This window comes from Polaromonas sp. YR568 (genome assembly GCF_943369415.1).
Classification (GTDB): domain Bacteria; phylum Pseudomonadota; class Gammaproteobacteria; order Burkholderiales; family Burkholderiaceae_C; genus Polaromonas.
Genome location: NZ_CALRNF020000016.1, coordinates 55,236 through 109,413 on the forward strand (window position 1 = coordinate 55,236; position 54,178 = coordinate 109,413).

Here is a 54,178-nt window from a genome sequence, read left to right on the forward strand (position 1 = left end):
TGTCCTGGGCCTTCGACCCCGAAGCCCTGCGCTGGCACTGGCTGGAGGCGCGCGCATCGAGCTGGGCCGCCGTGGCCTATCTGGGCTGGGCCGCCACCATCCTGGGTTACGGCTTGTGGACCAACCTGCTCAAGCGCCACCCCGCGAACCGCGTCGCGCCCTTCAGCCTGGGCGTGCCGGTCGTGGGCCTGGCCACCGGCATGCTGGTGCTGGGCGAGGTCGTCACGCCCTGGCAATGGGCCGGCACCGCGCTGGTCGTGGCCGCGCTGGGTTGCGTGATGCTGGGCGGGCTGATTTTCAAGCCGCGCCCGCAGCGGGCTTGAGGCCGGCCTCCTGCCCGCCGAACCAGGCCGCCAGCAAGTCCAGCGTGTAACGCACCTTGGCGGGCTGTTCGCCGCGCCGCGGCGTGACGGCGTACACCGGCAAATCCGCCATGCGCCAGCCGGGCAGTACCGGCAGCAGCCGCCCTTCGGCCAGCGCCTTGCGGTCGTCCTCGCTCACACCCATGCTGATGCCCCAGCCTGCCACGGCCAGTGCGTGCAGCGCCGTGACCTGCGAGGCCTGCACCCGGCCCTCCAGCCGCAAGGTCTCGCGCTCGCCCGCCGGGCCCAGCAACTCCAGCATGTCCGCGCTGGTGTTGCTGTTGGGTTTGCTGGCCAGCCAGTCGTGCCGCAGCAAGTCCTGCGGCGCGGCGGGCCAGCCGCGCTCCGCCAGGTAGGCCGGTGAAGCGCACAGCTGGCGCGGCATGCTGCCCAGCTTGCGCGCCACCAGGCTCGAATCGGCCAGCTCGCCCACACGCAATGCAATGTCCACGCGCGCTTCGATCAGGTCTATCAGCGTGTCGTCCAGCAGCAGGCGCAGCGTGAGTTTGGGATAAGCGCGCAGCGGCGCCAGCGCCGAGGCCAGCAGGCTGCCGAAACCTACGGGCGCGGCCAGCCGCAGTTCGCCCTCAGGCTCGTCGCGCAGGCGCACCAGGGCTTGTTCCGCCGCGCGTGCCGCCGTCACCATGGCGGCGCACCCGGCGTGGTAGCGCTCACCGGCCTCGGTCAGCGTGAGCCGCCGCGTCGAGCGGTGCAGCAAGGCCAGGCCCAGCGCCTGCTCCAGTTGGCGCAGGTGCTGGCTTACGGCTGAAGGCGTCATACCCAGGCGGCGCGCCGCCGCCGTCAGCGAGCCGGCAGCCACCACCTCGGCAAAGACAGCCATGCGTTTGAGTTGGTCCAGGGATTTGTCGCTCATTGATTAGTTTTACTTCACAGTGTTAGCGGATTCTGCCGACTATTCAGCAGCTTGTGAAGTAATCAAACTCAAGACTTCATTCATCTCAAGGGAAAGTTTCATGAACATCGCACTCATAGGCGCCACCGGTTTTGTAGGCGCACCCATTCTTTCGGAACTCCTGAGCCGCGGCCACAAGGTCACCGTGCTGGCCCGCGACCCGGGCAAAATCACGCCGCAAGCCGGTCTCAAGGTGGTGGCCGCCGACGCGCTCGATGCCGGCCAGGTCGCCAAGGCTGTGGCCGGCCATGACGCGCTCATCAGCGCCTACAACCCCGGCTGGAGCGAGCCGAAAATTTACGAACTGCACCTGCGGGCCAGCCAGGCCATCGTGATCGGTGTGAAGCAGGCCGGCGTCAAGCGTCTGCTGGTGGTGGGCGGCGCGGGCAGCCTGTATGCGGCGCCCGGCCTGCAGCTGGTGGACACGCCGCAGTTCCCCGCCGAATACAAGCAGGGCGCGCTGGCGGCGCGCGAAGCGCTGAACCAGCTCAAGCTCGAAACCTCATTGGACTGGAGTTTTGTCTCGCCGCCCATCGGCCTGGCGCCCGGCGAACGCAGCGGCAAATATCGCCTTGGCGCGGATGATTTGCTGCCTGGCCAGGGCGACAAGCCGGCTGGGATTTCGGTGGCCGATCTGGCCGTGGCGATTGTGGATGAGGTGGAGACACCTCGGCATGTACGGCGCCGGTTTACTGTGGCCAATTGAGCGGATTGGCCTGGCAGCGGGGGGGCGGGGCTGGGTCTTGCTCCGGCTTGCGCGCTCCTGCGCTTTGCATTGGCTTGCTGGCCGCCGGGCCGGTCCCGGCCAGCCGCCTTAGCAGAGGAACACAACCATCAATTCAAGCCCGCCCCCGCAGGAAGCGAAAACTCAAATCTCGATCTTGCTACCCAGCTCCACAACAGAGTTATTCGGCAAATTCAAAAAATCCGCCGCCCCACTCGCGTTGTGGTGCATCTGCGCGAACAGCTTTTCGCGCCACGGCGCCATGCCGCTGCCTATCGTAGGGATCACGACGTCGCGGGAAAGAAAGTAGCTGGTGGTCATGGACTCCAGCTCGCAGCCGCGGCCCTTGATCTGCTGCAGGGCCTTGGGCAGGTCCAGGTCGTTCTTGAAGCCGTAGTGCACGTTGACCTGCCAGCAGTCGTGTCCCAGCGACTCGATCTCCAGGCGCTTGTGCATGCCTATCCAGGGAATCTCGTGGTTGCGCACCGTCACGAACAGGTTCTGCGCGTGCAGCACCTTGTTGTGCTTGAGGTTGTGCAGCAGCGCATTGGGCACGCTGCCGGGCTCGGCGGTCAGGAAGACCGCCGTGCCTTCGACGCGGGCCGGCGGGCTGACGAAGACGGCGTCCAGGAAGCTGGGCAGGTCGATCGCGTCGGCGCGCAGCTTTTCGTTGAGCAGGTAGCGGCCTTCCTTCCAGGTGATCATCAGCGTGAAGACCGCGCCGCCTATCAGCAGCGGGAACCAGCCGCCGGCGAACAGCTTCATGAGGTTGGAGGCGAAGAAGGCGAAGTCGACGACAAAGAAAATGCCGGTGGCGGCGATGCACAGGCTGAGCGGGTACTTCCAGCCGTAGCGGATCACGTAGAAGGTCAGGATGGTGGTGATCAGCATGTCGGTGCAGACCGCGATGCCGTAGGCCGCCGCCAGGTTGCTGGACGAGCGGAACATCACCACCGCGAGCACGATGGTGATGAACAGGCCCCAGTTGACGAAGGGCATGTAGATCTGGCCCGTGTCGCGCACGCTGGTGTGCTGGATATTGAGGCGCGGCAGGTAGCCCATCTGGATGGCCTGCTTGGTCACGCTGAAGGCGCCGGTGATCAGGGCCTGCGAGGCGATCACCGTGGCCATGGTGGCCAGGCCCACCAGCGGCAGCAGCGCCCATTCGGGCGCCATCAGGTAGAAGGGGTTTTTCACGGCGGCGGGGTTGCTGATCAGCAACGCGCCCTGGCCGAAGTAATTGAGGACCAGGCAGGGCATGACCACCGAAAACCAGGCCAGGCGTATCGGCTTCTTGCCGAAGTGGCCCAGGTCGGCGTACAGCGCCTCGGCGCCGGTCACGCACAGCACCACGGCGCCCAGGATGATGAAGGTGGTGCCCGGGTTGTTCCACATGAACATGACGGCGTAGTGCGGGCTCAGCGCCACCAGGATGTGGGGGTTGGTGGCGATCTGCGAAATGCCCAGCAAGGCCAGCACGCCGAACCAGACCAGTGTGATGGGCCCGAAGAATTTGCCGATGCCGGCGGTGCCGTGCTTTTGCACGGCGAAGAGGGCGAACAGGATGACCAGGGTGATCGGGATCACGCCCTGCTTGAAGGCCGGCGAGACGACTTCCAGGCCTTCGACCGCCGACAGCACCGAAATCGCCGGCGTGATGACGCCGTCGCCGTAAAACAGGGAGGTGCCGAAAATGCCGACGACCAGCAGGGTTTTGCGCAGCTGCGGCCGGTCTTTCACGGCGGTGGAGGCCAGCGCCAGCATGGCGATCAGGCCGCCTTCGCCGTTGTTGTCGGCGCGCAGCACCAGGGCCACGTACTTGATGGAAACGATGACGGTCAGCGTCCAGAAGAAGATGGACAGGATGCCGTAGACGTTATCGGGGGTGAAGGGAACGTGCCCGGAACCGAAAACTTCCTTGACGGCATACAGGACACTGGTTCCGATGTCGCCGTAGACGACGCCGATGGCGCCCAGGGTGAGCGCCGCGAGGGATGATTTTTTACTGGACACAAGAACTTCCCGTCTTTGCGCCTGGCCCGTTCGAGCGGGTCCAAAAGCGGCGGGAATGGTTACCTTTGGGAGTGCTATTTTGCGCCCAGGTGCCGGGCTTGCAAGTGGGCGGTCCTGCCTAAATCCAACTAAAGGCGGTTTTGTTGCACCGCAACAACTTGTAACAGAGTAGTCCGAATAGATGACGAAAGCCGGCGGTTTTACCCTTGCTGGTTAGTGCTATCTATTTAAGAGTGCACCGTGTCCGGCCCCGAAGGCCCAAACCGGATGGGCCATGAAAAAAGCCCCTTGCGGGGCTTTTTCAGTCGTAGACCTCGGCGTCCGGGTCTGTGGCCTCTAGTTCGTAGCTCGCGGCCAGCATGGCCAGACGGGCGATCACGCCATACATATAGAAGCGGTTGGGGCTGCTGGATCCGGGCTTTTCGCCGGGCTGCGGCAGGCGGCCGCTGTCGGCGAAGGCCAGCGGCACAAAGCTGGCGCCGGGCGCGTTGAGGTTTTCGTCCACGCCGCGCTCGGCATGCACGCGGTAAAAACCGCCGACCACGTAGCGGTCCATCATGTAGACCACCGGCTCGGCCACGGCGTCGTTGACGCGCTCGTTGGTCAGCACGCCTTCCTGGATGATCACCTCGGACAGCGCCTGGCCGTCCTTGGTGGTGCTCATCTTGTTCTTGGTCTTGCGGTTCAGGGCGTCCAGGTCCTTCACGTCGCGCACCGTCATGATGCCCATGCCATAGGTGCCGTTGTCGGCCTTGACGACGACAAAAGGCTTTTCGTTGATGCCGTATTCCTTGTACTTGCGCTTGATCTTGGTCAGCAGCGCGTCGACGTTGGTGGTCAGGCATTCCATGCCGGTGTTCTCGGCGAAGTTGACCTCGCCGCACTGCGCGAACATCGGGTTGATCAGCCAGGGGTCTATGCCCAGCAGCTTGCCGAAGCGCTTGGAAATTTCTTCGTAGGCCTTGAAGTGGTGCGACTTGCGGCGCACCGACCAGCCCGCGTGCAGCGGCGGCAACAGGTATTGCTCGTTAATGTCTTCCAGGATGCCGGGGATGCCGGCCGACAGGTCGTTGTTCAGCAGGATGGTGCAGGGGTCGAAGTCCTTCAGGCCCAGGCGCCTGTCGGTGCGGATCAGCGGCTCAATCGTGATGCTCTCGCCGGTCGGGAGGTTGAGCGTGGTCGGTTCCTTGATGTCGGAGCTCAGCGAACCGAAACGCACGTTCAGGCCTGCCTGGTGGAAGATGCGCTTGAGCTGCAGCACGTTGGACAGGTAAAAGCTGTTGCGCGTGTGGTTCTCGGGCACGACCAGCAGGTTGCGCGCTTCGGGGCAGATTTTTTCGATCGCGGCCATCGCGGCCTGCACGGCCAGCGGCAACATCTCGGGCGTCAGGTTGTTCCAGCCGCCGGGGTAGAGGTTGGTGTCCACCGGCGCCAGCTTGAAGCCCGCGTTGCGGATATCGACCGAGCTGTAAAACGGCGGCGTGTGCTCCATCCACTCCAGCCGGAACCAGCGCTCGATGGCGGGGGTGGAGTCCAGGACGCGTTGTTCGAGTTCGTTGATGGGGCCGTTCAGGGCGGTGATGAGGTGCGGAACCATTCGGCCACTTTCGATTGGGGAGTCTGTTATGTACTTCGGTTATATCTGACCGAATTTTAGGGATATTGGGATGCAATCCCCGGGTTACAAGGGGTAACGCCCATGCCGGCCATCCAAAAATCCGTGGGCCGGGCTCGCGGCCCGGCATGCCTTCAGGTGCGCACTTCGCCCTGTCCCAGCACCACATATTTGAGGGAGGTCAGCCCCTCGATGCCCACAGGTCCACGGGCGTGGAACTTGTCGGTGCTGATGCCGATTTCGGCGCCCAGCCCGAACTCGAAACCGTCGGCGAAGCGGGTGCTCGCATTCACCATGACGCTGGCGGAGTCCACCTCACGCAGGAAACGCTGGGCATGCATGTGGTCGCGCGTCAGGATGGCGTCGGTGTGGTGGCTGGAATAGTGGTTGATGTGGGCGATGGCCTCGTCAATGCCTTCGACCACCTTGATGCTGATGATGGGCGCCAGGTATTCCTCGTACCAGTCCTGCTCGGTCGCGGCCGTGGTGTTGGCGTCTTTCACGCCGGACAAAATGGCCAGCGCCTCGGGGTCGCAACGCATCTCCACGCCCTTGGCGGCGTAGATCGCGCCGATTCTGGGCAGGAAGGCGGCGGCCACACCGCGTGCCACCAGCAGGCCTTCGCTGGCATTGCAGGGGCTGTATTTCTGGGTTTTGGCGTTGTCGGCCACCTTCACGGCCATTTCCAGGTCGCAGGGGTCGTCGACGTACACATGGCAATTGCCGTCCAGGTGTTTGATGACGGGTACCTTGGCGTCGCGGCTGATGCGCTCGATCAGGCCCTTGCCGCCGCGCGGGATGATGACGTCCACATACTGCGGCATGGCGATCAGGTGGCCCACGGCCTCACGGTCAGTGGTGGGCACCAGCAACACCGCGTCGGGCGGCAGTCCGGCGCCGGCCAGGGCCTGCTGCACCAGCGCGGCCAGCGCCTTGTTCGATTCGATGGCTTCCGAGCCGCCGCGCAATATGCAGGCGTTGCCGCTCTTGATCGCCAGCGACGCCGCTTCAATCGTCACGTTGGGCCGACTTTCGTAAATCATGCCGAACACGCCTATGGGCACGCGCATCTGGCCCACGCGGATGCCGCTGGGCTGCTCCTTCATGCCGATGATGTCGCCGATCACGTCGGCCATGGCGGCCAGCTGTTCGCAGCCCTGGGCCACGGTGTCAATGATTTTGGGCGTGAGCTTGAGCCGGTCCAGCAGGGGGCCGGCGAGACCGGCGGTCTGGGCGCGCTCCAGGTCGCGCTGGTTGGCGGCTTCCAGTGCCGCCGTATTTTTTCGCAGCGCTTTCGCCAGGTTCAGCAGGGCCTTGTTCTTGACGCTCGCCGGTGCGCGCGCCATCTCGGCCGAAGCCGTTTTGGCCCGGGATCCCAGCAGTTCCATCAACTGCGGGACATCGCTGGCGAGTTCGCTGGAGGAGGAAAGGGCTTTGTGGGAGTCGGGCGCGTTCATCCGGCCATTTTAGGCCTGCCGGAGGGCGCCTATTGCAGCCGGGGCTAAGCTTGCCTGGCGCGGCCCGAACCTTGCGCGGCGCATTGCTCGCACACCATGCCAGCCAGCCGGTGCAGTGCCTGCCAGCCGTCGGCGGGCCAGTCAGGTTGCTTGAGGCCTTTGACGATGCCGTCGACCTTGTGCGCGGCGTGCAGCAGGTTGGCCAGGGTGGTGTCGCCGATTTGCGGCAGCACGCGTTCGAACAGTTTTTCCTTGATGCCCCAGACGCGGTTTTCACGCAGCGCCATGGGCATGGGCCGGCCCGCTTGAATAGCATCTTTCACGCGCTTCATGCTGCGGATGTCCTCGGCCAGCGCCCAGTGCACCAGCACTTCGGATTCGCCCTCGGACTGCAGGCCGTCCAGCATGCGCGCCACGCGCACCGCCTGGCCGCCCAGCACGGCTTCGGACAGCTTGAAGACGTCGTAGCGCGCCACGTTGAGCACGGCGTTTTCGACCTGGTCGAAGCTCAGGATGCCGTCGCTGCTGCCGGACTGGGCCGGGTAGAGCAGGCCCAGTTTCTGGATTTCCTGGTGCGCGGCCAGCAGGTTGCCCTCCACCCGGTCGGCGAAAAACTGCAGCGTGCGCTGGCCTTCCTCGCCGGCGGCCACGCGCTGGCCCTGCTGCTGCAGGCGCTGGGCGATCCACTGCGGCAGGTTGCGCCTGTCTATCGGGTCGAACTTGACGGTGACGCCGAAACTTTCGAGTGCGCCGAACCAGGCGCCCTTGGCCGTCATGCTGTCCAGCCGCGGCAGCATGACCAGGGTCAGCGTGCTGTCGTCGCCCTGCGCGCGCTCGGCGATCTGCTGCAGCGCGACCGAGCCGTCCTTGCCGGGCTTGCCGCCGGGGATGCGGATTTCGACGATCTGCTTGTCGGCGAACAGGCTTAGTGAACCGCCGCTGGCCAGCACTTCGCTCCAGTCGAAGTGCGCGCCGGCCACGGTGTGCACGGTGCGCTCGGTGTAGCCCTGCTCGCGCGCCGTGGCGCGCAGCGCATCGGCAAATTCCTGCACCAGCAGCGGTTCGTCGCCGTGCAGGGTGTACAGGCTTTTCAGGCCGCGCTTGAGGTGTTCCTGGAGTTGGGCGGGGGCCAGATTCATGAGGGGAGTTTAGCGGCTGGAATCGACGTCAAAGCTTGCTGGTCGACAGCAGCAGGCTGGTTTCGGTGTTGGCGATGCCTTCGAGCAGGCGAATGCGGCTCAGCACGCTGTCAAAGGCTTCGAGGCTGTCGGCCTGCAGCTCGGCCACCATGTCCCAGCGGCCATTGGTGGTGTGCAGCGCGCTCACGGCCGGGTCGCCGCGCAGGGCAGTCAGCACGGCCGCCGTGCGGTTGCCTTCCACCGCCACCGTCATGAAGGCGCGTATGCGGTGGCCTTCGGCCTGGGGTTTGAGGCGCACCGTGTAGCCGGTGATGGTGCCGTCGGCCTCCAGCCGCGCCAGCCGGTTCTGCACTGTGCCGCGCGAGACGCGCAACACCTTGGCCAGCGAGGCGACGGAGGCCCGGGCGTTGTCGCGCAGCAGGGACAGCAGTTGGCGGTCGGTATCGTCCATACGGCCATTTTATTGGCGAAATGCCAAGCAAGGCTGTCTATTTGTACAAACAATGCATGAATTTGATCAACTTACTGACTTTTATTTGCCACTGAGGCTGCGGACAATCGAAAGGAACAAGGTTGCGGGCACGGTCGCCCGCGCCCGCAACACAAGACCGGGAGCCCCATCATGGTTGACTACATTGGCATTGAAAGCATTCAAAAGATCGTGCGCCAGCGCGGCGCCGCCGCCTTCATCGAAGGCCTGGCCGGCGAAATCGAGCATGACTACCGGCGCTGGAACGATTTCGACAAGTCGGCGCGCCACGCCATCCACTCGCCCGATGGCGTGATCGAGCTGATGCCGACCAGCGACGGCCACCAGTATTCCTTCAAGTACGTCAACGGCCACCCCAAGAACACCGAGCTGGGCCTGCTGACGGTCACCGCCTTTGGCGTGCTGGCCGATGTGGACACCGGCTACCCGCTGCTGCTGTCCGAACTCACCATCACCACCGCGCTGCGCACCGCCGCCACCTCGGCGCTCGCCGCCAGATGGATGGCCAGGCCGGACAGCCGCGTGATGGCCATCATCGGCAACGGCGCGCAAAGCGAATTCCAGGCGATCGCCTTTCACCACATGCTGGGCATACGCGAAATGCGGCTGTTTGACATCGACGCCGCCGCCAGCGACAAGCTGGCCCGCAACCTGCATGCGATGGGGCTGAGCGGCCTGCGCGTGGTGATTTGCCCATCCGCAGCGCAGGCCGTGCAGGGAGCCGACATCGTGACCACCATCACCGCCGACAAACGCAACGCCGTCATCCTGACGCCGGAGATGATCCAACCCGGCATGCACCTGAACGCCGTGGGCGGCGACTGCCCCGGCAAGACCGAGCTGCACGCCGACATCCTGCTGCGCAAGGACGCCCGCGTGGTGGTCGAGTTCGAGCCGCAGTCGCGCATAGAAGGCGAGATCCAGCAGATGCCGGAGGATTTCAAGGTGGCCGAATTCGCCGACGTGCTCAAGGGCACGGCCGTGGGACGCGCCTCGCCTGAAGAGGTCACGATTTTCGATTCGGTCGGCTTCGCGCTGGAAGACTACTCGGCCCTGCGTTACCTGCACAAGCTGCAGCTGGCCGACGCGGCCAACCGCCGGCAGATAGACCTGGTGCCGCGCCTGGACAACCCCAAGGACCTGTTCGGCTTGCTGGCGCCGGCCGCAGCCCGTACAGTCAAGCCAACCTGCCCAGCCACCACCCCTGAAATGGCCCGTTGATGACCACCACCGTTGACCTGATAGGCGCTCCCACCGACATAGGCGCGGGCAGCCGCGGCGCTTCCATGGGCCCCGAGGCCCTGCGCGTGGCCGGCATACGCGAGGCGCTGCAGGCGCGCGGCCTGGACGTGGCCGACACCGGCAACCTGGCCGGCCCGACCAACCCCTGGCTGCCGCCGGCCGACGGTTACCGGCACCTGATGGAGGTGGTCGACTGGAACAAGGCGGTGCACGAAGCCATGTACCAGAGCCTGGCCGCCGGCCGCCTGCCGATTTTGCTGGGCGGCGATCACTGCCTGGGCATAGGCTCGATCAGCGCGGTGGCGCGCCACTGCCGCGCCACCGGGAAAAAACTGCGCGTGCTGTGGCTGGACGCGCACACCGACTTCAACACCAACGCCCTCACGCCCACCGGCAATGTGCACGGCATGCCGGTGGCGGTGCTGTGCGGCCACGGCCCGGCCGAACTCACCGGCATAGGTGGCGCGACGCCGGCCATGAGTCCCTCAGCCATCCGGCAGATCGGGATCCGCAGCGTGGACGAGGGCGAGAAACGCTTTGTGCGCCAGCAGGGGCTGGAGGTGTTCGACATGCGCTACATCGACGAAATGGGCATGCGCCATACCATGGAAAAAGCGCTGGCCGGCATGGATGCCGATACCCATCTCCATGTGAGCTTCGACGTCGATTTTCTGGACCCGTCCATCGCGCCGGGCGTGGACACCGCCATCAAGGGCGGGCCGACCTACCGCGAGGCCCAGCTGTGCATGGAGATGATCGCCGACACCGGCCTGCTGGGATCGCTCGACGTGATGGAGCTCAACCCGGCGCTGGACGTGCGCAACGGCACGGCCGAAGTCGCCGTGGACCTGATCGAAAGCCTGTTCGGCAAGAGCACGCTGATGCGCGCCTGAGGCCTGCTTCCCCCTTGGCCTACAGCTCCGTCACAGCCGCCAGGCGGCGCAGGATCTGCTGGACCACGTCGCCCTGCATGTCGCGGTAGAGCAGGGCCTCTTCGGCTTCCTTGGCCAGCACTGCGGATTCGTTGAAGCTGATGTCGCGCTGCTGCAGGATTTCAGTATCGGGAATCAATTCTTTGCCCGCGGGCGTGCGTAGCCTGAAGCGAAAGCGCAGGCGCAGCTGGAACTCGCGCACCTGGCCCGCGGCATTGAGGCTGAGCACCACTTTTTCACGCTGGTCGCCCAGCACGTCCAGGATCACCTGCGCCTCGTTGATCCTGCGCGGGTCCGTGATCACCTCCACCTTGCGGGTGGACTGCAGGGACCTCCTGAGTTCCACGCCCAGCTGTGAGTTGATGGCGGAAAAAAGCGTAGTGAAGGCGAAGTTGGGCGCCTTGCGCAGCGCGAAGCCGCATCCGCTGAGGCTCAGGGCTGCGGCGGTGGCCGTCAGGGAGAGGAATGCGCGACGCTGCATGGGTTTGCCTTCTGGGGTTGGATGCGGTCTCAGATGACGATGTTGACCAGCCGGCCCGGCACCACGATCACCTTCTTGGCGGGCGCACCCGCGGCCTGTTTGGTGAAGGCTTCGGATGCGAGTGCAGCCGCCTCGATGGCGGCCTTGTCCGCGCCGGCCGGCACCGTGACGGAACCGCGCAGCTTGCCGTTGATCTGCAGCACCAGTTCGATCTCGTCCTGCTGCAGGGCGGCCGCGTCTACTTCGGGCCAGGGGGCGTCGAGCAACCCGCCGTGCTGCGCGGCGTAACCGAGCTGCGACCACAGCGCATGCGCCAGGTGGGGCGTTGCCGGGTACAGGCAGCGCAGCAGGATGCTGAAGCCTTCGCGCAAGGCGGCGTTCGAACCGGCGGTGGCCGCACCCTTGAAGTCTTCCAGCGCGTTGAGCAGCTTCATGTTGCCCGACACCACGGTGTTGTACTGCATGCGCTGGTAGTCGTAGTCGATCTGCTTGAGCACCGTATGGATTTCCAGGCGTAGCGCCTTGGTGTCCTTGTCGGCAGGCGCGCTGCCCGCGGGCTGTTGCATGCCGTGGAGCTTGACGCCGAAATTCCAGACACGGCGCAGGAAGCGGTAAGAGCCTTCCAGCGCAGCGTCGTTCCACTCGAGCGTGGTGTCGGGCGGCGCGGTGAACATGGTGTAAAGCCGCGCGGTGTCCGCGCCGTACTTCTCGATCAGGTCCTGCGGGTCCACGCCGTTGTTCTTGGACTTGGACATCGTGGTCCAGCCCTCGTAGGGCACCGGCAGGCCGTCGGCCTTGGCCGTGGCGGAAATCACCTTGGCATGCTCGTCGCGCACGATGTCGAGTTCATGCGCCCAGAAGTACTGCTTGCCGGTGGTGGTGCGCGAGAAAGCCTCGTTGAGCACCATGCCTTGCGTCAGCAGCTTGGTGAAGGGCTCGTCGACCTTGACCAGGCCCAGGTCGCGCATGACCTTGGTCCAGAAGCGCGCGTAGAGCAAGTGCAGGATGGCGTGCTCGATGCCGCCTATGTACTGGTCCATGGGCATCCAGTAGTCGGCGCCTTCAGCCACCATCTGCTGGTCGTTCTTCGGGTCGCAGTAGCGCATGAAGTACCAGGACGAGTCGACAAAGGTATCCATGGTGTCGGTCTCGCGGCGGCCGGGCTTGCCGCAGACGGGGCAGACCACGCCGGCGTGAAAACCCGCGTGTTTGTGCAGCGGATTGCCCGAGCCGTCGGGCACGCAGTCCTGCGGCAGCACCACGGGCAGGTCTTTTTCGGGCACCGGCACCGCGCCGTGTTCTTCGCAGTGGATGATGGGAATGGGCGTTCCCCAGTAGCGCTGGCGGCTTACCCCCCAGTCGCGCAGGCGCCAGGTGGTTTTTTTCTCGCCCAGGCCCTTGGCGGCGAGGTCGGCCGCGACGGCGTCGACGGCGGCCTTGAAATGGAGCCCATCGTATTTGCCGGAGTTCACGGCAACGCCATGACCTTTGATGCCATACCACTCTTGCCAGCGATCGGTGGTGAAGTCTTCACCGGTGACGCCCTGGTTTGCAGTGTTTACTACGCGGGCCTCCACCACTTGTTTCATGGGCAAGCCATACTTTTTGGCGAATTCGAAATCACGCTCGTCATGCGCCGGCACGCCCATCACGGCGCCGTCGCCGTAGCTCATGAGCACATAGTTGCCGACCCAGACTTCGACCTTGTCGCCGGTGAGCGGGTGCGTGACGAAGAGGCCGGTGGGCACGCCTTTTTTCTCCTGCGTGGCGAGTTCGGCTTCCGTTGTGCCGCCGGCCTTGCTTTCCTCGATGAAGGCCGCGACCTTGGGGCTGGAGGCTGCTGCGTGCAGGGCCAGCGGGTGCTCGGGCGCCACGGCGCAGAAGGTCACGCCCATGATGGTGTCGGCGCGCGTGGTGAAGACGTACATCTTTCCATCGCCGATCAGCTTGCCGGAGGCGTCCTGCACGTCGTGCGTGAAGGCAAAACGTACGCCCTCGCTCTTGCCTATCCAGTTCTCCTGCATCAGCTTGACGCGCTCGGGCCAGCCGGGCAGCTTGTGGCTGACGCTGTCGAGCAACTCGTTGGCGTAGGCGGTGATCTTCAGGTAGTAGCCCGGGATCTCGCGCTTTTCCACGGTGGCGCCGGTGCGCCAGCCCTTGCCGTCTATGACCTGTTCGTTGGCCAGCACAGTCTGGTCGACCGGGTCCCAGTTCACGACCTGGGTCTTGCGGTAGGCGATGCCTTTTTCCAGCATCTTGAGGAACAGCCACTGGTTCCACTTGTAATAGCCCGGGTCGCAGGTGGCGACCTCGCGGCTCCAGTCGATGGCCAGTCCCATCGCCTGCATCTGTTTTTTCATGTAGGCGATGTTGTCGTAGGTCCACTTGGCCGGCGGTACCTTGTTTTTCATCGCGGCGTTCTCGGCCGGCAGGCCGAACGCGTCCCAGCCCATGGGCATCAACACGTTGTAGCCCTTCATGCGCAGGTGGCGCGTGAGCATGTCGTTGATGGTGTAGTTGCGCACGTGGCCCATGTGCAGCTTGCCGCTGGGGTAGGGCAGCATGGAGCAGGCGTAATACTTCTTGCGGCTGGCGTCTTCCGTCACGCGGTAGGCGTCGGCAGCGGTCCAGTGGGCTTGAGCGTCGCGCTCAACGTCGAGATGGTTGTATTTGTCTTGCATGGAAAACCGGGAAGGCGGAAAACGGAACAGGAAAGTCGCGGGGAGCAGGGCGGCGCGGCCGATTTGCCGCGAATCCCCGATTTTAGGGGCAGGGTCGCTTAGCGGCCCGCAGACGGGACGGAAGGGCTGTCGGCCACAAAGCCTATGCGGTTGAGCCCGGCTTTTTGCGCCACGCCCATCACCTGCACCACCTTGCCGTAGGGAACACCCTCGTCGGCGCGCAGCTGGACTTCGGTCTCGGGGCTGCGGCCGGCGGTCTCAAGCAGCCGGGCCGCCAGCTGGTCCAGGCTGAGGGGCTGGTCGTTCATAAAGGCCTGGCCGGTTTTGTCGACCACCAGCGTGACGAATTTCGGGGTGTCCGCCGGCTTGGCGGCGTCGATTTTGGGCAGGTCCAGCCGTATGGTGCTGGCCAGCAGGGGTGCCGTGATGATGAAGATGACCACCAGCACCAGCATCACGTCCACCAGCGGCGTGACATTGATGTCGCTCATGGGCTGCGGCCCCGGGGTGCGCTCAAGGCGTCCAAAAGCCATGGCTAGCCTCTGTGCGCGAGCAATTCGCGCAGGTCGCGGGCAAAACCTTCGAGGTCGGCTTCGATGCGGCCTATGTGGCGGCCGAAGATGTTGTAGGCCAGCACGGCAGGAATGGCCACGGCCAGGCCGGCGGCCGTCATGATGAGCGCTTCGCCGACGGGGCCCGAGACTTTGTCGATGGTGACCTGTCCGGCGGCGGCCATGCCGACCAGCGCGTGGTAAATGCCCCAGACCGTGCCCAGCAGTCCCACAAAAGGCGCGGTGGATCCGACGGTGGCCAGCAGCACCTGGCCGAACTGCAGCTTGTGCAGGACGGCGTGCAGGGCGTCACGCAGCACGCGGGTCAGTTGCTGGGATCTGTCGCCTGCCGTGGCCAGCGTGTGGCCGGCCTGGATATCCGTGGCGGCGATCAGCGGCAGCACCAGCGCCTCGCGGTCGAAGGCTGCGACTTTTTCGCGGGCCTGCTCCACCGAGGCCGATTGCCAGAAGGCGGCGGTGCTGCGCGCCACGTCGCCCGCGGCGCGCTGGAGCAGCCAGCTTTTCCAGAGGATCACGACCCAGCTCGCCACCGACATGGCCAGCAGCAGCAGCGCCACCAGCTGGCTGACGATGCCGCCCTGGGTCATCAGGCTGAAGAAGTCCATCAGGGGTGTGCCCCCGAGGCTGCCGCGGCCCGTGATGGTTTCATTTTTTCAGGCCCAGCACGTCGAACATGTCGAAAAGGCCGGTGGCGTGCCCGTCCAGGAAGCGCGCGGCGCGCAGGCTGCCCTGGGCGTAGTTGCTACGGCTGGATGATTTGTGGCTGATTTCGATGCGCTCGCCGGTGCCCAGGAACATCACCGTGTGGTCGCCCACCACGTCGCCGCCGCGCACGGCGGAAAAACCGATGGACAAGGGGTCGCGCTCGCCGGTCACGCCTTCGCGGGCATAGACGCCGCAGTCTTTGAGGTCGCGGCCCAGCGCGTCGGCGATGACCTCGCCCATCTTCAGCGCGGTGCCGGAGGGGGCATCGACCTTGTGGCGGTGATGGGCTTCGACGATTTCGATGTCGTAGCCGGTGGACAGGGCCTGGGCCGCCATCTCGAGCAGCTTGAAGGTGACGTTGACGCCCACGCTCATGTTGGGCGCCATGACGATGGCGATGTCTTTGGCGGCGGCGGCGATTTCGGCCTTCTGCGCGTCGGAGAAGCCCGTGGTCCCTATGACCAGCTTGACGCCCATTTCGCGGCAGGCCGCCAGGTGGGCCAGCGTGCCTTCGGGGCGGGTGAAGTCGATCAGCACGCCGGAGTCTTTCAGGCCCTGGCGGATGTCGGCGCTGATGAGGACGCCGCTGGCGCGGCCCGTGAACGCGGCGGCATCGCTGCCTGTGGCCGGGCTGGTGGCGATATCAAGCGCGCCGGTCAGCTGGCAATCGGCGCTGGCGCCGATCGCTTCGATCAGCATCTGGCCCATGCGGCCGCTAGCACCCGCCACCGCGACCCGGTGGCGGCGGGCCTGGGTGGCGCCGTTGCCGCTCACTGTTTCGGGCTTTCGAGGGGGGGGTAGGCGGTGGCCGGCGTGCCGGACGGCGGGCTCACGGGCGCGGCGGCCGCGGCGGGGGAGGGCTTGGACTTCTCGGCTGCCTTGCTCAGCTGCGCTTCGGTGGCTTCCAGCACCGGCACGTCGCCCAGCTTGCGCCGGCTGCCCAGCTTGGCGATGAATTCAGCCTCGCTCGGCATGGTGTCGCCTTCAAAGCGTTCCAGCTGGTCGTTCTTGAAGAACACGGTGTATTTATAGGACTGGGGTTCCACGCCCTGGCGTTTCAGGGTGAAGACGTAGTCCCAGCGGTCGGCGTGGAACAGGCTGGCCATCAGCGGGGTGCCCAGCGTGGCCTTGACCTGGTCGCGCGTCATGCCGGGGCGCAACTGCTCAATCTGCTCCTTGGACACGAAGTTGCCCTGGATGACGTCGATCTTGTAGGGTGTGACCCAGTTGACGGGATTGGCGGAGCTGCTGCTCATGCCGCTCAGGCTGCTGCAAGACGCCAGCACCGTGCAAGCCAGGAGCAGGAAAGCGGTTCGGGCGCTGTAACGATGATTTGCAGGCATGGCTGACATAGTAAGGGGGTGTAGCGATATGATTGTTCATTGTAGCGGCTGGGGGCTCCCGGCCGGCACCTGCCCTGAAGGGTCACAACCGCCGCGTCACACCGGTTTCACCCAGAGAGTTTTCCATGAGCAACATCGACGAACTGAAAAACACCGGCCTCAAGGCGACCTTGCCGCGCCTGAAGATCCTGGAGATTTTTCAGGCGGGCAAACAGCGCCACATGACGGCCGAAGACGTGTTCCGCGTGCTGCTCGAAGACCGTTCCGACATCGGCCTGGCCACCGTTTACCGCGTGCTCACGCAGTTCGAACAGGCAGGCCTGCTCAATCGCAGCAACTTCGAGTCCGGCAAGGCGGTCTACGAGATCAACGAAGGCCAGCACCACGACCACCTGGTGTGCCTGGACTGCGGCAAGGTCGAGGAGTTCTACGACGCCGAGATCGAAAAACGCCAGCAACTGGTCGCCCAAACCAAGGGCTTTACCATCGCCGACCACTCCCTGTCCATCTACGCCAACTGCACCAAGGACAAATGCCCGAACCGCAACGGCACGCCGGTGAGGCACCATCACGCTTGAGGGCTTAGAAGGGATCAGGCAGAGCGCAGAAGGTGTGAAGAAACCGTAGCGAGCGCCCCGAGGTCGCCAAGGCTCTGTTCCAGCAGGGGCCGCGGAACCGGCTTTGCCGGGCCGCAGGCGCAGCGGCCCCCTCGGGGGGCAGCGCATTACACGCAGTGAAAAGCGTGGGGGTCAATCATCTTGTTCCATGGCGCGGCGGTGCCGTTCGACGAATTCCTGGTAAGTATTGATCCCGCGCAGCTGCAGGATGGCGTTGCGCACCGCGGCTTCCACCAGCACGGCGATGTTGCGGCCGGCTTCCACCTGGATGATGACCTTGCGCACCGGAATGCCGAGCACGTCCTGCGTCAGCGGCTCATACGGAATGCGTTCGTAATCGCGTTCCAGCGTTTCGCGCCGCACCAGGTGCACGATCATTTTCAGGCGCATCTTGCGGCGCACCGCCGTCTCGCCAAAAATCGCCTTGATGTCGAGCAGGCCGATGCCGCGCACCTCGAGCAGGTTTTGCAGCAGTTCAGGGCAGCGCCCCTCGATGGTGGTCTGGTTGATGCGGTACAGGTCCACCGCGTCGTCGGCCACCAGGCCGTGGCCGCGTGAAATCAGCTCCAGGCCCAGTTCGCTTTTACCCAGGCCCGATTCGCCGGTGATCATCACGCCCATGCCCAGGATGTCCATGAACACGCCGTGCATCGAGGTTCGGTCGGCAAAGTGCTTGGACAAATAGGCCCGCAGCACGTCGATCACGAAGGCGGCCGACTCCGGCGTGGCGAACATCGGCAGCTGCGCGCGCTCGCACATCGACAGCAGCGTGTCGGGCGCCACCTGGCCGTCGGCCACGATGAGCACCGGCGGCTCCAGCGTGATGATGCGGGAGATGCGGCGGGCGCAGTCCTCGGGGCTGGCGTTGGTCAGGTAGGCGACCTCGCGCTCGCCCAGGATCTGCACGCGGTAGGGATGGATGTAGTTGAGGTAGCCGACCAGGTCGGCGCCGGAGCGCGCGGCCCGCACGGCCACTTCATCGAAGCGCCGCTCGGAGGCGCCCAGGCCGGCCACCCATTCCCATTTCAGGGAGGCGCGGTGGTCTTCAAATAAAACGTCGGCGCTGACAACGGTGGGCTTCATGCCGGCCTGTAGTTCGGGGGAGGTCCGGGGGACCTAGGAACTGACTTCGTGGACGGAGTGCCAGGAAGCGATCAGGTGGTGCAGGCCGGCGGCATCGGTACTCGTCTTGAGCTGCTCGCGCAAGGCGCTATCACTGAGCAGTTCGGCGATTTCCGAGAGGATTTCGAGGTGTTTCTGCGTGGCGGCTTCGGGCACCAACAGGAAAATCAGCAGGGCCACGGCCTGCTCGTCCGGGGCGTCAAAGCCGATGGGCGTCTGCAGCAGGAAGACTGCCGCCATCGGGGCTTTCAGGCCCTTGATGCGGCCGTGCGGAATCGCCACCCCGTGGCCCAGGCCGGTCGATCCCAGGCGTTCACGGGCGAACAGGCTGTCGGTAATCAGCGCGCGGTTCAATCCGTGCTGGTTCTCGAACAGCAGGCCGGCTTCTTCAAAAGCACGTTTTTTGCTGGTCGCTTCGACGCTGACCAGCACTTGGGAGGGGGGCAATATTTGCGAAAGACGGTTCATAACAATCTTTTAGTCGCCGAATTATGCACTTTGCAGCGGGTTTGCTGGAAAAAGAGGCATAAAAAAGCCGCTTGAGGCCTCAAGCGGCTTTTTTTACGCAACCCGCGCAAGCCCGGTACAGGGCGACGGGATGGAGTTTTCCGACCTGTCGCGCCGTGAAAAATGCCCGCCCCTGGCAGGGCGGCGCATTGGATCATGCAAAAAACGGGAGGGCCCTTCAGGCCTGGCGCTTGGCGGCAATGTGGTGGTGATCCTGGGTTCTGGTTTTGTAACGTCCGACCTGGCGGTCGAGCTTGTCGGTCAACTCGTCAACGGCGGCGTAGAGATCAGCGTGGGAACTCTCGGCAAACAGGTCGCGGCCCTTGACGTGCACATTGCACTCGGCCCGCTGGCGTCTTTCCTTTTCCTTCATGTTGTCCACTGTCAACAGGACTTTTACGTCCACTACCTGGTCGAAATGCCGGGTAATCCGATCCAGCTTGCTGGTCACGTAGCCGCGCAGCGCGGGGGTAACTTCAAGATGGTGACCGCTGATCGTCAAGTTCATAAAGAGACTCCTTTTCCAAAGTTGGAACTGGGTTTGAAAACACCACCCGCCCCCTGAGGGGAAGGCGGCAGACGGGGACAACGCTCTTGGATTCACTATGCGCCCGACGGCCATCATTTGCAACCGGGCATCCCCATAAATAATGCAACCTTGTGAAAAACACCTTGACCCCGATTCTCATTGGGCAGAGGGCGGGAAACGCGTGCCGGGAAGGATGCGGCAAGCCCTTGATTTCGCTGGTGTTTTTGGGGCCTCGCGTGGTGTGGGTACAAAGCCCCCGGCTTGCAGGAAATCCGCGCCGGCGGCATCATGCCTGCTGACGACGACCGCGACCAAGCCCAAAGCAAGGACGGGACAGGCATGTTCCGGGCGGCAAGAAGACCATAACAAGCAGCCTCTCCAAGACCATGCACCGCCCGTTTCCATCACGTTCGCCGCAGCGCCGGTCCCATGTCGCTTGAGACCATTATTTCCTCCGCACTGACGCGGCCCGACGAGGACCGCAATGCCCTGGTGCTGATGGGCGGCGGCGCGCGCACCGCCTACCAGGCCGGCGTGCTGCATGCGCTGTCGACCATGCTGAGCCTGCAGGCCGGCGCGGCCGGCGAGCGCTTTCCCTTCAGCATCCTGGTGGGCACCTCGGCCGGCGCGCTCAATGCGGCTTTCCTGGCCAGCCGCGCCGGCGAAGGCATGCAGGCCTTTTCCCAGCTCGCGAATTTCTGGACCACGCTGCGCTCCTCGCAGGTCTACAAGCTCAAGGTGCCGGCGTGGATACGCTCGAGCCGCATCGCGGCGGCGCTGTTTTTATCGCAGCAGGTGCGGGCCCAGCAGGCGCTGCTGGACAACACGCCGCTGGTGGACACGCTGCACCGGGTCATCTCGCTGGGCCGCATTGAACAGGCCCTGCAGGACCGCACCTTGCGCGCCCTCGCGGTCACCGCCTCCAGCTACACCAGCGGCGTGCACTGGACGTTTTGCCAGATGGCGGCGGGCCGGACTTCCGACCTGTGGAGCCGGCCCGGCCGCCGCGCCGAGTTCCAGCCCATCACCATCGAGCACCTGATGGCCTCCAGCGCCATCCCTTTCCTGTTTCCGTCCACGCCGCTGTGGGTGGACGGCCATGCCGAGTTCTTCGGCGACGGCTCCATGCGCCAGAGCTCGCCGCTGTCGCCCGCGATGCACCTGGGCGCCGGCAAGGTGCTGGTCATCGGCGTCGGGCAACCCGAGCGCGCCGGGTTTGTCGGCGGCGGCAACGGCGCCAACGTCAGCGGCCGGCCCACGCTGGGCGCGATTGCCGGCCACGCCATGGCCAGCGTTTTCCAGGACACCTTGCAGGCCGACGTGGAGCAGGCGCAGCGCGTCAGCAAGACCGTGCGCCAGATGCCGCGCGAAATCGCCGCGCTCATGCCCTACCGGCCCGTGGACATCCTGGCCATCGCGCCCTCGCAATCGCTGGACGCGCTGGCGCAGGCCCATGCGGGCGAGCTTCCCGCGGGCACCTACAACGCCCTGGCGGGCCTGGGCGCGCTGGGCGCCAAGGGCAGTCCCGGCGGCGCCGCGCTGGCCAGCTACCTGCTGTTCGAGCCGGGCTTTGTGAAGGCGCTGATGGCGCTCGGCGAGCATGACGCCTACGCGCGCAAAGACGAACTCATCGCCTTCTTTATGTAGTTCGCGCGGTAGCTTGACCGGGCCTGAAATGCCATAATCGCCGCTGATTCATTACGGAGAAATCCTTGGAAAGCAGCCCTAGTCGCTAGCTTTCAACACCGCAGACTGACGCCCAGCCGCGCAAAGGCCGACGTTCAAAAAGGGGGTTGAAAGCGATGCACCATCCCACCGCCCCTTTACCGCGCTTTCGCGCAAGGCCCGAGCGTACGCCTTGTGCAGGCCCCTGAACCGATAGGCAGCCAGTCATGCTCAATATTTTCACGCTCGCCAACGGCCGGCTTTTCCAGGAAGAGATCGAATCCCTGGAAGAACTCTCCAGGTTCCAGCCCATCTGGGTCGACCTGGAGTCCCCCACCCTCGAAGAAAAACGCTGGATCAAGCAGTACTACGGCCTGTCCATTCCCGAAGACGCGATGGACGAGGACATCGAGGAGTCCGCGCGCTTTTACGAGGAAGACAACGGTGAGTTGCACATACGCTCCGACTTCCTGATTGCCGACGACGCCGAGCCGCGCACGGTGCGCGTCGCCTTCATCCTCAATCTCGTCAACGACGACCTCAAGAGCAAGGGCGTGCTGTTTTCCATCCATGACGAGGACGTGCCGGTGTTCCGCCTGCTGCGCATGCGCGCGCGCCGCGCGCCCGGCCTGATTGAAGACGCCAAGGAAGTGCTGCTCAAGCTGTTCGACGCCGACGCCGAATACTCGGCCGACACGCTCGAAGGCATTTACGTCGAGCTCGAAAAAGTCAGCGCCCAGGTGCTGTCGGGCGACGTGACCGACGCGCTGGCCGGCGAGGTGCTGGGCGCCATCGCGCGCCACGAAGACTTGAACGGCCGCATACGCCGCAACATGATGGACACGCGCCGCGCCGTCAGCTTCATGATGCGCAGCAAGATGCTCAACGCCGAGCAGTTCGAGGAAGCGCGGCAGATCCTGCGCGACATCGACTCGCTCGATTCGCACACCGCTTTCCTGTTCGACAAGATCAACTTTTTGATGGACGCCACGGTCGGTTTCATCAACATCAACCAGAACAAGATCATCAAGATCTTCTCGGTGGCCAGCGTCGCGCTGCTGCCGCCCACGCTGATCGCCAGCGTTTACGGCATGAACTTCAAGCTCATGCCCGAACTCGACTGGTCGCTCGGCTACCCGTACGCGATCGTGCTGATGGTGGCCAGCGCCGTGGTGCCCATGTGGTATTTCAGGAAGCGCGGCTGGCTGAAGTAAGCCATGCGCCGGCAAGCGGCCGCATTTGCCGGTCTTGCCAGCGGGCCAGCAAGGCCATCGCCAGCGTTGCGCCTATCAGCGCCATGAACATGTCGGACTGCGTGTCCCACGGGTCTCCCTGCGTGCCCAGGAACTGGTCGGCCCCCTGGCCCAGCGCCAGCGCGGCCCACCATTCCAGCAGTTCATAGACGGCGCTGATCGCCATGGCGACGCACACCGACAGGAAAGCGGCCATGCGCCGGCTGGTGAGGTAAGCGCGCTGCAGCAGCAGTTCGCGCGCGACCATCGCGGGCACCAGGCCCTGCATGAGGTGGCCGATCCGGTCGTAAGGGTTGCGGCCCAGGTGAAGCGCCTCCTGCATCCAGAAGCCCAGCGGCACGCGCGCGTAGGTATAGGCGCCGCCCAGGATGAGCACCAGCATGTGCAGCGCGATCAGCACGTAAAGCAGCGTGGTCAGCGGGTAGCGCCGCCCGGTCGCCAGCAACACCGGGGCGGCGATCACGGCCGGCGCGACTTCCAGCACCCAGGTGCCGCGGTCGTAGGGCGCCAGGCCAGACCATACCAGCGCACCCAGCACGACCAGGCCGAGAGCGATCAGCAGCGGGCGCCGCTGCGTCATGCGCCGCCGTACACTGGTTCGCAACGCACGTCGGTCTTGACCGAGTTGGCGATGAAGCAGGCCTCGTGCGCATCGTGGTGCAGCTTGTCCAGTTCCTCGCGGCTGGGCTGGCGCTCGCCGGAAAACCTCACCTCGGGGTGCAGCGTGACGACGGTCATCGCGACCTTGCCTTCGGCGTTCTTTTCCATCACGCCGGTCGCCGCGTCGAAGTAGCGGTCCACACGGAACTTGCGCTTGACGGCCATGGTCAGGAACCACAGCATGTGGCAGCTCGACAGCGAGGAGACAAAGGCCTCCTCCGGATCCAGCGCCGAGGCATCGGACATCGGCAGCGGCACGACCGAAGGCGAGGACGAGCCCGGCACTTCCAGGCCGCCGTCAAAACGCAGCAGGTGCAGCCGGCTGTAGCGGTTGTCGAGGAAGTCGGCGCCCTTGCGTTCCCACAAGGTTTCCGCGCTGTAGTGCGACATGGGGTGGCTCCGATCGAAGAAAAACTCAGGAGAAGAAGTCCCGCAGCGCCCGCGCGGTAGCTTCGGGCTGCTCTTCAGGAATGAAATGCCCGGCCGGCATGGCTTGGCCGGTGACTTCGCCGCCGCATTGTGCCTGCCAGAGCACCATCGGGTCGAACAGGCGGTGCACCACACCGCGCTCACCCCACAGCACCAGCAGGTCGCAGGCCAGCTTCTGGCCCTGCGCGCGTCCGTCGCGGTCGTGCTCCAGGTCTATGCCGGCACTGGCGCGGTAGTCCTCGCAGGCGGCGTGCAGCGCCTCGGCATTGCAAAAGCTGCGCTCGTACTCGGCCAGCGCGCGCGGCTCGATGTAGTTGAGCCCCGCGCTGCCCCAGCCGCCCAGCTTGGCGTGCAAATAGGCCTTGGCGGTTTCGGGGTGGTTGGCGCCCATCATGATTTCGGGCAGCGGCGCAGGCTGCAGCATGTGGAACCAGTGGTAATAGGCGCGGGCAAAAACCATGTAGGGCTCGGTCATGCTGCGGCCCTCGTACATGTCCAGCGTGGGCGCGATGTCGATGACGCAGAGCTTGAGCACGCGTGCGGCATGGTCCAGCGCCAGCCGGTGCGCCACGCGCCCGCCGCGGTCGTGGCCGCACAGAAAGAAACGGTTGATGCCCAGCGTGTCCATCACGCCGGCCATGTCGTGCGCCATGTTGCGCTTGCTGTAGTTGCTGTGGTCGGGCAGGCCGGCGGTCTTGGAAGAGTCGCCGTAGCCGCGCAGGTCGGGCATCACGAGAAAGTAGTCCCGGGCCAGGCGCTGCGCCACACGGTGCCACATCACATGCGATTGCGGGAAGCCGTGCAGCAGCAACAGCGCCGGGCGTTGCGGCTCGCCCAGGATGGTTTTCGAGACGCGCGCGTTGATGGAGGCGCCGTTGACCTCGAAACTGCGCGATTCAAAGCCGTCAAACCAGGGCATGTGCGACTCCCGCTGAAGTTCAGTTCTTGCGTTGGGAAAGGTATTTTTGCAGATTCGCCGCCGCCTGGGCCCTGACCTTGGCGCGCAGAAAAGGCGTCCAGCCCAGCAGCAGGCCGGGCGCGCCCAGCGCCTGGCGCGACCAGGACCAGAAATTGAAGCGGTCGCGGTGGCGGCTGATGAGGCCTTGCTCGTTGAATTCGAACACGCCGTCGATCACGTTGTGCACCATGCGCCCGGTGGTGCTGAAGCGGTAGTCGGCTTCCCAGTGCGATTTGCCGGTGCGCGCATCGGCTTCAATGCCGCTTGACGTGAGCTTCCAGACGTCGGCGCCCTTGGCCTTGGTGAGGTCGCACAGCATGTGCCACATGCCGGTGACCTCACGATGGCCGCGCAGCGAAAAAACCTCGTCGTCGAACTGGGCGTCGGGCGCGTAGCAGGCGGCCATGGCGCCGGAGTCGAGGCGGGCGAAGGCCGCGTAGAAATTTTCAAGGGTGGCCTGGTTGGGATGCATGCTGTCTCCTGTCGTGGTCTCGTGTGTGATCGGGTCCGCGAACTCTATAGCGCCTGGCGCATCGCAGGCGTCGCTCACGCGTCAGCCGGCCTCATTCAGCAACTCCAGCAATCGTTGCAGCGCGTGCCGCACCGTCGCGCCACGCACCGCGGCCCGGTCGCCGTCAAAGCGCCGGACTTCCGACACCAGCCGTCCCGGCAGCGCAAAACCAAACCATACCGTACCCACGGGCTTGGCGGCGCTACCGCCCGTCGGGCCGGCCACCCCCGTGACCGCCACGGACACCTGGGCGTGCGAGCGGCTGATGGCGCCCGAGGCCATGGCGCGCGCCACTTCCTCGCTGACGGCGCCGTGCCTGGCGATCAGCGCGGCGTCCACACCCAGCAATTCCGTCTTGGCCTCGTTGGAGTAGGTGACAAAGCCGCGTTCAAACCAGTTGCTGGAGCCGGCCAGGTCGGTGCAGGCGGCGGAGATCATGCCGCCGGTGCAGCTTTCGGCCGTTGCCAGCATCCGGCCCTGGGCCTGGAGCAGGGCCGCGAGCTGTGCGGCCAGTTCGGGTATGCCGTTCACCAGAACCTCCAGACGGCGATCACCAGCAGCGCGCAGAAGGCCGCCACAAAATCGTCAAACAGGATGCCGAAGCCGCCGCGCCAGTTAAAGCCCTTGAAGGCCTGGTCGGCCCAGGCCACGGGACCCGGTTTGACCGCGTCAAAAAAGCGAAATAGCGCGAATGCGGCCAGCTGCGACCAGAAGTCGGCGGGCATCACCAGCCACAGCACCAGCCAGAAGGCCACCACCTCGTCCCAGACGATGCTGCCCGGGTCCAGCACCTTCATGGCCTTGGCCGTCACCGTGCAGGCCCACCAGCCGACCAGGGTGGAGGCTGCGATCAGCCACCCCATGTCGGCCGGCGTGAGCCACTGCTGCAACACCAGGAAGGCCAGCCAGGCCCACAGCGTGCCGGCCGTGCCGGGCGCGACCGGGCTGAGGCCGGACCCAAAGCCCAGGGCGATGAAATGCGCGGGATGCGCCAGCAGAAATTTCGCGGTGGGCCGGAAAGGCGTCGGCGTGGTGGTGTCGGTCATGGTGTGAGGGTGGGGCAGCGAATGCCCGGGGCATGGTTGATTTTGTCACACCGGTTTCACACGGCCCCTGCACAGTCCAGCGATCCACAGACACGAGGGATTCGGGATGAGCAAGCAGAAAAAGATTTTGGCCAGGATGAACGCACTGACCCTGGCGGCCGCCTGCGCGCTGTGCCTGGCAGCCGGCAGCGGCCGCGCCCAAACCTCGCCGGCCGCGCCGGCGGTGGAAGCCACGCTGGCGGGCCATGCGGCCTTGAGCGCCTACGCCTCGGTGGTCGCGCCGCGCGATGCGGGCGCCTTTTTCGCCACGGCGGGCAAATTCGCCAATGCCAGGCGCCAGCGCAATGAAACACTCGGCAGTGAAAGCGCCAACACCTTTGTGGGCGACCCGCAATACCCGCGCGCCTCCGGCGGCACGCTGCCCATGAAGGGCCAGTCGGTGCAGGGTTTTTCGGGCATCGTGTCCCTGGGCAAGGGCGAATTCCTGGCGCTGACCGACAACGGCTTCGGCAACAAGGTCAATTCGCAGGACGCACTGCTGATGGTGCACCGGCTGTCGGCCGACTGGGGCAAGGGCCAGGTCGTGCGCCGCAGCACCACCTTCCTGAGCGACCCGAACAAGCGCATACCTTTCCACATCCAGAACGAAAACACCTCCCGCCGCTACCTCACGGGCATCGACTTCGACCCCGAATCCCTGCAGGTGGTCGGCAATGAATGGTGGATAGGCGACGAATACGGCCCTTACCTGTTGCGCACCGACTTCCAGGGCCGCGTGCTCGGCGTAATCGAAACGGTCATCAACGGCAAGCTGCTGGCTTCGCCCGACCACTACATGCAGGGCCGCCTGCCCAACCTGCCCGGCGAAGCCTTGTTCGAGGTGCGCCGCTCCAACGGCTTCGAGGCCATGGCGAAGTCGCCCGACGGCAGCAGGCTTTATCCGATGTTTGAAGGACCGCTGTTCGACACCGCCACCAAAAGCGTGGAGAAGGCAGGCGACAAGACCTATGTGCGCATCAACGAGGTGGACGCCGCCTCTCGCCGCTACACCGGCAAGCAGTGGAAGTACCTGCTGGAAGAGGTGGGCAACGTCGCCGCCGACTTCCAGCTGCTGGATGCCACGACGGGCCTGGTGATTGAGCGCGACGACAGCACCGAAGGGCAGGCGCCCGTGTGCCCCAATGAAGCGCGCACTGACTGCTTCACGCGGCCCGCGCGTTTCAAGCGTGTCTACAAGATTGACCTGGCGGCGGCAGATGCGGACGGCTTTGTGCGCAAGGTGGCCTACATCGACCTGACCCGCATCGCCAACCCGAACCGCCTGGCAAAGCTGGGGCCCAACGAAGCGGTGTTTTCGCTGCCGCACCTCGGCCCCGAAGGGCTGGCGGTTGTCGATGGCACGCACATCGTGCTGGTCAACGACAACAATTTCCCGTATTCATCAGGCCGCGAGATCGGCAAGCCTGACGCCAATGAGCTGACCTTGCTCGATATCCGCGCGCTGGTGGAGGCGAAGTAAGGCGCCTGCGGTTTTACTGAAAATGGTCGAAGGATGAAAAGCGCCGCGTGAGCGATTTTCCTTCTGCGTCGACCAGCCGCAAGCCAGGTTCCGTTTCCACACAGCCTATGCGGGTCACAGGCGTTCCAGCTGACTGCGCGGCGGCCTGCACGGCTTCACGGGCCGAAGCCGGCGCCGTGAAAGCGAGTTCGTAGTCGTCGCCGCCGGCCAGCACGCATTCGAGTTGTTTGTCGTCGCCAATTCCGGTTGAGGCCCAATCGGCATGGGTGCGGGAAGCCAGCAAGGGCGTGATGGTCGCGGTGTTGATCGTCGCGCCCGCGCCGCTCGCGCGCAGGATGTGCTGCAAGTCGCCGACCAGGCCGTCGCTGACGTCGATGGCGGCCGAAGCCACGCCGCGCAGCGCCTGGCCCAGCGCGACGCGCGGCGAGGGCTGCTCCAGCCGCCGGCGCGCCTGCGCCAGCAAATCCGCCGGCAGTGCCGGCGTGCTGCGCAGCGCGTCCAGCGCCAGCCGGGCATCGCCCAGCGTGCCGCTCACATAGACGTCGTCGCCGGTTTTGGCTCCTGAACGCAGCAGCGCCTGGCTCTTGCCGTTCAGCACGGGCACTTCGCCGAACACCGTGATGCAGATGTTGAGTGGCCCTTGCGTGGTGTCGCCGCCCACGAGTTCACAGCCGTGGGCATCGGCCAGCGCGAACAGGCCTTTCGAAAAAGCCGCGAGCCAGGTTTCATCGACCCGAGGCAGTGCCAGGGCCAGCGTGAACGCCAGGGGTTTTGCGCCGCAGGCGGCCAGGTCGCTCAGGTTGACGGCCAGCGCCTTGTGGCCCAGCGTGAAAGGGTCCACGCCGGCAAAGAAGTGCCGGCCTTCGACCAGCATGTCGCTGGAGATGGCCAGTTGCGTGCCCGGCGCCGGCTGCAGCAGCGCGCAATCGTCGCCCACGCCCAGCACGGCGCGCGCGGCGGGGCGCGTGAAGTAGCGTGCGATCAGGTCAAATTCACCCATGGCGCAGAGCATACAGGCTGCGCTGCGGCCGCACCGATCAGACGGCTCAGGGGTACTGCTGGTGCGTGACACCGCCGCGGAAGCGGTCGGCCGCCTGGCGTATGACTTCAGCCAGCAGGCGCTCTTCGCCCTGCTTTTCGCGCAGCCAGCGCGCGTCGTTGTCGCCGCGTTCCACGCTGCTCCGCAGCAGGTGCAGCGAGGCGCCCGCGCCCATGCCGGTGGCGTGGCGCTCGATCTGCGCCATGGTCAGCAGGATGTGTTCGCGCAGCGGCATGTGGCCGCCGGTGGCCGGGTCCACGTAGACCGCGTCCAGGCCGAAGCGGCAGGCCTGGAAACGGTTGTAGGTATAGACCAGGTAATCGTCTTCGGTGGGCATGAAGGGCTGCTCGTGCATGAACCACGAAGCCAGCGACTGCACGAAGCCGGCCAGCGCGGTGGCGCGTTCGACCGTGAGCGGCGTGTCGAACACGCGGATTTCGATGGTGCCGAACTCGGGCTTGGGCCTGATGTCCCAGTAAAAATCCTTCATGCTCTTGACCACGCCGGTGCGCGTCATCTTGTCGAAGTACACGGTGAAGTCGGCCCAGGTCAGCGCGAAAGGCGCGCGGCCCGACAGCGGGAAGGCGAACACCGAATTGAGCCGCGCCGAGTCGAAGGCCGTGTCCTGGCCCTGCACATAGGGAGAGGAGGCCGACAGTGCGATGAAATGCGGAATGTAGCGCGACATGCGGTGCAGCGTGAGCAGCGCGCTGTCCGCGTCGGGGCAGCCCACGTGCACGTGCTGGCCGAAAATCGTGAACTGTTTGGAGAGATAACCGTAGAGCTCGGACAGCTCGCGAAAGCGCGGCTTGTCGTAGATGCGGCGCTCATGCCACTGCTGGAATGGGTGGGTGCCGCCGCCCACCACCGCGATGTTGAGCTTGTCGGCGCTTTTGACCAGCGCGTCGCGTATCTGCGAAAGCTGGCCCAGCACTTCCGACGCGTTGTGGCACACGCCGGTCGAGATCTCGATCATGCTCGACGTCATCTCGGGCACCACCGCTCCGGGCAGCGGGATTTTCGACATCAGGCGCAGCATGTCCTCGGCATAAGGCGCCAGGTCGTAGTCGTGTGTGTTCACGAGCTGCAGTTCAAGCTCCACGCCCAGCGACAGCGCGGCGGATTTCTGGAAGGGTTCAAGGCTCATGGACGGGTCCGGATGCGGGGCCGCGCGTGAGCGGCGCCCAGGGTTTGGAACTTTCACCGGCGCGGTAAATGGCCAGCGTGGCCAGCACCGCGCCCAGCACTTCCATCAGCAGGATGGCGGGCAGGGCCACACTGGCAATCTGGCGGCCCAGGGAGCCCGAGGCCGCCACGTATTGCGAGACCAGCAGCAGCGCGACCGAGGACATGGGCGACATCGCGCAGCCCACCCACAGGGCCTGCTTCCAGCTGGCGCCGCTGCCGACGTTGCCGATGGCCACACCGGCGATCTTGGCGATCATGCGCGCCACCACCAGCGCGATGACCAGGCCGGCCACGGGGCCGCTCCAGTCGGCCTGCGCCGCCACCACCGACACCAGCACGAACATCAGCATGGTCAGCATGGACGAGGCCGTGCCCATCTGCCGCGGCCAGGACCAGGGGCGCGGGTTGAGCTGCTTGAGCAGCATGCCGCCCAGCAAGGCCGCCAGCGGCGCCGAGCCGCCGAAATGGGCCGCCAGCGCGGCGCCCGCGGCGATCAGGGCCAGCAGCAGGATGGCGGTGTTTTCACTGGTGGGACTCATCACGCGCAGCGCCGTGCGCAGCGTGAGGGCCAGAACCGCGCCCACCACCACCGACAGGCCCAGCACCACCAGCACCGGGTAGAGCGTGCTGAGCACGCCGGCCGCGCCCGATTCGGGGCGGTGCATCATGCCGGCGCGCGCGCTGCACAGCGTGAGGGCGTAGAGCGTGCCCAGCGTGGACAGCACCAGTGCGCGCTCGGTGACGGGACCGGCGGCGCGCGTGTCTATGGCCACGCGCGACAGCACGGCCGGCGATGCGGCCATGGCCAGCAGGGCCAGCGGCTCGGCCACGGCCTCGCGCACGCTCATCGCGCTCAAGGCCCAGTAGACGAGGATGAATGTCAGCGCCGATTCGGCCAGGCTTTGCACCAGCACCATGGGGTTGTGGCGGAACCATCGCAGCGGAATGCGCCCGCCTGCTTCGAACAGCACGACGGCCACGCCCAGTTCCAGCAGGAACAGCCCGGTGCCCTGCAAGGGCCAGACCGCGCCGGTGAAACCGGCCAGGCCCGCGAAGCCGCCCACCAGCGAGTAGCCGACCACCTTGGGCAGCCCTGTGTAGCGATTCAGGAGATGGCCCGAAGCGGCGGCCAGCGCGAGCAGGATGGACCACTGCACCGTCGGCAAGCCCGCCGAAGGCTTGATCCATTCGGCCCAGATGGCCAGGATTTCATTCATGGGAATTTGTCTCCACTCTGATTGGACTTTGCAGACAGCCCTTGAAGGCGGCATGTTGCGCGTTTGGTCGGCCAGCTTGACAGCGTTTTACGGCGTGCGGCCCGGTGGGTTTGCGTGAAACGAAACTTGTTGCATTAATTTACCGGCCGCTCGCGCAGAGGCCTGTAGGACAACACCGGAAATAACGCCCTCGCGCTTGTCACCGCATGTAATGCGCAGGGCTTTGCAAGCCATGGCACATTGTTTGAAGAGTTCAGTGAGTACAAACCAGCGGGGGCCGAGGGTCCGGCTTCGCCGGCCCAAGGCGCCGCCCCCTCGAGGGGGGAGCAGGCTATACGCAGTGAGCCCGGACAGGGGTGGATGCATTTCACCAGCGGGGGCCGAGGGTCCGGCTTCGCCGGCCCCAGGCGCCGTCCCCTTGAGGGGAGAACAGGCTACGCGCAGTGAGCCTGGACAGGGGTGAGCCTATTCAGGCATAAAGAAGCTGCGCGGGTGGCTGCGCCAACGCGCCCAGATGGCCGCGCGAATGCGGGCGCGGTCCACGTTGCTCACGTTGTGCGCCTGCAGGGCCAGGCGGAACGCGAGGTAAAAACTCACGCCGAGGTTCAGCGCGCCTATCAGCGGAATGGCCGCGATGCACCACCAGATGGGGAGGTGCCTGAACGCATCCAGTCCCAGCGAGGCGCCTGCCGCGGCGAGTTGCCCGGTCGACAGCGTGACGTGGCGCGCTTCGAGTTCCACGCCGAAGAAACCGGTGAAGGGCGGGATCAGGCCCAGCATGAAACCCAGCGCGATGTTGGAGGCAAAGCCCGAGATGTTGTCGCGCATGAAGGTGGACCAGCGCGCAGCGCGCTCGCCGCCCAGGAATGCGGTGATGCGCGGGTTGTGGCGCATGGCCGAGTCCAGGCGGTGCAGCACGAACCAGTTTTCCGTCCAGCCCGCGATCATGCTGGCCGCGAACAGGATGCCGCCGGTAAAGCCCGCCCACATCAGCGTAGGGCCCAGCAGCGTCAGCGTGCCCAGCACATGCTGCGCTTCGGCGTTGCTGATCATGGGCCGGCCCAGCAGCAGCTGGATCAGCGTGTTGACCAGCAGCACCGCCGGCACGACCATGAACACGTTGCCGAAGACCGCCGCCACCTGCGAGCGCACCAGGTGCGTGACCTCGTCGACAAAGGCTTCGATGGTGCCGGCGGCATCGGCCGAGCCGAGGTCCTTGAGCTTGGCCGCCATGGCCGGCGCCGTCATGGCGGGCTGCTTGGTGGCCAGCGTGAAATGCAGCAGCTGGATCAGGATGAAGCTTGCCGAATACATGACGGCGGACCAGAAGCCGCCCCAGAAAGCCGACAGGCCTATGCCCACGATCATGAATTTGAGCAGCGTGGTAAAGGCCGTGACCGCGCCGCCGCCCATGGCCTTGCCCAGCATCTCGCGGTATTCGCCGCGCGTGCGGGTGATGTAGGTCTCGCCGGTCTCGGCGCTGCGCTCGGCCATCTTGGCCGACAGCAGCGTGGAATTGGCGCTGATCAGCGCGCCTATGCTTTTGCCTTCCTGCGCGGTGATGACGCGCCGCCCCAGCAGCTTGACGGCCGCCATCGCGGGTTTGGGTGACAGCAGGCTGTCGAGCAGCTCGCGCACGCGCAGGATGCGTTCGCGCAGCTGACGCAGGCGAAACACCATGCCCACCGAGATGCCGTTGTCTTCCAGGTGCGTGTAGATGCTGTTGACGGCCTGGCGGCAGGCGTCCAGCCGCTCGCGATACTGCCCGATGGCGGCCTGCAGCTGCGCGTCGTCGCGTTCGGGTTTGAAAAAAGCATTGCGCAGCCCGTCGATGTCGGCAGGCAGCGCATGGAAGGCGCGCGCATGCGGTGTGGCGCGGTTCATGCGCAGGCGCAGCTCGGGCGCAAAACCGGTGGCCCGTATCTGCGCCGTACAGTAAGTCAGCGCGTCCATCAGGCTGTAGTGCCACTGCAGCGCATCCAGGTCGGGGCTGGCCGACAGCAGCAGCGTGAGCCGCGCGATCTGCGGCTCCTCAAGCGCGCCCATCCACTGGGCATCGAAGCGCGTGGGCGCCACCAGGGGAAACAGCTCGGAGGCGTCTATGGTTTCGGGCGTGCCCGGCAGCAGCTTGCGGCGCAGGCGCTCGGCCAGTTCGCTGACGAAAGCCGTGCGCGGCGCAAACCCGAAATCGGCCAGCAAGGTGGTGATGTCGACGGTCTGCATCAACGTTTGCCACCAGGCCTGCAGGCGCGCGCGCAGCTCGGGTTGCAACTCGACGGCGTCCATGAAGGACTGCACCCGCGCGACGGCCGCCGGCACCGAGGTCTGGTCGCCGCGTATCCATTCGAAGAGCTTGATCAGCCAGACGTGGCGCCCGGCCAGGTCGGCATCCGGGTCCAGCGCCTTGAGCAGGGAGGCCAGGTCTTTCATCGTACGGTCAGCCGTGCGGTCAATGCAGGACGCGGGCGGGCGGGGCGATGCCGCTGCCATTGCCGCCGTCGTTGCCGTTATGGGCCTCCAGCACGAACATGGGGATCGCCACCTCAAAACGCTCGCCGTCCTCGGCCACGCAAAAATAACTGCCGTGCATGGTGCCGCTGGGCGTGCGCAGGCGCGAGCCGCTGGTGTACTGGAAGGATTCGCCGGGCTTGAGCAGCGGCTGGTGGCCCACCACGCCCAGTCCCTTGACTTCTTCGTTATGGCCCCTGGCGTCGCTGATGATCCAGTGGCGCGAGATCAACTGGGCGCTGACTTCGCCGGTGTTGGTGACCGTGACGGTGTAGGAAAAGCCGTAGACATGGTCTTCCGGCGCCGATTGCTCGGGCACGTACTGGGGGATGACTTCGCAGGAAAATTGGTATTTGGGCATGGCGCAAGGTATTAGAACCTGTTCACGGTCTAAACGAGGCCCCGTTTAGACCGTGAACAGGTTCTCGTCCATGTTAACCGCCCGCTGCGCTGTTGGCCGGGCGAAACAGCCCCGCCGGCAGAGGGGGACGGCGGGGGCCGCGGCTTGCTGCGACAATCCTGGCATGCCTCAAAACCAGCCGCCCACCTACCGGATCGCCCCTTCCATCCTCTCCGCCGATTTCGCCCGCCTGGGCGACGAGATCAAGACGGTCATCGCCGCCGGCGCCGACTGGATCCATTTCGACGTGATGGACAACCACTATGTGCCCAACCTGACTTTCGGGCCCATGATTTGCCAGGCCCTCAAGCCGCACGCCAAAAAAGCCGACGGCACGCCGGTGCCGGTGGACGTGCACCTGATGGTGCAGCCCGTGGATGCGCTGGCAGCGGCCTTCGCCGACGCCGGCGCCGACCTGGTCAGTTTCCATCCCGAAGCTTCCGGCCACGTGCACCGCAGCGTGCAGGCCATCAAGGCCAAGGGCTGCAAGGCCGGGCTGGTGTTCAACCCGGCCACGCCGCTGGACGTGCTGGACTGGGTGATCGAGGACATCGACCTGATCCTGATCATGAGCGTCAACCCGGGCTTCGGCGGGCAGAGTTTCATCGACTCGGCACTGCGCAAGATCGAGCAGGCGCGCAAGCGCATCGACGCTTCGGGCAAGGACATCCGCCTCGAAGTCGACGGCGGCATCAAGACCGACAACATCGCGCGCGTGGCCGCGGCCGGTGCCGACACCTTTGTGGCCGGCAGCGCCATCTTCGGGAAACCCGATTACAAGGCGGTGATTGACGCCATGCGGGCGGAACTGGTGAAATGAGCCTGAGCGCGGCGATGCGGACCCGCATGCGCCAGTCCCGGTAACCGGCCATGCCGGACGCCGGCCACCGACATTCAGATGGAGGAGCCGCATGATGGAAGCTGTGAACCAGCCGCAAGGCGGGCCGCGCCCCTTGCGCCGCTCCCGCATCCTGGTGGTGGACGACACGGCGGACATCCGGTATTTTCTCGTCACCCTGCTGCAGGATCGTTATGACGTGACGGCCGCCGCCTCGGGCGAAGAAGGCCTGCAGGTCGCGCTGTCCGACAAGCGCCCCGAAATCATCCTGCTCGACGTGATGATGCCCGGGATGGACGGCTACGAGGTCATGCGGCGGCTGGCGCGCGACCCGCGCACGGCCGACATCCCGGTCATCTTCCTGACCGCGCTCGGCAGCGTGGAAGAAGAGCAGTTCGGGCTGGACCTGGGCGCCACCGACTACATCACCAAGCCCATCAGCCCGCCCGTGCTGCTGGCGCGCGTGCGACTGCACCTGGAGCGCAGCGCCAATGCCAAGCGCCTGAAGACCTTGTCCGAGCAGCTGTCGCGCTACCTCGCGCCGCAGGTCTACCAGTCGCTGTTCGACGGCTCCCGCCAGGCCGAGATCCAGACCCAGCGCAAGCGCCTGACGGTGTTTTTCTCGGACATCAAGAACTTCACGGCCTCCACGGCCCAGTGGCAGCCGGAGGAAGTTACCTTTCTCCTCAACAGTTACTTCGAGGAGATGTCGCAGATCGCCGCCGAATACGGCGCCACCCTGGACAAGTTCATCGGCGACGCCATCGTCATCTTCTTCGGCGACCCCCACACCCTGGGGCCGCGGCAGGATGCGGTGCAATGCGTCAGGATGGCCGTCGCCATGCAGCAACGCATGGGCGAGCTGCAGCAGCGCTGGAAGGACATGGGCATCCACAAGGCCTTCGAAATCCGCATCGGCATCAATTCCGGCTTTTGCGACGTGGGCAACTTCGGCAGCAACCTGCGCATGGACTACACCATCATCGGGCGCGAAGTGAACCTGGCGGCCCGGCTGGAGCAGGCCGCGGAGCCCGGCGAAATCCTGATGTCCCGGGACACCCACGATCTGGTGCAGGACGACATCGAAGTCGAAGCGCGCAAGCCGGTGCTCGCCAAGGGATTTTCCGAGCCCATCACGGTCTATGCGGTCCGCCAGGCACCGCTTGCGCCGGCCGGCGCGGCAGGGATGATTCAATGCGACCGCCCGGGCATGCGTCTGGAAATCGATGTGGGCCGCCTCACGCCCGCGCAGCGTGTGGACGCCGCCGCCGAACTGCGCAAGGCGCTGGGCAGCCTGGAGGCGCCCGCCGCCGCAAGCACGCCGGCTTCGCGCCTTGCCGCCGTGCGGGCGGCGGATGCGGCGGACCCGGAAGAAGCCGCGCTGCCTGACAGCATCGCCGGGCTGGACGTGGCGCTGGGACTGAGCCGGGCCATGGACATGAAAGGGTTTTACCTCTCGATGCTGCGCCGCTTCATGAACGGCCGCACGGACGCCCCGGCGCGCATCCGCGAGGCGCTCCAGGCCGGCGACCTGAAGGAGGCTGAACTGCTTGCGCACTCGCTGCGCGGGGTCGCGGCGCAAATCGGCGCCACCCAATTGCCGCTCGACGCCGATGCGCTGGAGCAGGCGCTTCACGCCAACGCGCCGCGTGCCCGCATCGACGAACTGCTGCTGCGCATGGAGGCATCGCTGGCGGAATTGATGACGGCGCTGCGCTCAGGCCTGCCGCCGGCGGCCCCCGGGTAAACCCCTTAAATGCCCGGCGGGCCCACTTGGTGTATCTTCGTCATGCGGGTGCGCGCCGTTTGAGCGAGCCCTCACACTCAAGTCCCGCACGCGGACCATTAGAATCAGACAGGGCGCCCAGGCGCATGTCATGCCCCTTATTCGGGAAAGGAGCTACACCGTGCACTACAACGACGTTTTCGCAGTAACGCCCAAAGGCCAGCAGGAACTGCGCAGCGCCGCCACCACGATTTCGCCCACCGAACTCGAACTCCTGGTGCGCCTGGACGGCATCCTGTCCATCGCCCAGATCCGCCAGAGTGTCGGCGGCGCCGACGCCGCGATGATCGAAAGCACCATGGGCCTGTTGCTGGCCAAAGGCCTGGTGGCCCTGGTCCAGGTGGACCCGTTCGCCATCACGATGCAATTCCAGCTGAGCCCGGCGGCGCTGACGGCCGCCGACGCCGAAGCCGACGCCTGCGCGGCTTCGCTCAAAAAGTCCAATTACTACGTGCGCATTGCGCGCCAGCGAGGCACTCCCCGGGTGCGCGCGCCGGGCGAGCGCCTGTCGGCCATCGTCGTCGACGACGAAGCGACCCTGGCCAAGTTCCTGCACCACTACCTGACCTTCGAAGGCTTTGATGTCCGGGTCGCCGGAAGCCGCGCCGAGGTGGTGGCCGAATTCCGCAAGCCGCCGATTCCCGACCTGGTGCTGCTGGACGTCATGCTGCCCGACGCCGACGGCTTCGACATCCTGCTGCGCATACGCTCGCACCCGCAGCTCAAGGACGTCCCGGTGATCATGCTGACGGCGAAGGCGACCCGCGAGGCCGTCCTCAAGGGCCTGGCCAGCGGCGCCGACGCCTACATCACCAAGCCGGTGGAGACTGAGTCGCTGCTTCAGGCGGTTCGCACCGTGCTGGGTTCGCAGTAGCGCGGCGTGGCCAGATGAGCCGCTTTTCCTGTGACCCAGGCCTGCCGGCTCAAGCGCCATGAAGCTGCCTTCCCGCGCGACCATCAATGTCGCCCTGGCCATCGGGATGATCCTGATCATCCTGAGCATTGCCGCCTCCTACCTCACCATCAACTCGCTGATCAGCGGAACGCAGAGCGAAACGCGGGCCCGCGAAACCATGCTGCTGCTTGAGCAGGTCATCTCGGAATTCAAGACGGCCGAGTCCTCGCACCGGCGACACCTGCTGACCAACGCCGACGAGGATCTTGCGGCCTACCGGCAGTCCCTCGTGTTGAGCCGGCAGGCACTGGAGCGCGGGCGCACCGCAAGCGGCGCAAGCCCGGACTGGGGCGCGCTCGAGGAGGCCATGACCCGGCGCTTCGAATTCATGGAGCGGGCCACGGCCGCCCGGCAGCAGCAAGGGCCTGAGGCGGCAGCGGCCATCGTCGGCAACGGCCCGAACCGGCAGCTCCACGACGAGATCGATGCGCTGGTGGGCCGCATCAAGCTGGCCGAGTCACAGGCCCTGGAACGTTCGAAAGAGGAAACGCGGCAGACCGCGCAGACCGTCAAGCAACTCATCCTGCTGGGCGGCTTGCTGTGCCTGAGCGTGTTCGGCTGGGCGATACAGATGATTTCGAAGACGCAGGAAAAGCGCCGCCGCATTGAAGCCAGGCTTTCGGACAGCGAAGCCATGAGCCGAGCCGTGACCGAAAGCATGGCCGAAGGGCTGGTGACAGCTACCGAAGAAGGCATCATCGTCAACGCCAACAGCGCCGCGCGCCATCTTTTCGGCTACCGGCTCGACGACCTCGTGGGCAAGGACGTTGCCATGCTGCTGCCCACGCGCTATCGCATGGGCTTCAAGGCTTTCTTCGCCAGCCTGGGCAGTCGCCACCGCGGCTTTCGCGAATGGGACGTCAAGGTCCTGGGCCTGCGCCACGACGGCGTCGAGTTTCCGGTGAACGTGTCTTTCGGCGACGTGAACGTGAGCGGGCGCAGGCTCTTCACCGCCATCATTCACGACATCACCGAAAGCAACCGCATCAGCGAGGCCTTGCGCGACAGCGAGGCCCAGTTGCGGGAATTGACCGACGCCGTCCCGGCCCTGATCGCCTATGTCGACAGGGAAGAGCGCTTCCAGTTCCACAACCGCGCCTATGAAGAGGTCTTCGGCCTGCAGCACGAGCAGATACACAACAAGACCATGCTGGAAGTCCTGGGGCCTCAGCTGTACGGCCAGGTCAAGGGCCACGTGCAGGAGGCTCTCGCCGGCTATTCCGTGCGCTACGAGCGCGAGCAGACGACCCCCGCCGGCGAGCGGCGCGAGTACGTCATGAACTATTTCCCGCGCTACGGCGAGGGCGACGAGCAGGGCACCATCATCGGCTTCTCCTCGCTGGGCAACGACGTCACCGAGCTCAAGCGCATAGACCGCATGAAGACGGAGTTCGTCTCCACCGTCAGCCATGAGCTGCGCACGCCGCTGACCTCGATACGCGGCTCGCTCGGGCTGGTCTGGGGCGGCGTGACCGGCGAGCTGCCGGCCCAGGCCAGGAACCTCGTGGGCATCGCCAAAAACAACTGCGAGCGCCTGATCCGGCTCATCAACGACATCCTGGACAGCGAAAAAATCGAATCCGGCAACATGCGCTTCGAGCTGCAGGCGACGGAACTGGAGCCCCTGCTGGAGCAGTCCCTGGCCGCCAATGAAGGCTTTGCGGAGCAGCACGGCGTGAAGCTGGTCCTGCACAACGCCAGGGCGCCGGTGCGGGTCTGCGTCGACAGCGACCGCCTGATCCAGGTGGTGACCAACCTGCTGTCCAATGCGATCAAGTTCTCGCTGCCCGGAAGCGCCGTGCAGGTGGCGCTGCACACGCAGGGCGGACGCGCCCGGGTGGAGATCAGCGACAACGGCCCCGGCATTCCGGATGAATTCCGCGAGCGCATTTTCCAGAAATTTTCCCAGGCCGACTCATCCGACACGCGCCAAAAAGGCGGCACCGGCCTGGGCCTGAGCATTTCCAAGGCCATCATCGAGCGCATGGACGGAAGCATAGGCTTCACGACGCAAGACCAGGTGGGCACGACATTTTTCTTCGAGTTGCCCCTGTGGCGCGAAGCGCCGCCGGTCACGGCGCCCATGGGGCTTTACGAGATCGCGCGCCCGCGCGTGCTGGTCTGCGAAGACGATCCGGACGTGGCCAAGCTTATCGGCATGATGCTCGACAAGGGCGGCTACGACGCAGACATGGCGCACACCGCCGAGCAGGCGCGCGATTACCTCAAGATGGAGTCCTACGCGGCGATGACGGTGGACATCAAGCTGCCCTATGAAAACGGGCTCTCGTTGATACGCGGCATGCGGGCGAACAAACGCACGGCCCGCCTGCCGGTGCTGGTGCTGTCGGTCACCGCCGCGGAGGCGCGCCAGCATGCCGCCAACCAGTCGCTGGGGATTGCGGGCTGGCTGGACAAACCGCTGGACGAGCAGCGCCTGCTGGACAGCCTGCGCCGCGCGATCAAGGCGCGGCCCGGCGCGAGGCCGGGTTGACGCGTTGACAGCCGGCCGCGCGCGGCCCCTGATGCTCAGGGATAGAGCATTTCCTTGTTGATGCTGACGCAGCCGCCCGGCATCCTGATCAGGTACACATGGTGGGTGGGTGAATACGGCAGGACGCTGATGTTGCGGCCTATCACGTTGAGCGGCTGCGCATAGCGGAAATCCTGCTCCGCGACGTCCTGGCAGGACTTGTTCCAGGTGCTGACGGTGTCGTAGCCGACGTCGCAGCCGCCCATCAGGCCGGGGCTGAAAAACGCGCTGACGAGGGTCGTTCCCGCGGGCCCGTTCTTTTCAATCGAGGCCGAGAAGGTCGAGGTGGCCGGCGCCACGCGATTGGCCATCAGCATCACCGCATAACCGCCTTCCGGCCCGGTCAGCACCGGCCCCAGTGTGCGCAGGGCCCTGGAGCAACTGGTGATTCCGGCGCCGGTTGCGAGCCGTTCAAAGGTGTTGGCGCCGGGTGGCACGGCGGCCAGCGGCGGCGTTGCCGGCTGGGTCAGCGTCGGCCCCGGCGCCGCGGCGGCGAGCAATGCGGTGCAGGCCACCGCCAGCCGTCGGGCCGTCTGCTTGCGGCTGTCTGGAGAAAAAGGATTCATGGCGTTCCCGTCACGTGCCTGGCCGCGGTTGAATAGGCATGCCCTGCGCGGCTCATTACCCGGGCATGGCGCTAGCGTAACGCAGAAAGCCGGGCTCTTAATCGCGGGGCGGCTGTACCCGCTTGTCAAAATCCGCCCTGTCGTGGGCCAGGCTGTCGCGCTGTTTGTCGAGTTTTTGTGTTGCGTTCCGGTCCTTTGCCGCACAGACGGCGGCGACCATGACCAGGGCGGCGACCACCCCGGCAAGAAGCCAGAGACTCGTGATTTCCGAAATATGCACTGTTCGCACCTCCCAAATTTGCCTAAAGGGGAGCGCAGTCTACGGGGGCTCGATTGCTGTTGTCTGTGCGGTGGGTAACTTGCGGGCAAGGGTATTGCCGATCCGCCGGAAAGCAGGCGCATACTGGTGCATGTGGAAAATTCGTCAGATGCACGGCATAAGGGGCGACAAAATCCACCCCGCATTTAGCGAACGCGGCCTGCGTTGCGCTGGAGTAAACGCATCGTCCGCATCGCTGCGTGAACCGCCGCCGTTCCCTTGCGCTTCGTTCCGTCAAACGCGCATGGTCCATACCCCAAAGGTTGCGAAATGAACCGCGACGAGACGCTGATTCAGGCTGTCGAGCGCTCGGAGGCCCAGGCGCTTGAACTGACCGGATTAAAGCTTGCCTTGCAGGCTTCCGAAGACAATGCCCAGCGCTTGCGCAGCCTCGCCGCCATTTCAGCGGACTGGTATTGGGAGCAGGATTGCGACCACCGTTTCACCGGCTTTTACACCGAACAGGACACCGGCAAGCTGGACGCCGCCGTGCTCGAATCCGCCGTTGGCCGTTACCGCTGGGACTTGTCCGGAATCACGCCGCTCGGCATGTCGTGGGACGAGCACCGCGCGGTGCTTGATGCGCGCCAGCCTTTTCGCGATTTCGAGTACATGCGTGAACTGGAAGGCCAATCGCTGCGCTATTTTTCGATCAGCGGTGTTCCCCTGTTTGACGGCAATGGCCGGTTCATCGGTTATCGGGGGACGACGCGCGACATCAGCGAAAGCAAACGCGCGGAGCAGGTGCAACGGCGGGCGTTTCGCATTCTTGACGACATTGTCGACAGCATCCCGATTGCCTTTCACCTGAAGTCGGTGCGAGACGGGCGCCATGAGGTGATCCTATGGAACAAGGCCGCTGAAGCCCTGTACGGGGTCAGCAGCAGGGAGGCGCTCGGACGCACGGTGCACGAGCTCTGGCCGAAGGCGGATGCGGACCGCATACACGCCGCCGATCTCGAGCTGATTGAGCAGGGCGTCATGCAGGACTTCCCCGACTGTATTGCCTTGACCCGGCATCGCGGCGCCATCCATGTCCACATGCGCAAGGTCCCGCTCAAGGACGACCGCGGCGTGGTCACCCATATCCTGGTGGTGGCCGAGGACATGACGGCGAACCAGGCGGCGGCGGCACGCCTTCGGCACAGCGAAATGCGCTTTCGCAGCCTGACCCAACTCTCCTCTGATTGGTATTGGGAACTCGATGAGGAGTTTCGCTTCACGCTGCTGTCGGGCGGCGCCGGAGGCGAGATCAAAACCACGGTTGCCGGATCCCTCGGCAAGACCCGCTGGGAGATTTCAGACCACCCGGCCAACGATGCCGCCTGGATTGCGCATCGCTCGCAACTCGAGAGGCATGAGACGTTTCGCGGCTTTGAGTTCGAGTGCGAGAACCCCGGCGGCTTGCGGATACTGAGCATCAGCGGAGAACCTGTTGTCGATGCCGGTGGAAAATTCACCGGTTACCGCGGTGTCGGCACCGACATCACCGCGCGTAAAGAGGCGGAGACGGCGCTGCGTACCAGTGAAGCACGCTTTCGCGCTGTAGTGGCCGTGCTTGCCGAAGCCATTCTGGTGCGTGATGCGGAGGGGAAAATCATCGACTGCAACGCCAGTGCGGAATACATGTTCGGGAAGACCCTGGACCAGCTCAAGGGGATGATTTCGGTCGCGGCAGACTGGCAGACACTGAACGAAGATGGTTCCATCATTCTCGAGAGGGATCGGCCGGCGGCCCTTGCCAGGCGAACCGGTTTGGCCCAGTCGAATGCGATCATGCATTGCCTCAAGCCGGATGGCAGCGTTTTCTGGGGAAGCACCAACGTGCGGCCGTTGTTCGACGGGATATCGAGCACTCCATACGGCTTCGTGAGCAGCATCAGCGATATCGGCGAACGAAAACGCGCCGAACTGGAGATTCTCAGGCTCAACGCCGATCTTGAAAATCAGGTTCAGCGCAGAACCCTCCAGCTGGAAGCCGCCAACAAGGAGCTCGAGGCATTTTCCTATTCCGTGGCACACGATCTGCGTTCTCCGTTGGGCACCATTGACGGTTACTGCGCCCTGTTGCAGAAGCTGGATCGGCCGAATACCGGGGATCGTGTACACCACTACCTGGATCGCATACGAAGTGGAGTTCGGCAGATGGTTGAACTTACCGACGGCCTGCTGTCGCTGACCCAGTTGTCGCGTGCCAATGTCAATTGGGAGACGGTGGACTTGAGCGCGGATGCGAACAGCATCCTTGCACGATGCCTGGAAAAAGATCCGGCTCGCATCGTTCATGTGACGGTCGAGCCCGGGCTGCTGGTGCAGGGCGACAGGGCCTTGCTGCGCCAGGTTCTGGAGAACCTGATTGCCAACGCCTGGAAGTTCAGTTCCAGGAAAACCGATGCGGAAATTCATGTCGGCAAGGAACTGGACGTGGATCTGCAGGCCATTTATTTTGTCCGGGACAACGGCGCCGGCTTTGACATGGCGCGTGCCGACAAGCTCTTCAGCGTTTTTCAGCGCCAGCACTCATCCGAGGATTTTCCAGGCAGCGGCATTGGCCTTGCCACAGTCAACCGCATCATCGCCCGCCACGGCGGCAAGATCTGGGCCCATTCCGCGGTCGGCCAAGGCAGCACGTTCTACTTCACGTTGGGGGCTGCGTAGGCAGTCTTTCCCGGCCTCCATGGCCGGCTTCCGCGCATGCGGGTGTTCGCGCCTCATTGAAAAACAAGCTCCGTTTAAGATGCAGCACCTGTCTTGAACGCCATGGCCTTGTTTTGAACTCCATAGTCTTGAACCTGAAAAATTTCGACGCTGTCATGGTGGACCTCGACGGCACGCTGGTCGATACCCTGGGCGACTTCGTGGCCGCCGTGAACGCCATGCTGGCCGACCTGCACACGCCGGGCCGGGCGCGCCACCAGCTGGACGCGGCGACCGTGGGCCGCATGGTCGGAAAAGGCTCGGAGAATCTCGTGAGGGCGGTGCTTGAACACGCGGCGGCCGATTTACCGGCGCGCTACGACCAGGCCTTTTCGAGCTACCAGCACCACTACGCCGCCATCAACGGCCGGCATTCGGTGGTCTACCCCGGGGGGCTGGAAGGCCTGCACAGCTTGCAGCAAGCCGGGCTCAAGCTGGCCTGCCTCACCAACAAGCCGCTGGCCATGGCGCGCCAGCTGCTCAAGCTCAAGGGCCTGGACGGCTTCTTCAGCGAAGTCTTTGGCGGTGATTCCTTTGAGCGCAAAAAACCCGACCCCCTGCCGCTGCTCAAGACCTGCGAGGCGCTGGGCACCGCGCCCGCCCGCACCTTGATGATCGGCGACTCCAGCAACGATGCGCAAGCCGCGCGGGCCGCAGGCTGCCCGGTGCTGCTGGTGACTTACGGCTACAACCACGGCGAGCCGGTGCGCGATGTGGACGCTGACGGTTTTATCGACTCGATGGCCGAACTGTGCTTTCAAAAATGACAGGGCGGAAACGGCAACGGGGCTTGCGCCCCGTCTATCGTGTGAAGCCGCGTGACCTCAGCTCGCTCAGTTCGTCTTGCCCAGCAAGGAGTCCTTGAGTTTCCAGTCGGCGGGCTGGGGGCCCAGCCAGATGCGCACCAGGGCGTTGAAGAATTCGACTTCCTTGAAGGGTTCGCCTTGCGGTTTGCCCTTGACTGAAATGATGGTGCCGGTGCCGGGGATCCAGTCGATGGTGAAGCCTTCGCCGGCCACCAGCTTCTTCTGGTCGGCAAAGAGCTGGCCCATCTTGATCAGGCCGGGGATCAGCTTGGACATTTCCGCCTTGGGTGCGTTCTCCGTGAAGGCGGTGGTGAAGCTCTTGCCGAGCTCGTTGGAGTCGATGTCGCGCAGCAGCGTGATGCTGATGCGCTTGGCCCCGGGCATGGCGTAGACCTCATCGGGGGTGGCTGCCTTTTTGGGCAGGTACATCGCGGCCACATAGACCTTGAACACGGCTTTGTAGCGAATGCCGGCGCCGTTGAGCTGCAGCTTGGTGCCTTGAACCTCAATCGGGTCGTCGAGCTTGACGCCCGAAACCTCCATGGGTGCGGCGAGGGCGCCGAATGAAAGCATCAAGCCGGCAAGGCCGGCCATGCATCGTGTGGTCAAAGTCATGGCTTGTCTTCTCCAAAGGTGGTGGAATAGAACGAGTGTTCTTTTTTTATAAGCTCATTCTCAATTCAGTTACCGATCCTTACAACAGGGTTTGCGATAGGCCTTGGTACCAGTTGTTGTAACTTTGCCAAGGGCGCCTGGAGGCTCTTTGCTGTTTGCTACACTTTGCCCTTCATGTTCATACATCGCATCATTCAAACAGGTTGTGGCGACCGGGGAGCCTGGCCCTGGCGTACCTGTCATTTCTCGCTCGCCTGAGGCGCATGCGGGCCGGCACGCTGAAGCGCTGCCATCGGTCCGCGCACTTGCCGCAGGTTCTGCGACACCCCCTTTCCTCTCGATGCTTTCCCGCAGCCCGCGGGAGCATCCCGGCCCCGGTTATCGGGGAATTTTGAATGACAGGCGGCGGCGCCCCTATGCGCCTTGCCTCCTCGCGAAGGAATCCACGTGATCACAGAACTCGAATTTAAAAGCCTGGCCGGCCAGGGCTACAACCGCATCCCGCTGATGGCGGAGGCGTTTGCCGACCTCGAAACGCCTCTTTCCCTTTACCTCAAGCTCGCGCATTCCAAAGACGGCGGCAAATTCAGCTTCCTGCTCGAATCGGTCGTCGGCGGCGAGCGCTTCGGCCGCTACAGCTTCATCGGCCTGCCGGCCCGCACGCTGGTACGTGCCTCGGGCTTCGGCGCCGGCCGGGTCACCGAGGTGGTGACGGACGGCCGTGTCGTGGAGACCTCGGCGGCCAACCCGCTGGACTTCATCGCCGACTACCAGAAGCGCTTCAAGGTCGCGCTGCGGCCCGGCCTGCCGCGGTTTTGCGGCGGCCTGGCCGGCTATTTCGGCTACGACGCGGTGCGCCACATCGAGAAAAAACTCGAAGCCAGCTGCCCACCCGACACCCTGGGCTGCCCCGACATCCTGCTGCTGCAGTGCGAGGAACTCGCGGTGATCGACAACCTTTCGGGCAAGCTCTACCTGATCGTCTACGCCGACCCGGCCCAGCCCGAGGCTTATGCCAACGCCAAGAAGCGGCTGCGCGAACTCAGGGAAAAGCTCAAGTACTCGGTCAGCGCGCCGGTGGTCAAGCCTTCGCAGGGCTACCCGGCCGAGCGCGATTTCGCCAAGGCCGACTACATCGCCGCCGTGGAGAAAGCCAAGCGCCTGATCGAGGCCGGCGACTTCATGCAGGTGCAGGTCGGCCAGCGCATCAAGAAGCGCTATACCGAATCGCCCCTGAGCCTTTACCGCGCCCTGCGCTCGCTCAATCCTTCGCCCTATATGTATTACTACCACTTCGGCGACTTCCATGTGGTGGGGGCTTCGCCGGAGATTCTGGTGCGCCAGGAACAAGTCAGCGAAGGCCAGAAAATCACGATCCGGCCGCTCGCCGGAACCCGCCCGCGTGCTTCTTCGCCCGAAGCCGACAAGGCCGTCGAGCACGAACTCGTCAACGACCCGAAAGAGCGCGCCGAGCACGTCATGCTGATAGACCTGGCGCGCAACGACATAGGCCGCATCGCCAAGACCGGCACGGTGAAGGTCACCGAGGCTTTCGCCGTCGAGCGCTACAGCCATGTGATGCACATCGTGAGCAACGTCGAAGGCATATTGCTGGACGGCATGACCAATATGGACGTGCTCAAGGCCACCTTCCCGGCCGGCACGCTGACCGGCGCGCCCAAGGTCCATGCCATGGAAATCATCGACCAGCTCGAGCCCACCAAGCGCGGCCTCTACGGCGGCGCCTGCGGCTACCTCAGCTATGCCGGCGACATGGACGTGGCCATCGCCATCCGCACCGGCATCATCAAGGACCAGACACTCTATGTGCAGGCGGCTGCCGGCGTGGTGGCCGATTCGGTGCCTGAGCTTGAATGGAAGGAAACCGAAGCCAAGGCGCGCGCTCTGCTGCGGGCGTCCGAACTCGTCGAGGAGGGCCTGGAATGAGCCCGGCTGTCCATCCACCCGTTGAGCACTGCCACACCATGGCCGACGTGCGCCGCAACATCGACGCGCTCGACGATCGCATCGCGGCGCTGATTGCCGAGCGCAGCGCTTACGTCGCCCAGGCGGCGCGCATCAAACAAAGCGCAGGCGAGATCGTCGACAAGGTGCGCATCGAATTCATCGTCGACCGCGTGCGCGCGCAGGCCCGCGAGGCCGGTGCCCCCGAAGGCGTCATGGAGGCGGCCTACCGCGCCATGATTGCCGCATCCATTGACTTTGAGCGCGGCGAATTCAAGCGCCTGCGCCAGGAGGCCTGAACATGAAGCGCAGCAAACTCTTGATGATCGACAACTACGACAGCTTCACCTACAACATCGTCCAGTACTTCGGTGAACTGGGCGCCGAGGTCGAAGTGTTTCGCAATGACGAAATCAGCGTGGCGGACATCGCCGCGCGCGGGCCCGACCTGCTGGTGGTCTCGCCCGGGCCGTGCTCGCCGGCCGAAGCCGGCATTTCGGTCGCGGCGATCAAGCACTTCGCCGGCAAGCTGCCCATCCTGGGCGTCTGCCTGGGCCACCAGGCGATAGGCGCGGCCTTCGGCGGCAAGATCATCCGCGCCCAGCAACTCATGCATGGCAAGACCAGCGTGATCACCACCACGCGGCAGGGCGTGTTCGCCGACTTGCCCGAGCAGTTCACCGTCAACCGCTACCACTCGCTGGCGATTGAGAAATCGTCCTGCCCCGATGCCCTGGCGGTCACGGCCTGGACAGACGATGGTGAGATCATGGGCGTGCGCCACAAGGAACTGCCCATCCAGGGTGTGCAGTTCCACCCCGAATCCATTCTCACCGAGCACGGCCACGCCATGCTGAAAAACTTTCTGGAGCAAACCGCATGAGCCAAGCTTTCACAGACCTGCGCAGCGACACCGTCACCCGGCCCACGGCCGCCATGCGCGAGGCCATGCTGGCCGCGCCCCTGGGCGACGACGTGTTCGGCGACGACCCTTCCGTCAACGCGCTGCAGGAAAAAATCGCCGGCCTGCTGGGCTTCGAAGCCGCGCTTTTTGTGCCCACCGGCACGCAGAGCAACCTCTGCGCCATCCTGAGCCACTGCCAGCGCGGCGACGAGTACATCGTCGGCCAGATGGCGCATTGCTACCGCTGGGAAGGCGGCGGCGCGGCGGTGTTCGGCAGCGTTCAGCCGCAGCCGCTGAACCACCACAGCGACGGTACCCTGTCCCTGGACGAGATCGAGGCATCCATCAAGCCCGACGACGCGCATTTCGCGCGCACACGCCTGCTGGCGCTGGAAAACACCCTGGGCGGAAAATTGCTGCCCTTCGACTATGTGCAGCAGGCCACCGCGCTGGCGAAAAAGCACGGCCTGAGCCGGCATCTCGACGGCGCGCGGCTGTTCAACGCCGCGGTCGCGCAGGCTGCGCAAACCGGCAGCAGTGCGCTGGCGGAAGCCAGGCGTATTGCCGGCTGCTTTGACAGCGTTTCCGTCTGCTTCAGCAAAGGGCTGGGCGCGCCCGTCGGCTCGGCACTGTGCGGCTCGCGCGAGTTCATCGCGCGGGCGCACCGCATCCGCAAGATGGCGGGCGGCGGCATGCGCCAATCCGGCATGCTGGCGGCTGCGGCCTCACACGCGCTGGACCACCACGTCGGGCGTCTGGCCCAGGACCATGCGCTGGCCAAACACCTGGCCGACGGCCTGGCCGGCATCGAAGGCCTGCAGGTCGAAGCGCCGCAGACCAACATCGTGTTTGTCGACCTGACGGGCGCGGCGCGCGAGCAATCGGCGGCCCTGCTCAAGCACCTGGGCAGCAATGGCATACACGCCACGGGCCTGTATCGCCTGCGCTTCGTAACCCACCTGGATGTGGATGCCGACGGCGTGGACCGCGCCGTGGCCGTGATCCGGAAATTCTTCAAAGCCTGAGCGCTTCACGCTTCGACGTTTTACGCTGAAAGACCATCATGGATCTGCACCATCTGCTCTTTTTCATCGCCGCCGGCCTGTTGCTGAACCTCACGCCCGGCCCCGACGTGCTCTACATCGTCACCCACGCCCTGCGTTCGGGTGCGCGCGCCGGCATGGTCGCGGCGCTGGGCATCACGGCGGGGTGCTTTGTGCACATCTTCGCAGCGGCCGTTGGCGTCAGTGCCCTGATGGCGGCTTCCGCCACGGCCTTCACCGTCCTCAAGTGGGCCGGCGCGGCTTATCTTGTGTATGTCGGGCTGCGCATGCTGCTGGCCAAAGCGCCCGCCGCCGGCGAGCCGTCCGCCATGAATATCGTGGCTCATGAGGTTCACGCTTCGGCCGCCCCCGTCTTGAAGCGCATCTTCTTCCAGGGCTTCTGGACCAATGCACTCAACCCCAAGGTGGCGCTGTTCTTCCTGGCCTTTGTGCCGCAGTTCATCACACCGGACATGACGAACAAGCCGCTGGCGTTTTTGCTGCTGGGCCTGCTGTTCAACTTCAACGGCCTGTGGGTCAACTTCGGCTGGGCCCTGGCGGCGGCCTGGCTCGCCAGGCGGGTGAGCGCGGTGCAGTGCGGCATGCACTGGCTGGAGCGGGGTGCGGGCCTGATGTTCATCGGCTTCGGACTCAAGCTTGCGACTTCCGACAATCCGGCCCGCTGATGCGGCCTTCATAAGAACGACAGGAGAACACTCATGCCTCATCCCCACAAGATCACCCCGCAGGAAGCGCTGCAGCGCACCATTGAACACCGCGAAATCTTCCACGACGAGATGCTGCACATCATGCGGTTGATCATGAGCGGCGAGATGTCGCCCGTGATGATGGCCGCGCTCATCACCGGCCTGCGCGTCAAGAAAGAAACCATAGGCGAGATCACCGCCGCGGCGCAGGTGATGCGCGAGTTTTCCACCAAGGTCCATGTGGCCGACAAAACGCACCTGGTCGACATCGTCGGCACCGGCGGCGACGGCTCGCACACATTCAATATTTCCACCTGTTCCATGTTTGTGGCGGCGGCGGCCGGCGCCAAGGTCAGCAAGCACGGCGGGCGCAGCGTCAGCAGCAAGTCCGGCAGCGCCGACGTGATCGAGTCGCTGGGCATCCACATCGGCTTGACGCCGGAAGCCATCGCGAAGTGCATAGAGCAGGTTGGCGTGGGCTTCATGTTCGCGCCCAACCACCACCCCGCCATGAAAAACGTCGCGCCCATCCGCAAGGAGTTGGGCGTGCGCACCATCTTCAACATCCTGGGCCCGCTGACCAACCCGGCCGGCGCGCCCAACATCCTCATGGGTGTGTTCCATTCCGACCTGGTGGGCATCCAGATCCGCGCGCTGCAGCGCCTGGGCGCCGAACACGCGATAGTGGTTTACGGCAAGGACGGCATGGACGAGGTCAGCCTGGGCGCGGCCACCGTGGTCGGTGAGCTCAAGAACGGTGAAATCACCGAATACGAAATCCATCCCGAAGACTTCGACATGCCGATGGCCAGCAACCGCGCGCTGCGCGTGGAAACGCCCGAGCAGTCCAAGGCCATGCTGCTGGGCGTGCTGGACAACCAGCCCGGCGCTGCGCGCGACATCGTGATCCTGAATGCCGGCGCGGCGCTGTATGCGGCCAATGTGGCCGACTCGATGAAGGCCGGCATCGTGCTGGCCCGGGCGGCGCTGGACTCGGGCGCGGCCAAGGCCCGCCTGCAGCAGCTCATTTCCACCACCCAACAACTGGCAGCCTGAACACCATGTCCGACATCCTCGACAAAATCATCGCCGTCAAGCGCCAGGAAATCGCCGAAGCGATTCGCCGCAAGCCGCTGGACCTCATGCGTGAAGACGCCGAATCGCGCGTGCTGACGCGCGACTTCGTGGGCGCGCTGCGCGCCAAGATCGCGGCGGGCCAGCCCGCGGTGATCGCCGAGGTCAAAAAAGCCAGCCCGTCCAAGGGCGTGCTGCGTGCCGATTTCATCCCCGCCGACATCGCGCAAAGCTATGCCGAAGGCGACGGCGTGCTCAGCGCAGCCTGCCTTTCGGTGCTGACCGACAAGCAGTTTTTCCAGGGCAGCATCGACTACCTCAAGCAGGCCCGCGCCTCCTGCAGCCTGCCGGTGCTGCGCAAGGACTTCATGGTGGACCCTTACCAGGTCTACGAAGCGCGCGTCATGGGCGCCGACTGCATCCTGCTGATCGCCGCCTGCCTGGACGATGCGCAGATGAAGTCGCTCGAGGCGCTGGCCATGTCGCTGGACATGGCGGTGCTGGTCGAGGTGCACGATGAGGCCGAACTGGATCGCGCGCTCAAACTCAAGACGCCGCTGATCGGCATCAACAACCGCAACCTCAAGACCTTCGAAGTCTCACTGGACACCACGATCGAGATGCTCGGCAAGGTGCCGGCGGACCGCCTGCTGGTCACCGAATCCGGCATCGCCACGCCGGCCGACGTGAAGCGCCTGCGCGACGCCGGCGTGAATGCCTTCCTGGTCGGCGAGGCCTTTATGCGTGCGGAAGATCCGGGGCTGGCCTTGGCCCAGCTGTTTGGAAATTCATCCACTAAATAAACAGGAACAGGCGGCGCATATGAATCCTCCGCTCGGCACCTCGGCAAATGGCACACCAACCCAGCTGACAAGCGCGGACCCCGCCGACTGGCCGGTGGCACCGGGCTGGCGCGCTACCACAGAGGCTTTTTTTGAGAGCGCCACCGGCCGCAAGCTGCTGGACTTCCTGCAAGGCCGGCTCGCGGAAGGCGCGACGATCTTCCCTCCCCAGCCATTGCGCGCGCTGGAACTCACGCCGCCCGAAGACGTGCGTGTGGTCATCCTGGGCCAGGACCCGTACCACGGCCGCGGCCAGGCCGAAGGGCTGGCATTTTCTGTCGCGCCGGGCGTGGCCTTGCCACCTTCGCTGCGCAACATCTTCAAGGAATTGCAGCGCGACCTGGGCACGCCGCCGCCCGCCTTTCCAACGCCCGGCGGCAGCCTGGTGAAGTGGGCCACGCACGGCGTGCTGCTGCTCAACACCTGCCTCACGGTGGAAGAAGGCCTGCCTGCGAGCCACGCCGGCCAGGGCTGGGAAGTGTTGACCGACACGCTGATCCGCCAGGTGGCGGACGGCGACCATCCGGTGGTCTTCATGCTGTGGGGCGCCCATGCGCAGAGCAAGCGGGCCCTGATCGACGCGAAGCGCCACAAGGTGCTGGTGGCCAACCATCCCTCGCCGCTGTCTGCCATGCGCCCGCCGCTGCCTTTTATCGGTTGCGGCCATTTCTCGCAGGCGCGGGAGTGGCGCGACGCGCACAAGAAAGGCTAGCGCTGCGGCCGCCAGCACTAATTAAATAAGGGCCGAGCGGTCCCGCTAGAACTCTTGGGGAAGGCTGCCGACATAGTCGCGCCGGATATTGACCGTACTTTGCTGGCCCAGCGCCTCAAAGTGGCGGCGCAGCCAGCGTTTGGCCGCGCCCTGGCCCATTTCAAAGAGCTTTTCAATCATCGCGCCATCGGCCGACATCTTGCTCGACGAAGGCAGGTCTTCCAGGGCCTCCCCGCCGTCGATGCGGTGCAGCAGCAGGCTTTTGTACTTCACGCCCTCCTGCAGGCGCCCGTCGGCCAGCAGGCGGTTGATGAAATCGATGGTGCGCATCTGCGACAGCAGGCTGGCGTTGAAGGTCAGCTCGTTCACGCGATCCATGATGTCGTGCGGCGTGTGGGGAACCTCCGGGCGCCGCAAGGGGTTGATCTGCACCACGATGATGTCCCGGCTGCTGCACTCGCTGATCAGCGGCAGCAGGGACGGGTTGCTGGAAAAGCCCCCGTCCCAGTAGGGCTGCCCGTCGATCTCGACCGCCTGGAACAGTGTCGGCAGGCATGTGGAGGCCATCACGGACTGCAAGGTCAGGCGTTTGCCCGAGAAAATCTCGGCCCGACCCGTGGTCACATGGGTCGCGGATACAAAAGTCTTTGGCAATTGCAGGCCGGCGACGGCGGGAAAATCGATTTCCGCCTGCAGCAGCTTGCGCAAGGGGTTGATGTCCAGCGGATTGGACTGGTAGGGCGAAAGCCACTGGCTCATCGTATTGCCGAAAAAGTTAGTGCCCACTTTGTCAGAGGGCCAGCCACCCAGAAGCATTTTGCTGATCCCATCGGCCATGGAGCCCAAGCTGCCCATGGCTGCCACGCCCTGCCATATCCGCGCCAGCGACGCGCGGGCAGCTTCGCGGGGATTGGGTGTTCCGCTGTCTTTATGTGCGGCGACGGCAAATCCGTGCGCCAGCGCTACGGCATTGACGGCGCCCGCGCTGGCGCCGCTGATGCCGTCGAACTGGATGCGCTCGTCCTGCAGCAGGGCGTCCAGAACCCCCCAGGTAAACGCCCCGTGGGAGCCGCCGCCCTGCAATGCCAGGTTGACCCGGCGCAGGGAAGCCGCTTCTGGCTGCGAGGAAGGGGAGGGTGCGTCGCTCATGGGCCTAGTTTGACAGGCGCAAAGCCGCGCCGGTCATGGCGCGGGCCCCGACGGCAATTTTTAATGCTTTTGCGATGCCCCGGCATTTCGTTCGACATAAAACCGTGGCATAATCCGAGGTTCGCTTGAAGGATGGGTGCCCGAGTGGCTAAAGGGGGCAGACTGTAAATCTGTTGGCTAACGCCTACGCTGGTTCGAATCCAGCCTCATCCACCAGATTTTGTTGATTTTTGGCAAGCGGCCAGTGCAAGGCAGTCGCGTAAAGCGGGTTTTGAGCTGCGAGTGGTTGGTGTGAGTTGAATTGGCAGAGCTGCGCGGGAGTAGTTCAATGGTAGAACCCTAGCCTTCCAAGCTAATGACGCGGGTTCGATTCCCGTCTCCCGCTCCACGAAACTGCGGTTTTGGGGTGTTCGCGGGCTCTGCTGGTTGATCTTGCGCCGGACTGCAGTGAGAGGTTTTTAAGTCTTTTGGCTTTTTGAATTTAAGCCCTTTTGGCTCAGTGGTAGAGCACTCCCTTGGTAAGGGAGAGGTCGCGGGTCCGATTCCCGCAAAGGGCACCATATTTTGAGTTGGCGCGGCGCGCAAAGCGTCGTTGCCGGCTGTAGTGAGTCACTGGTTTTGTAACTCTTTATAAATTTCTGGAGTTGAAAAATGGCAAAAGGCAAATTTGAGCGGACCAAGCCGCACGTCAACGTTGGCACGATCGGCCACGTGGACCATGGCAAGACGACGCTGACGGCGGCGATCACGACGGTTCTGGCGGCCAAGTTCGGCGGCGAAGCCAAGGGCTACGACCAAATTGACGCGGCACCGGAAGAAAAAGCACGCGG

General features: G+C 64.8%; 53 protein-coding genes and 3 tRNA genes (1 of these 56 running past the window's edge). 26 read left to right on the plus strand and 30 right to left on the minus strand.

Annotation, left to right across the window (positions count from 1 at the left end; all coding sequences use genetic code 11):
* On the plus strand, window positions 1-323 hold the 3' end of the coding sequence (locus ACLV74_RS11945; RefSeq protein ID WP_411879614.1) for an EamA family transporter. Its footprint begins 658 nt before the window's first position; the window shows 323 of its 981 coding nt (coding positions 659-981); the start codon falls outside the window, past its left edge; the stop codon is at window positions 321-323.
* On the opposite strand, the gene ACLV74_RS11950 is transcribed toward ACLV74_RS11945, so the two are convergent.
* On the minus strand, window positions 298-1,236 hold the full coding sequence (locus ACLV74_RS11950) for a LysR substrate-binding domain-containing protein (protein WP_411879615.1): 939 nt from the start codon (window positions 1,234-1,236) through the stop codon (window positions 298-300). The two genes, ACLV74_RS11945 and ACLV74_RS11950, sit on opposite strands and share 26 nt — an antisense overlap.
* 100 nt (window positions 1,237-1,336) lie before the next feature.
* Between ACLV74_RS11950 and ACLV74_RS11955 the strand changes: the two genes are divergently transcribed.
* The gene (locus tag ACLV74_RS11955) at window positions 1,337-1,981 is read left to right on the plus strand and encodes an NAD(P)-dependent oxidoreductase (protein WP_411879616.1); all 645 of its coding nucleotides are present in this window, start codon (window positions 1,337-1,339) and stop codon (window positions 1,979-1,981) included.
* A 162-nt stretch (window positions 1,982-2,143) separates the two neighbouring features.
* Here the strand turns inward: ACLV74_RS11955 and ACLV74_RS11960 are convergent, their stop codons facing one another.
* The 5 genes from ACLV74_RS11960 to ACLV74_RS11980 form a co-directional block, all read right to left on the minus strand.
* Window positions 2,144-4,012, minus strand: coding sequence for a potassium transporter Kup (locus ACLV74_RS11960; protein WP_411879617.1), 1,869 nt, complete (start codon window positions 4,010-4,012; stop codon window positions 2,144-2,146).
* A gap of 301 nt (window positions 4,013-4,313) precedes the next feature.
* Window positions 4,314-5,609: a glutamate--cysteine ligase gene (gene gshA / locus ACLV74_RS11965; protein ID WP_411879618.1), complete on the minus strand. Its 1,296-nt coding sequence runs from the start codon at window positions 5,607-5,609 to the stop codon at window positions 4,314-4,316.
* Window positions 5,610-5,761: 152 nt separating this feature from the next.
* Window positions 5,762-7,015 carry a glutamate-5-semialdehyde dehydrogenase gene (locus ACLV74_RS11970; RefSeq protein ID WP_411879666.1) on the minus strand — a complete coding sequence of 418 codons (1,254 nt, stop codon included), beginning with the start codon at window positions 7,013-7,015 and terminating at the stop codon, window positions 5,762-5,764.
* 113 nt (window positions 7,016-7,128) lie between these two features.
* Window positions 7,129-8,223, minus strand: coding sequence for a DNA polymerase III subunit delta (holA, locus tag ACLV74_RS11975; protein ID WP_411879619.1), 1,095 nt, complete (start codon window positions 8,221-8,223; stop codon window positions 7,129-7,131).
* A gap of 28 nt (window positions 8,224-8,251) precedes the next feature.
* A complete protein-coding gene (locus ACLV74_RS11980; protein ID WP_411879620.1) occupies window positions 8,252-8,674 on the minus strand; it encodes an Lrp/AsnC family transcriptional regulator in 423 nt (140 codons plus the stop codon).
* 171 nt (window positions 8,675-8,845) lie between these two features.
* Between ACLV74_RS11980 and ACLV74_RS11985 the strand changes: the two genes are divergently transcribed.
* Both ACLV74_RS11985 and rocF read left to right on the plus strand, forming a co-directional pair.
* Entirely contained in the window at window positions 8,846-9,934 is a 1,089-nt protein-coding gene (locus tag ACLV74_RS11985) for an ornithine cyclodeaminase (protein ID WP_411879621.1), read from the plus strand.
* Window positions 9,934-10,848: an arginase gene (gene rocF / locus ACLV74_RS11990; protein WP_411879622.1), complete on the plus strand. Its 915-nt coding sequence runs from the start codon at window positions 9,934-9,936 to the stop codon at window positions 10,846-10,848. Before ACLV74_RS11985 ends, rocF begins: the two co-directional genes overlap by 1 nt.
* Window positions 10,849-10,867: 19 nt before the next feature.
* Here rocF and lptE read toward each other — a convergent pair whose 3' ends face one another.
* From lptE to ACLV74_RS12020, 6 genes are all read right to left on the minus strand, one after another.
* Entirely contained in the window at window positions 10,868-11,368 is a 501-nt protein-coding gene (gene lptE, locus ACLV74_RS11995) for an LPS assembly lipoprotein LptE (protein WP_411879623.1), read from the minus strand.
* Between the two features lie 29 nt (window positions 11,369-11,397).
* A complete protein-coding gene (leuS, locus tag ACLV74_RS12000; protein ID WP_411879624.1) occupies window positions 11,398-14,049 on the minus strand; it encodes a leucine--tRNA ligase in 2,652 nt (883 codons plus the stop codon).
* Window positions 14,050-14,147: 98 nt separating this feature from the next.
* The gene (locus ACLV74_RS12005; RefSeq protein ID WP_411879625.1) at window positions 14,148-14,582 is read right to left on the minus strand and encodes an ExbD/TolR family protein; all 435 of its coding nucleotides are present in this window, start codon (window positions 14,580-14,582) and stop codon (window positions 14,148-14,150) included.
* Between the two features lie 2 nt (window positions 14,583-14,584).
* Entirely contained in the window at window positions 14,585-15,226 is a 642-nt protein-coding gene (locus ACLV74_RS12010) for a MotA/TolQ/ExbB proton channel family protein (protein WP_411879626.1), read from the minus strand.
* Between the two features lie 40 nt (window positions 15,227-15,266).
* Window positions 15,267-16,100 (minus strand): 4-hydroxy-tetrahydrodipicolinate reductase, encoded by an 834-nt coding sequence (dapB, locus tag ACLV74_RS12015; protein ID WP_411879627.1) that lies wholly within the window; start codon window positions 16,098-16,100, stop codon window positions 15,267-15,269.
* Window positions 16,097-16,669, minus strand: a complete 573-nt coding sequence (locus ACLV74_RS12020) for an outer membrane protein assembly factor BamE (RefSeq protein ID WP_411879628.1) — start codon at window positions 16,667-16,669, stop codon at window positions 16,097-16,099. Before ACLV74_RS12020 ends, dapB begins: the two co-directional genes overlap by 4 nt.
* A 125-nt stretch (window positions 16,670-16,794) precedes the next feature.
* Between ACLV74_RS12020 and fur the strand changes: the two genes are divergently transcribed.
* On the plus strand, window positions 16,795-17,247 hold the full coding sequence (fur, locus tag ACLV74_RS12025; protein ID WP_411879629.1) for a ferric iron uptake transcriptional regulator: 453 nt from the start codon (window positions 16,795-16,797) through the stop codon (window positions 17,245-17,247).
* Between the two features lie 171 nt (window positions 17,248-17,418).
* Here fur and hprK read toward each other — a convergent pair whose 3' ends face one another.
* From hprK to hpf, 3 genes are all read right to left on the minus strand, one after another.
* Window positions 17,419-18,369 carry an HPr(Ser) kinase/phosphatase gene (gene hprK / locus ACLV74_RS12030; protein ID WP_411879630.1) on the minus strand — a complete coding sequence of 317 codons (951 nt, stop codon included), beginning with the start codon at window positions 18,367-18,369 and terminating at the stop codon, window positions 17,419-17,421.
* Window positions 18,370-18,402: 33 nt separating this feature from the next.
* Complete coding sequence (locus ACLV74_RS12035; RefSeq protein ID WP_411879631.1) at window positions 18,403-18,876, minus strand: PTS sugar transporter subunit IIA; 474 nt, start codon at window positions 18,874-18,876, stop codon at window positions 18,403-18,405.
* 217 nt (window positions 18,877-19,093) lie between these two features.
* A complete protein-coding gene (gene hpf, locus ACLV74_RS12040; protein ID WP_411879632.1) occupies window positions 19,094-19,423 on the minus strand; it encodes a ribosome hibernation-promoting factor, HPF/YfiA family in 330 nt (109 codons plus the stop codon).
* A gap of 450 nt (window positions 19,424-19,873) precedes the next feature.
* Here hpf and ACLV74_RS12045 point away from each other — a divergent pair, with 450 nt between their 5' ends.
* A complete protein-coding gene (locus tag ACLV74_RS12045) occupies window positions 19,874-21,091 on the plus strand; it encodes a patatin-like phospholipase family protein (RefSeq protein ID WP_411879633.1) in 1,218 nt (405 codons plus the stop codon).
* A gap of 245 nt (window positions 21,092-21,336) precedes the next feature.
* The gene (corA, locus tag ACLV74_RS12050) at window positions 21,337-22,323 is read left to right on the plus strand and encodes a magnesium/cobalt transporter CorA (protein WP_411879634.1); all 987 of its coding nucleotides are present in this window, start codon (window positions 21,337-21,339) and stop codon (window positions 22,321-22,323) included.
* Here the strand turns inward: corA and ACLV74_RS12055 are convergent.
* The 6 genes from ACLV74_RS12055 to ACLV74_RS12080 form a co-directional block, all read right to left on the minus strand.
* Window positions 22,298-22,942: a DUF2238 domain-containing protein gene (locus ACLV74_RS12055; RefSeq protein ID WP_411879635.1), complete on the minus strand. Its 645-nt coding sequence runs from the start codon at window positions 22,940-22,942 to the stop codon at window positions 22,298-22,300. The two genes, corA and ACLV74_RS12055, sit on opposite strands and share 26 nt — an antisense overlap.
* Window positions 22,939-23,412: an OsmC family protein gene (locus ACLV74_RS12060; RefSeq protein ID WP_411879636.1), complete on the minus strand. Its 474-nt coding sequence runs from the start codon at window positions 23,410-23,412 to the stop codon at window positions 22,939-22,941. The genes ACLV74_RS12055 and ACLV74_RS12060 overlap by 4 nt, the downstream gene beginning before the upstream one ends.
* A 25-nt stretch (window positions 23,413-23,437) precedes the next feature.
* On the minus strand, window positions 23,438-24,370 hold the full coding sequence (locus ACLV74_RS12065) for an alpha/beta fold hydrolase (RefSeq protein WP_411879637.1): 933 nt from the start codon (window positions 24,368-24,370) through the stop codon (window positions 23,438-23,440).
* Window positions 24,371-24,389: 19 nt separating this feature from the next.
* Window positions 24,390-24,881 carry a nuclear transport factor 2 family protein gene (locus tag ACLV74_RS12070; RefSeq protein ID WP_411879638.1) on the minus strand — a complete coding sequence of 164 codons (492 nt, stop codon included), beginning with the start codon at window positions 24,879-24,881 and terminating at the stop codon, window positions 24,390-24,392.
* 81 nt (window positions 24,882-24,962) lie between these two features.
* The gene (locus tag ACLV74_RS12075) at window positions 24,963-25,451 is read right to left on the minus strand and encodes a CinA family protein (RefSeq protein ID WP_411879639.1); all 489 of its coding nucleotides are present in this window, start codon (window positions 25,449-25,451) and stop codon (window positions 24,963-24,965) included.
* Window positions 25,448-25,966: a phosphatidylglycerophosphatase A gene (locus ACLV74_RS12080; protein ID WP_411879640.1), complete on the minus strand. Its 519-nt coding sequence runs from the start codon at window positions 25,964-25,966 to the stop codon at window positions 25,448-25,450. The genes ACLV74_RS12075 and ACLV74_RS12080 overlap by 4 nt, the downstream gene beginning before the upstream one ends.
* Before the next feature lie 106 nt (window positions 25,967-26,072).
* On the opposite strand from ACLV74_RS12080, the gene ACLV74_RS12085 reads away from it, so the two are divergent.
* Entirely contained in the window at window positions 26,073-27,485 is a 1,413-nt protein-coding gene (locus ACLV74_RS12085) for an esterase-like activity of phytase family protein (RefSeq protein ID WP_411879641.1), read from the plus strand.
* A 13-nt stretch (window positions 27,486-27,498) separates the two neighbouring features.
* Here the strand turns inward: ACLV74_RS12085 and thiL are convergent, their stop codons facing one another.
* From thiL to apaG, 5 genes are all read right to left on the minus strand, one after another.
* A complete protein-coding gene (gene thiL / locus ACLV74_RS12090; RefSeq protein WP_411879642.1) occupies window positions 27,499-28,485 on the minus strand; it encodes a thiamine-phosphate kinase in 987 nt (328 codons plus the stop codon).
* A 46-nt stretch (window positions 28,486-28,531) separates the two neighbouring features.
* Window positions 28,532-29,671 carry a YbdK family carboxylate-amine ligase gene (locus ACLV74_RS12095; RefSeq protein WP_411879643.1) on the minus strand — a complete coding sequence of 380 codons (1,140 nt, stop codon included), beginning with the start codon at window positions 29,669-29,671 and terminating at the stop codon, window positions 28,532-28,534.
* Window positions 29,661-30,929: a cation:proton antiporter gene (locus ACLV74_RS12100; RefSeq protein ID WP_411879644.1), complete on the minus strand. Its 1,269-nt coding sequence runs from the start codon at window positions 30,927-30,929 to the stop codon at window positions 29,661-29,663. The genes ACLV74_RS12095 and ACLV74_RS12100 overlap by 11 nt, the downstream gene beginning before the upstream one ends.
* Window positions 30,930-31,394: 465 nt before the next feature.
* Window positions 31,395-33,359 (minus strand): site-specific recombinase, encoded by a 1,965-nt coding sequence (locus tag ACLV74_RS12105; RefSeq protein ID WP_411879645.1) that lies wholly within the window; start codon window positions 33,357-33,359, stop codon window positions 31,395-31,397.
* A gap of 19 nt (window positions 33,360-33,378) precedes the next feature.
* The gene (gene apaG / locus ACLV74_RS12110) at window positions 33,379-33,798 is read right to left on the minus strand and encodes a Co2+/Mg2+ efflux protein ApaG (RefSeq protein ID WP_411879646.1); all 420 of its coding nucleotides are present in this window, start codon (window positions 33,796-33,798) and stop codon (window positions 33,379-33,381) included.
* A 163-nt stretch (window positions 33,799-33,961) separates the two neighbouring features.
* Between apaG and rpe the strand changes: the two genes are divergently transcribed.
* The 4 genes from rpe (at window position 33,962) to ACLV74_RS12130 (ending at window position 39,910) form a co-directional block, all read left to right on the plus strand.
* Window positions 33,962-34,657: a ribulose-phosphate 3-epimerase gene (rpe, locus tag ACLV74_RS12115; protein ID WP_411879647.1), complete on the plus strand. Its 696-nt coding sequence runs from the start codon at window positions 33,962-33,964 to the stop codon at window positions 34,655-34,657.
* Between the two features lie 91 nt (window positions 34,658-34,748).
* On the plus strand, window positions 34,749-36,422 hold the full coding sequence (locus tag ACLV74_RS12120) for an adenylate/guanylate cyclase domain-containing protein (RefSeq protein WP_411879648.1): 1,674 nt from the start codon (window positions 34,749-34,751) through the stop codon (window positions 36,420-36,422).
* A gap of 130 nt (window positions 36,423-36,552) precedes the next feature.
* Window positions 36,553-37,335, plus strand: coding sequence for a response regulator transcription factor (locus tag ACLV74_RS12125; RefSeq protein ID WP_411879649.1), 783 nt, complete (start codon window positions 36,553-36,555; stop codon window positions 37,333-37,335).
* A gap of 58 nt (window positions 37,336-37,393) precedes the next feature.
* Complete coding sequence (locus ACLV74_RS12130) at window positions 37,394-39,910, plus strand: PAS domain S-box protein (RefSeq protein ID WP_411879650.1); 2,517 nt, start codon at window positions 37,394-37,396, stop codon at window positions 39,908-39,910.
* 35 nt (window positions 39,911-39,945) lie between these two features.
* Here ACLV74_RS12130 and ACLV74_RS12135 read toward each other — a convergent pair whose 3' ends face one another.
* Window positions 39,946-40,515 (minus strand): hypothetical protein, encoded by a 570-nt coding sequence (locus ACLV74_RS12135; RefSeq protein WP_411879651.1) that lies wholly within the window; start codon window positions 40,513-40,515, stop codon window positions 39,946-39,948.
* Window positions 40,516-40,612: 97 nt separating this feature from the next.
* Window positions 40,613-40,795, minus strand: a complete 183-nt coding sequence (locus ACLV74_RS12140; protein ID WP_411879652.1) for a hypothetical protein — start codon at window positions 40,793-40,795, stop codon at window positions 40,613-40,615.
* A gap of 309 nt (window positions 40,796-41,104) precedes the next feature.
* On the opposite strand from ACLV74_RS12140, the gene ACLV74_RS12145 reads away from it, so the two are divergent.
* Together ACLV74_RS12145 and gph are read left to right on the plus strand one after the other, a co-directional pair.
* Entirely contained in the window at window positions 41,105-43,492 is a 2,388-nt protein-coding gene (locus ACLV74_RS12145; RefSeq protein ID WP_411879653.1) for a PAS domain S-box protein, read from the plus strand.
* Window positions 43,493-43,647: 155 nt separating this feature from the next.
* Window positions 43,648-44,298 (plus strand): phosphoglycolate phosphatase, encoded by a 651-nt coding sequence (gene gph / locus ACLV74_RS12150; RefSeq protein WP_411879667.1) that lies wholly within the window; start codon window positions 43,648-43,650, stop codon window positions 44,296-44,298.
* Window positions 44,299-44,364: 66 nt separating this feature from the next.
* Here gph and ACLV74_RS12155 read toward each other — a convergent pair whose 3' ends face one another.
* Entirely contained in the window at window positions 44,365-44,952 is a 588-nt protein-coding gene (locus tag ACLV74_RS12155; RefSeq protein WP_411879654.1) for a chalcone isomerase family protein, read from the minus strand.
* A gap of 447 nt (window positions 44,953-45,399) precedes the next feature.
* Here ACLV74_RS12155 and trpE point away from each other — a divergent pair, with 447 nt between their 5' ends.
* From trpE to ACLV74_RS12195, 8 genes are read left to right on the plus strand one after another with little or no spacing between them, the layout of a single operon-like run.
* Window positions 45,400-46,899 carry an anthranilate synthase component I gene (trpE, locus tag ACLV74_RS12160; protein ID WP_411879655.1) on the plus strand — a complete coding sequence of 500 codons (1,500 nt, stop codon included), beginning with the start codon at window positions 45,400-45,402 and terminating at the stop codon, window positions 46,897-46,899.
* A complete protein-coding gene (locus tag ACLV74_RS12165; protein WP_411879656.1) occupies window positions 46,896-47,216 on the plus strand; it encodes a chorismate mutase in 321 nt (106 codons plus the stop codon). Before trpE ends, ACLV74_RS12165 begins: the two co-directional genes overlap by 4 nt.
* A gap of 2 nt (window positions 47,217-47,218) precedes the next feature.
* A complete protein-coding gene (locus tag ACLV74_RS12170; protein WP_411879657.1) occupies window positions 47,219-47,800 on the plus strand; it encodes an anthranilate synthase component II in 582 nt (193 codons plus the stop codon).
* The gene (gene ltaE / locus ACLV74_RS12175; protein WP_411879658.1) at window positions 47,797-48,846 is read left to right on the plus strand and encodes a low-specificity L-threonine aldolase; all 1,050 of its coding nucleotides are present in this window, start codon (window positions 47,797-47,799) and stop codon (window positions 48,844-48,846) included. Before ACLV74_RS12170 ends, ltaE begins: the two co-directional genes overlap by 4 nt.
* 35 nt (window positions 48,847-48,881) lie before the next feature.
* On the plus strand, window positions 48,882-49,550 hold the full coding sequence (locus tag ACLV74_RS12180; RefSeq protein WP_411879668.1) for a LysE family translocator: 669 nt from the start codon (window positions 48,882-48,884) through the stop codon (window positions 49,548-49,550).
* Window positions 49,551-49,583: 33 nt separating this feature from the next.
* Window positions 49,584-50,627 carry an anthranilate phosphoribosyltransferase gene (trpD, locus tag ACLV74_RS12185; protein WP_411879659.1) on the plus strand — a complete coding sequence of 348 codons (1,044 nt, stop codon included), beginning with the start codon at window positions 49,584-49,586 and terminating at the stop codon, window positions 50,625-50,627.
* A gap of 5 nt (window positions 50,628-50,632) precedes the next feature.
* Window positions 50,633-51,448 (plus strand): indole-3-glycerol phosphate synthase TrpC, encoded by an 816-nt coding sequence (gene trpC / locus ACLV74_RS12190; RefSeq protein ID WP_411879660.1) that lies wholly within the window; start codon window positions 50,633-50,635, stop codon window positions 51,446-51,448.
* 19 nt (window positions 51,449-51,467) lie between these two features.
* The gene (locus ACLV74_RS12195; RefSeq protein ID WP_411879661.1) at window positions 51,468-52,199 is read left to right on the plus strand and encodes a uracil-DNA glycosylase; all 732 of its coding nucleotides are present in this window, start codon (window positions 51,468-51,470) and stop codon (window positions 52,197-52,199) included.
* Window positions 52,200-52,244: 45 nt separating this feature from the next.
* Here ACLV74_RS12195 and ACLV74_RS12200 read toward each other — a convergent pair whose 3' ends face one another.
* Window positions 52,245-53,348: a patatin-like phospholipase family protein gene (locus ACLV74_RS12200; protein ID WP_411879662.1), complete on the minus strand. Its 1,104-nt coding sequence runs from the start codon at window positions 53,346-53,348 to the stop codon at window positions 52,245-52,247.
* A 130-nt stretch (window positions 53,349-53,478) separates the two neighbouring features.
* On the opposite strand from ACLV74_RS12200, the gene ACLV74_RS12205 reads away from it, so the two are divergent.
* The 4 genes from ACLV74_RS12205 to ACLV74_RS12220 form a co-directional block, all read left to right on the plus strand.
* A tRNA-Tyr gene (locus ACLV74_RS12205) sits at window positions 53,479-53,564 on the plus strand.
* A gap of 98 nt (window positions 53,565-53,662) precedes the next feature.
* Window positions 53,663-53,736, plus strand: a tRNA-Gly gene (locus ACLV74_RS12210).
* Between the two features lie 97 nt (window positions 53,737-53,833).
* Window positions 53,834-53,908 (plus strand) — tRNA-Thr (locus ACLV74_RS12215).
* Between the two features lie 91 nt (window positions 53,909-53,999).
* Window positions 54,000-54,178: GTP-binding protein (locus ACLV74_RS12220; protein ID WP_411879669.1), on the plus strand; the 179-nt coding region annotated here is incomplete at its 3' end.

Bases quoted from the DNA above. Each gene is read 5' to 3' on its own strand.
- ACLV74_RS12135 (WP_411879651.1), bottom strand. From the start codon at position 40,515: ATGAATCCTTTTTCTCCAGACAGCCGCAAGCAGACGGCCCGACGGCTG.
- ACLV74_RS12125 (WP_411879649.1), top strand. From the start codon at position 36,553: ATGCCCCTTATTCGGGAAAGGAGCTACACCGTGCACTACAACGACGTT.
- fur (WP_411879629.1), top strand. From the start codon at position 16,795: ATGAGCAACATCGACGAACTGAAAAACACCGGCCTCAAGGCGACCTTG.
- gshA (WP_411879618.1), bottom strand. From the start codon at position 5,609: ATGGTTCCGCACCTCATCACCGCCCTGAACGGCCCCATCAACGAACTC.
- ACLV74_RS12200 (WP_411879662.1), bottom strand. From the start codon at position 53,348: ATGAGCGACGCACCCTCCCCTTCCTCGCAGCCAGAAGCGGCTTCCCTG.
- rpe (WP_411879647.1), top strand. From the start codon at position 33,962: ATGCCTCAAAACCAGCCGCCCACCTACCGGATCGCCCCTTCCATCCTC.
- trpD (WP_411879659.1), top strand. From the start codon at position 49,584: ATGCCTCATCCCCACAAGATCACCCCGCAGGAAGCGCTGCAGCGCACC.
- ACLV74_RS12120 (WP_411879648.1), top strand. From the start codon at position 34,749: ATGATGGAAGCTGTGAACCAGCCGCAAGGCGGGCCGCGCCCCTTGCGC.
- ACLV74_RS12170 (WP_411879657.1), top strand. From the start codon at position 47,219: ATGAAGCGCAGCAAACTCTTGATGATCGACAACTACGACAGCTTCACC.
- ACLV74_RS12095 (WP_411879643.1), bottom strand. From the start codon at position 29,671: ATGAGCCTTGAACCCTTCCAGAAATCCGCCGCGCTGTCGCTGGGCGTG.
- ACLV74_RS12085 (WP_411879641.1), top strand. From the start codon at position 26,073: ATGAGCAAGCAGAAAAAGATTTTGGCCAGGATGAACGCACTGACCCTG.
- ACLV74_RS12060 (WP_411879636.1), bottom strand. From the start codon at position 23,412: ATGTCGCACTACAGCGCGGAAACCTTGTGGGAACGCAAGGGCGCCGAC.
- ACLV74_RS12065 (WP_411879637.1), bottom strand. From the start codon at position 24,370: ATGCCCTGGTTTGACGGCTTTGAATCGCGCAGTTTCGAGGTCAACGGC.
- leuS (WP_411879624.1), bottom strand. From the start codon at position 14,049: ATGCAAGACAAATACAACCATCTCGACGTTGAGCGCGACGCTCAAGCC.
- ACLV74_RS12195 (WP_411879661.1), top strand. From the start codon at position 51,468: ATGAATCCTCCGCTCGGCACCTCGGCAAATGGCACACCAACCCAGCTG.
- ACLV74_RS12010 (WP_411879626.1), bottom strand. From the start codon at position 15,226: ATGGACTTCTTCAGCCTGATGACCCAGGGCGGCATCGTCAGCCAGCTG.
- apaG (WP_411879646.1), bottom strand. From the start codon at position 33,798: ATGCCCAAATACCAATTTTCCTGCGAAGTCATCCCCCAGTACGTGCCC.
- ACLV74_RS12130 (WP_411879650.1), top strand. From the start codon at position 37,394: ATGAAGCTGCCTTCCCGCGCGACCATCAATGTCGCCCTGGCCATCGGG.
- hpf (WP_411879632.1), bottom strand. From the start codon at position 19,423: ATGAACTTGACGATCAGCGGTCACCATCTTGAAGTTACCCCCGCGCTG.
- ACLV74_RS12020 (WP_411879628.1), bottom strand. From the start codon at position 16,669: ATGCCTGCAAATCATCGTTACAGCGCCCGAACCGCTTTCCTGCTCCTG.
- ACLV74_RS11950 (WP_411879615.1), bottom strand. From the start codon at position 1,236: ATGAGCGACAAATCCCTGGACCAACTCAAACGCATGGCTGTCTTTGCC.
- ACLV74_RS12100 (WP_411879644.1), bottom strand. From the start codon at position 30,929: ATGAATGAAATCCTGGCCATCTGGGCCGAATGGATCAAGCCTTCGGCG.
- hprK (WP_411879630.1), bottom strand. From the start codon at position 18,369: ATGAAGCCCACCGTTGTCAGCGCCGACGTTTTATTTGAAGACCACCGC.
- ACLV74_RS11955 (WP_411879616.1), top strand. From the start codon at position 1,337: ATGAACATCGCACTCATAGGCGCCACCGGTTTTGTAGGCGCACCCATT.
- holA (WP_411879619.1), bottom strand. From the start codon at position 8,223: ATGAATCTGGCCCCCGCCCAACTCCAGGAACACCTCAAGCGCGGCCTG.
- ACLV74_RS12165 (WP_411879656.1), top strand. From the start codon at position 46,896: ATGAGCCCGGCTGTCCATCCACCCGTTGAGCACTGCCACACCATGGCC.
- thiL (WP_411879642.1), bottom strand. From the start codon at position 28,485: ATGGGTGAATTTGACCTGATCGCACGCTACTTCACGCGCCCCGCCGCG.
- ACLV74_RS11970 (WP_411879666.1), bottom strand. From the start codon at position 7,015: ATGGAACTGCTGGGATCCCGGGCCAAAACGGCTTCGGCCGAGATGGCG.
- ACLV74_RS11985 (WP_411879621.1), top strand. From the start codon at position 8,846: ATGGTTGACTACATTGGCATTGAAAGCATTCAAAAGATCGTGCGCCAG.
- corA (WP_411879634.1), top strand. From the start codon at position 21,337: ATGCTCAATATTTTCACGCTCGCCAACGGCCGGCTTTTCCAGGAAGAG.
- ACLV74_RS12055 (WP_411879635.1), bottom strand. From the start codon at position 22,942: ATGACGCAGCGGCGCCCGCTGCTGATCGCTCTCGGCCTGGTCGTGCTG.
- trpC (WP_411879660.1), top strand. From the start codon at position 50,633: ATGTCCGACATCCTCGACAAAATCATCGCCGTCAAGCGCCAGGAAATC.
- ACLV74_RS12070 (WP_411879638.1), bottom strand. From the start codon at position 24,881: ATGCATCCCAACCAGGCCACCCTTGAAAATTTCTACGCGGCCTTCGCC.
- ACLV74_RS12045 (WP_411879633.1), top strand. From the start codon at position 19,874: ATGTCGCTTGAGACCATTATTTCCTCCGCACTGACGCGGCCCGACGAG.
- ACLV74_RS11980 (WP_411879620.1), bottom strand. From the start codon at position 8,674: ATGGACGATACCGACCGCCAACTGCTGTCCCTGCTGCGCGACAACGCC.
- ACLV74_RS12005 (WP_411879625.1), bottom strand. From the start codon at position 14,582: ATGGCTTTTGGACGCCTTGAGCGCACCCCGGGGCCGCAGCCCATGAGC.
- ltaE (WP_411879658.1), top strand. From the start codon at position 47,797: ATGAGCCAAGCTTTCACAGACCTGCGCAGCGACACCGTCACCCGGCCC.
- ACLV74_RS12035 (WP_411879631.1), bottom strand. From the start codon at position 18,876: ATGAACCGTCTTTCGCAAATATTGCCCCCCTCCCAAGTGCTGGTCAGC.
- lptE (WP_411879623.1), bottom strand. From the start codon at position 11,368: ATGCAGCGTCGCGCATTCCTCTCCCTGACGGCCACCGCCGCAGCCCTG.
- ACLV74_RS12145 (WP_411879653.1), top strand. From the start codon at position 41,105: ATGAACCGCGACGAGACGCTGATTCAGGCTGTCGAGCGCTCGGAGGCC.
- ACLV74_RS12155 (WP_411879654.1), bottom strand. From the start codon at position 44,952: ATGACTTTGACCACACGATGCATGGCCGGCCTTGCCGGCTTGATGCTT.
- ACLV74_RS12080 (WP_411879640.1), bottom strand. From the start codon at position 25,966: ATGACCGACACCACCACGCCGACGCCTTTCCGGCCCACCGCGAAATTT.
- rocF (WP_411879622.1), top strand. From the start codon at position 9,934: ATGACCACCACCGTTGACCTGATAGGCGCTCCCACCGACATAGGCGCG.
- gph (WP_411879667.1), top strand. From the start codon at position 43,648: ATGGTGGACCTCGACGGCACGCTGGTCGATACCCTGGGCGACTTCGTG.
- ACLV74_RS12105 (WP_411879645.1), bottom strand. From the start codon at position 33,359: ATGAAAGACCTGGCCTCCCTGCTCAAGGCGCTGGACCCGGATGCCGAC.